This is a genomic window from Sphingobium sp., assembly GCF_003248505.1.
Taxonomy (GTDB): Bacteria; Pseudomonadota; Alphaproteobacteria; order Sphingomonadales; family Sphingomonadaceae; genus Sphingobium.
Window position 1 is genome coordinate 1 of the sequence record NZ_QFOA01000017.1, and the last position, 51,040, is coordinate 51,040.

Here is a 51,040-nt window from a genome sequence, read left to right on the forward strand (position 1 = left end):
GCATTCTTCTCACAGATCAGGATTTTGACGTCGTCTTCTTTTTTGCGGTTCCCCACTGACATGGTCGGGAGCATCGTCGGCAGGGAAAGGGAAAACCGCGTCCCGCCCTGCGGGCGATCCTCGAACCACAGCTCGCCGCTATGCTGGGTCATGATTTCCTTGGCAATCGCAAGACCCAGACCTGTTCCGGGAGCCGCTTCGCGACTGCCCGCCCGTTCGAACCGTCCAAAAATCCTCGCGCGAAATTCGGGCGGGATGCCGGGACCGTCGTCATCGACATGGACGATGGCGCGCCGCCCGTCGCTGCTCGGGCTTAGGCTGACGACCACCTGGCCGCCTTTGGGCGATATCTTGACGGCATTGGACAGGAGATTGGTAAGCACCTGATGCAGTCTTTGCGGGTCGCCCTGCACCATCAGAGCGTCGTCACCGCTGACATTTTTCAGGGTGATGCCCGAAGAAGCTGCAAGTCCGCCATTATCTTCGCACGCTTGCTGAACGACGTGGCGCAAATCGAGGGCGACCGCGGCCATCTTGAGCTTGCCCGCCTCGATGCGATCGATGTCCAGCATATCGTTGATGAGGCGGATGAGCCGCTGCGCGTTGTTTTCCGCAATCGCAACCAGACCGGCTGATTGCGGATCGAGGTCCGCAGTATCCCGCTTGAGTAAAGCCAGTGCACCTACGATCGACGTCAGCGGCGTGCGCAGCTCATGACTGACCGTGGAAATGAGATTGTCCTTCAACCGCTCGATGCGCTTGCGTTCTGCGATGTCGCGGAACGACGCGACTATATGCTCGCCATCGGAAAGCGGCATGACGCCCAGCGCAACGTCGACCGGCAATTTCCGACCGCTTCGGTGTCGTACCAGACAGTCGGTCCGGAAGGGCGTACGTAATTCGCCATCCACCAAGCCGATGCGGTCGAGAAAGGTGCCGACCCCGGACGCGATATCTGAAATGAAATCGAAATCCCGTCGTGCCAGTTCGGCCGGTTCGTAGCCGAGCATCCGGCTCGCCGCACGGTTGATGGTTTCGATGCTGCCGCTGGGGTTGATGATGATGATCGGATCGATGGTGCTGTTAAGGATCGTCTCATTGCGCTGTGCCGCCTCGAAAGCGCTGAGTTCCAGCCGATATTTCGATGCCCGCTGGCGCCAAATGCCTACCAGCGCCGCAACGAGCAACAGGCTGCTGAAGCCCAGTAGAATCCACCACAGCCGTTGCAACATGTCGGTACGATCGTGATAGGCTTGCAAGCGGGCCCTGCCGATTGCCTGTTCGTCGCGAATGATCCGATCAAGCTGGGCCTGCAGGCGCGACATGAGGCGTTTGCCTTCGCCGTTGGATATCTGTTGGCGCGCGGCCGCTGCGCCTTGCCGGTCATATATCGCCAGGACATCGTCCATTTCGGCGATCTTGGCGGTTGCGAGCGCGCGGAGCCCCCGAAAACCGTTCCTGTGCGTCGGTTGACTCCTGTAATAGATATCGGCTGCCGCGAAAGATGCGCCGATCTCCGACCGCCAATGTCGATAGCGAGCGCGAAATTCGCCGTCGTTGGTAATGACATATCCGCGCTGGCTGCTTTCGGCGGCCCGCAATTCCGACAGCACGTCGATGATCGTAACCCGGCGACCGAAGGAAAGATCGGCTTCCTCGCGCAGATCGTTCCAAAGACGATATTCCGCACCCAGCCAGAACAGCAATGCGGCAAGGGTCAGCGGAAACAGGGTGGCGAAGGTGACGAACAGCCATATGCGCGGTGGGCGCGGTGGCCTGGTCATTTGCCAATTTGCCCGGAAAATTCGCCCAGCAGCGGCTGGACCGCCAACAACGCCTGCGCGCGATTATTGACCTTGAGCTTGCGAAATATAGCGGTGAGATGCGCTTTGACGGTTGCTTCGGAAACGTCGAGATCTGCTGCGATCTGCTTGTTCAGCCGTCCGTCGGACAGGGCGATCAGCACGCGCAGTTGAGCGCCCGACAGGCTGGCGATCTGGTCGCGCAGGCCTGCGGAAGGCGCCGCGCCGGGATTCTTGGGAAAGCGCCTGCGTCCCTCCGCCAGTTCACGGATATCGTGCGAAAGCGCGTCCAGCGGAGACGATTTATAGATGAAGCCCGCCGCGCCCAATGCCATGGCGCTTTCGACCAGCATCGCATTTTCATGCGCGGATATGACGGCGATGGGAATGCGCCCAGCCACATGCTGTATCTGGAGGAGCCCCGAAAAGCCCCGCGCATCGGGAAGAATGAAATCGAGCAGGATCAGACGATAGCGATCATGGCGTTTTAAGGCGGCCAGGCTTTCGCCGATGGTGCCCGCTGTGTCGACGGTCACGCCGGGGATGGCCGCGCGCGCGGCCAGGGACAGCCCTTCACGGAGCAGCGGATGGTCGTCCGCAATCAATATGCGGCCGCCCGGTACGGCATCCGCCATCTCCTACCCCGTTTTGGTCCATTCTGTTAGAACGGAGGCAGCCCCCACTGCTCATCAGGGACCATATGCAGTTTATGCGACCGATGCAAAGGCCTTTGGCCGATAATCGATCTGGCAACCTTTTGAATTATGAGAATGTTCGCATGGCGCTGGACGATGCGGGATGGCAGCTTTGCGTTTCCGGTTCCAAAGCGGGCAGCGAGCCCATGCTGAAGATTGTCCAACCTGACACGACGGATTTTCCCGATCGCAACCGGCACATCGTCGCGATGGCTTTCGACGGTGGTGAGGGAAATCGCGATGTCGACTTCACCTTCGCCTTGAAAGCAGGGGTAAACGATCTCGCGCCGTTGTTCCGATCCTGGATGCCACCGGATGTCGAACCGCTCGACCGGTTGCTAAGCCTGTTCGGGGCTAACGAATTTCTTCCGTTGGTCAAAGGGCTGCATCGCGAACTCGTCGCGGCCACGGACGGCGATAGGCTGGGTGCTGTCAACGCCCATCGATTGGCAGGCTTATCGGGGACGCTCGGCTTTTCCGCGCTGAGTGAAAGCTGGCGGGCAATGGATGCAGGCGGGGAGGATGGGCAGCGCCTATGGCGGGAAAGTCGAAAGGTGACGGTGGCTATCGCGCACTGGCTGGATGGAGGGGCCTGAGCACCTTTGAGGATCAGCTGTCTGCGGTCGATGCCGGCGTGTCGGCCTGTGGCGCTTCGAATGTCGCCCAGTCTCCCTTGTCGCTCGGGGAAGGCGGCGGTCCTGCGAGGCCGACCGGTTCGTTACCGGCGCCCGTTCTGGACCTGTGCAGGTGGACCTTCGCGATCATATTGGCGGATATGGGCGCGGTGATAAAAAGGAACAGCGAAATCAACAGCTCGTGCGCCGTCCATATCCCGAGCTTCCCCTGAAAATAGATGACGGACGCCAGCAGCAGCGCGCCGAGGCCCAATGTCGTCGCCTTGGTCGGTCCGTGCAACCGCTCCATGGTCGAGGGCAGGCGCACAAGGCCCCAACTGCCGATCAATGCAAAGCCCGCTCCCAACATAAGGAGGAAGACGATAACGATGTCCGTAATCGCGGTCATTCGACGATGTCCCCGCGCAACACGAATTTGCAATAGGCGATGGTGCTGACGAACCCCACCATCGCAAGGAGCAGCGCCGCTTCGAAATAGGTGTCGCTGCCGCCGACCATGCCGATCAGGACGATCATCGCGATGGCGTTGATGACCATCGTGTCGAGCGCCATGATGCGGTCGCCCAGCGTCGGCCCCCGCAGCAGCCGCCACATGTTGAGCAAGAGAGCAAGCGCGATGCCGCCGACGGCAACGCCAAGGACGATGTCGATCATGCGAATATCCTCCGTAGCCGCGCTTCGTAGCGCCTTTTTATCCTGTCGATCTCCACGCCCTCATCCGCAACGTCCAGAGCATGGACAAGAAGGAAGCGGCCGTCCGCCGACACGTCCGACGATACGGTGCCTGGGGTGAGGCTGATCGTGCCTGCCAATATCGTGATGGCCTCGGGCGTGGACAGGTTGACCGGCACGATCAGCCAATGCGGGCGAAGGTCGCGGTTGCGTCGGAACAGGATCAACCATGCGACTTGAAAATTCGCAACGACGATATCGAGCAATACGATGGCGAGGTAACCCAGAAAAGCCCGTCCGAACCGCATGCGAGGGCGATCGGGCCAAAAGGGATGCGTGAACTTCGGCAGAATGAGCGCGAAGACCGCTCCCAGGACGAAGCCGCCGACCGTGATGCTATTGGCCATCAATAACCAGACGATCAGGAGCATCGCCGACAAGGCGGGGTGGGGGAGCAACCGCTTCATCGCGCAGTTTCCGCTATCTTTGCGATGTAGCGGTCGGCATCCATCAGCTGTGCTGCGGTGGCCTGGGTTCTTTCCGTGACCCATCCGGCTGCGACGGTGAACAGTCCGAGGATCAAGAGCAGCGCTACCGGCGCGATGAACTCGCTGTTGGAACGGGTCGGCCCGGCGATGGCGGGGGCATCGTTCGAAGCCGATTTCCAGAACAGGGCGGAGCCGCTGCGCGAAAAGCCGACGACGCCGACCAGCGTCGAGCACAGGATCGCGATCCAGATGGCCTGCCATCCCGGGATGGCGAAACTGGCGTCGAGGATCAGAAGCTTGCCGACGAACCCAGCCAGGGGCGGCAAACCAGCCGTGGCGATCGCTGCCGCCAGATAGAGCAGGCCTGCCGCATCCTGCCCGGCGAAGCGCGGCGTGGGGACGATGGCGTCGGCATATTGCCCGCGTCGCCGCATCGTTACATCGACGATGAGAAACAGCGCTGCCCCGCTCAGCGTCGCTTGCACCAGATAATAGAGCGCGGCGGACAGGCTTGCCTCGCGCCACGATGCGACCGCCATCAGCAGCGTACCGGTCGATGCCAGCACCGCAAAGGCGGCTTGCTCCCGCATTCCCCGCGCGCTCAACACCCCGACGAACCCACCCACAGCCCCCAGGATCGCAGCAGGCAGCAGGTAAGGCGCGGGCACCCAGGCTGCCGCGCCCGCCTGAGCGCCGAAGATAAGTGGAACGGTGCGGATCATCGCATAAACGCCGACCTTGGTCATGATCGCGAACATCGCCGCAACGACAGGCATCGTCGCTGTATAGGTGCGCGGTAGCCAGAGATGGATGGGCACCACCGCCGCCTTCAATCCGAACACCGTCATCAGCAACAGCCCCGCGATCCGGAGCAGCCCCTGATCGTGGGCCCCCAGCGCCGCGACCTTGATGCTCAGGTCGGCCATGTTGAGCGTCGATGTCAGGCCGTACAGCAGGCCAAGGGCAATGAGGAACAGTGCCGATCCGACGATATTGACGACGACATAGGCCACGCCCGCCTTTATCCGCATAGCCCCCTGACCGTGCAGCATCAGACCGTAGGAAGCGATCAGCAGCACTTCGAAGAACACGAACAGGTTGAACAGATCGCCCGTCAGAAACGCGCCGTTGAGCCCCATCATCTGGAAATGGAACAGGGGATGGAAATGCCACCCCTTCCGGTCCGCGCCTGTCAGGATCGCATGGCCGAGGATGACGATCGCCAGCACCGCGGCCAGCAGGAGCATTGTCGCTGCAAGGCGGTCGAGCACCAGCACGATCCCGAACGGTGCGGGCCATCCGCCAAGCGCATAATCCCGGATCGCGTCATCTTGCGCCCAGCCGAAAAGCGCCAGCGCCACGGCCAGCATCGCCACGCCCCCGGCCAACGACAGCAAGATGCCGAGCCCACGGTAGCGGCGCATCGCCAGCATGGTTGCGGGCGCGACGAGCGCGGGTATCACGACCGGCGCGATCGGCAGATGATCCGCCAGCGTCACGGCTCCTCTCCCGCGCCCGGCTCGCCCAAACCATCGACCTGATCCGATCCGCTTTCCAGAAAGCTGCGCAGCGACAGGATCACAGTCAGCGCGGTCATGCCGAACGTGATGACGATGGCCGTCAGGACCAGCGCCTGCGGCAAGGGATCGGCATGTTCGGTGACCTGCTTGGCATAGATGGGCGGTCTGTTCACGATCAGCCGCCCCATCGCGAACAGGAACAGGTTGACCGCGTAGGACAGCATGGTCAGCCCCAGCACGACCTGAAAGGTCCGGCCTCGCAGGGCAAGATAGATGCCACCCGCAATCAGCGTGGCGATGGCGGACGCGACCAGAAATTCCAGGCTCATTCTTTCTCCTCCCGCGCGGCCCGTTGCGCGACATGAGCGAGCTGCGAAAGCGCCATCGTCACCGCGCCCACCACCACGCAGGCGACGCCCAGGTCGAACAGCATCGCCGTCGCCAGTTCGAATTCGCCGATCATCGGCAGGTGGAAATAACCGAAACTGCTCGCAAGGAAGGGCGCCCCGAACAGCAGCGACCCAAGGCCCGTCGCGGTGGCGATCATGATGCCGAGACCGATCAGCGGATGTTCCCCCATGCGCTTTCGCGCATCGGTCCAGTCGAAGCCGGACGCCAGATATTGCAGCAGGATCGCGATCGAAAAGACGAGGGCCGCGACAAAGCCGCCGCCCGGCTGGTTATGTCCGCGCAGGAAGATATAGATACCCACGAGCAGGGCAAGCGGAAGCAGCAGCCGCGTCGCCATCACGAACATCATCGGATGACGCTCTGGCGAATGTGGATCCTCCGAACGCCATTCCCGCAGCCGCCGTCCGGCAACGCCCCGCGCCGCAGGTTCGAGCAGCGCATAGATCGCCAGGCCCGCGATCCCGAGGACGATGATCTCGCCCAGCGTATCGAAAGCGCGAAAGTCCACCAGCGTCACATTGACGACATTGGTGCCGCCCCCGCCCGTATAGCTGTTTTCCCAATGGTAGCGGGAAATGCCGTCCCGCTCCGGCCGCGTCAGCACAGCCCAGGCAAGCCAGCCTGTCCCAAGCCCGCCGCCGATGGCGATCACGCCGTCCCTCACCCGCCGGGACACGCCCGAAAGGCGCGGCGGGCGGCCGGGCAACAAATGCAGCGCCAGCAGCATCAGGAGGATCGTCACGACCTCCACCGCGATCTGCGTCAGCGCAAGATCGGGTGCGGACAGGTGAATGAACGCCAGCGCCATGACGAGCCCGATGACGCTGATGAAGATCAGCGCCAGATAGCGTCGTCGGTCGGCTGCCACCACCGCCACCGTTGCGACGATCAGAGCCGCCCATGCGACGACAGCGGGGAGCGATGCGGGCGTTGTCGCGCGGCTTCCCGCAGGGATGCCGAAGCGTATCGCGGCCTCTGCGCCCAGCGCTGCCGCGATGACGAACAGCATAGCGAGATAGCGTTGCAGCGATGCGACATGGACGAGGCCCGACAGGCTGCGCAGTCCGTCCACCGTGCGCGCCATCGCGGCATCGAACAGCCGTTTGGCGTCGGGCGAGCGCAGGCGCGCTACCGCTGCGGCAATCGTTGCATAGCGGGCCAGCAGCAGCATGGCCGCCAAAACCGCACCGAGGCTCATGAGCAACGCAGCGTTTATCCCGTGCCAGAGAGTGAGATGCAGGTCGGGCGCCGCCCCGCCCGTGACTGCCGCGCTGGCGGCTGCGACCAAAGGGGCGGCCAGCGTCATCGGTAACAGTCCCAGCGCCAGCGCGAACGCGCCGAGAATCGCTGCGGGGCCGAGAAGCATCGCGCCCGGATCGTGCGGCGCGGCGACATCGCCGCTCTTCCGCTTCCCGAAATGCAGCGCTGCGGCATAGCGGAGCGAATAGGCCGCCGACAGCATCGCGGCGACGGTCGCGAGCGCCGGCACGAGCAAAGCTTGTCCTCCAAGGATGGCCTGCGTGCTTTCGTGCAGCATCATTTCCTTGGAAATAAATCCGCCCAGTGGCGGCAATCCCGCCATCGCGGCCGCCGCCATCACCCCCAGCGTCGCGGTGAGCGGCATGATCGCGGCCAGGCCGCCCAGCCGCCTCATGTCACGCGTGCCGGTTTCATGATCGACGATCCCGGCATGCATGAACAGCGCTGCCTTGAAGGCGGCATGATTGAGGATGTGAAAGATCGCCGCCGTTACCGCCGCGCCGGTGCCAAATCCCAATAGCATGACCATCAGCCCCAGCTGGCTGACGGTGGAATAGGCGAGGATCGCCTTGAGGTCGTTCCGGAACAGGGCGACAGCTGCCCCGAACAGCATCGTCGCCAGGCCCACCGGCGTGACGATGCCGAACCACAGATCGGTTCCGGCCAGCACCGGCCAAAGCCGGGCGAGCAGGAATATGCCTGCCTTCACCATCGTCGCGGAATGAAGATAGGCGCTGACGGGGGTAGGGGCCGACATCGCGTGCGGCAGCCAGAAGTGGAAAGGAAACTGCGCTGACTTGGTAAAGGCCCCCGCCAGGATCAGCAGCAGGATCGCGGGATAGAGGGGGGAAGCCTGTACGATGTCGGCGCGGGAGAGGATCGTCGGCAAATCGTAGCTTCCCGCCGCCTTGCCCAGCAGGACCATCCCCGCGATCAGCGCCAGTCCGCCGCCGCCTGTGACGGTAAGGGCCATGCGCGCGCCCTGCCGCGCATCGGCCCGGTCGCGCCAGAAACCGATGAGGAGGAAGGAGGCGAGGCTGGTCATCTCCCAGAAGACCAGCGTCAGCACCACGTTGCTCGACAGGGCGATGCCCACCATCGCCCCCTGGAACATCATCAGGAAGGCCAGAAACCGTGCGGTCGGTTCGGTCCGGTCAAGATAGCCCTGTGCATAGATGACGACGAGCAGGCCGATGCCGAGGATAAGCCCCGCGAACAACAGTGCCAGCGGGTCGAGCCACAGGCTGAAGCTGAGACCGAGTGTCGGTATCCAGGCGAGGGTGACTGCCGGGGTCTCGCCGGACAGCGCAGCACCGGCCTGCGCCAGCAGGATCGCAAGACCTCCGGCGCTGGCTGCCATCGCGATTCCCATGTGCACCGCGCGCGACGCCTGCCGCGTTGCCGCCAGCAGGATCGCGGCGATGAACGGCAGGAAGACCAGCGTCAGCAAGGCCATCCGCATCCCCCTTTCGCGTCATGGACCGGATCATGCCGCGTCCCTTGTGCGGGTGCGGTTTGAACGGCGTTGCACGCTCGTTCTAAAGACCATGAAGTGGGCGACGGGGGAAGGACCATGGCAGATGGATCGGGCAAACCGATACTCCGGGTGCGACAATTCCTCGCTGGCGGCCCGACCAACGCTAGAACCTGCCCGCGCTTTTGTGCGGACACCCAGGGAGAACCCTTGCACGATTATTTTGCGGCGAACAACCGCTTTGGGCACCGCTTTTCATCGATGGCTCCGAATGCAGGGGATCCGGAGGGCATCGAAAACCCCCGGTCCCCGCCATAATGACGATTGCCGGAAATCTCCTGCCGTTTCATCTATTCGACAGGGACCCCATGCGTCGGCGCGGCAACCGAGAGGATCGCAATAGCGCTTTATCGCGGACCCGTTGCGACGCAGCTTCGGCCACTCGCCCACATTAAAGATAATTTAGTTTCGCCCCAGCGACTGCTCATCTTGACTCCGCTAGAGCCGCGCGAGCAAGCTGGCAGGTGGGACTATTTCATGCGTACTCCAATATTCTTCGATCCGACCGGACAACGCAGCCGCTGGTCAAAGCGGATCGTTGCCATTCTGTTGAGCCTGGTCGTCATCGGTGCGCTTGCATTTGCGACCACGTTGATCTTCGTGCCGCGCGAACGGGAACTCAATCTTCCCCTGCCCAGAGCCCGCGCGGCCAAATTCCTGCCCACACTGCACAGCCCGCTGCTCAACTGGCTGCCCACGCGCCATGCCTCTTCGTCGAGCGCGCCGCTCAGCATCGGCTTCTACGTTCCCGGCGATGAAAGCGGCATCGACGCGCTTTCACGGCATATCGGCGCGCTCGACTGGATCGTTCCTGCGTCGATCAACATTTCCGGGCCGCGTCACACCGTCACGGTGTCACGCGATCCCAAGCTCGACCATTTGATCGCGCAGGCCCGCCATCGTCCCCTCATTCTGCCGATGGTGCAGAACCTGCTTCCCGACAGCTGGGATTCCGCCGGCGCTGCATCGCTCTTCCACAATCCCGCCGAGCGCAACGCCATGGTCACCAAGCTTGCGGCGCAGGTTCGCGTGAGCCATGGCGCAGGACTGGTCATGGACATCGAGGCGCTGCCGGCAAGCGCGATGAATGACTATATCCGGTTCCTGCGTGCACTCAACGCCGCGATGCCCAAAAATACCGTTCTCGCCGTGACCGCGCCCGCGGAGGACGAGGGCTGGCCGCTGGCGGCGCTCAGCCGCGTTGCGGACAAGCTCATATTCATGGCTTACGATCAGCATTGGGAAGGCGGCACGCCAGGCCCGATTGCGGCACAGGGCTGGTTCGTGCGCGAGGTGGAAAATGCGCAGCGCATCGTCCCGCGCGACAAGCTGGTCGTGGCGCTCGGCAGCTATGCCTATGACTGGCACGGCGACGGCACCGATGCGCTTTCGATCGAGGAAGCGTGGCTCGCCGCCCATGACAGCCAGGCACCGGTCATGTTCGATCCCGCCAGCGGCAACGCCGGTTTCGCCTATGACGAGGCTGGCAAGCATCATGCGATCTGGATGATGGATGCGGCGACGAGCTGGAACCAGATGCAGGCGCTCAAGCGGCTCGGCATCGGGAACGTCGCCCTGTGGCGGCTCGGCACGGAGGATTCGGGTTTCTGGGACGATCTGTCCGCGTTCCGAAAGGGCGGCCTGCCTGATCTGGCGACGCCGCGCGCGGTGGCCAGCACCGATGTCGAAGGATCGGGCGAAATCCTGCGGATCACGTCCACACCCTCCGACGGCAGCCGCACCGTCCAGTTCGATGCACAGGGCCTGATCCATGCGGAGCGCTATCACCGGCTGCCCATGCCCTATGTGGTCCACCGGGTCGGCGGCGCGAACCCCAAGCTGCTCGCGCTGACATTCGACGACGGACCTGATGCGGAGTGGACGCCCAAGATACTGGACGCGCTGGAAGGCGCGCATGTGCCCGCCACCTTCTTCGTGATCGGTGAAAATGCGCTGGAGCATCCCGAACTGCTGAACCGCATCGTGTCTGACGGCAGCGAGATCGGCAACCACAGCTACACCCACCCCAATCTGGCGACCATCGGCCCGCACCAGAACCGGCTGGAGCTGAATACCACGCAACGCCTCGTGGAAGCCTATACCGGGCGGCGGATGACGTTGTTCCGCGCACCCTATTTCGGTGACGCGGAGCCCACGACGACCGACGAGCTTGTGCCTGCGGTGGAGGCGCAACATGCCGGATATACGGTGGTGGGCCTGCACGTCGATCCCAACGACTGGCAGAGGCCGGGCGTCGACGCCATTGTGCGGCAGGTGGTCGATCAGGTGCATGGCTGGACGCCGGAAAATTCGGCCAACATCATCTTGTTGCATGACGGCGGCGGGGATCGGGCGCAAACGGTGGCGGCGCTACCGCAGATCATCCATATTCTGAAAAGCGAAGGCTATCATTTCGTCACCGCGTCGCAGCTGGCGGGCATACCTGCCGGTCAGGCCATGCCCAAGGTGAGCCGCGCGGACCTGTGGGCCGTGCGCACCGATGTTGCGATCTTCGTCCTGCTGGCGGCGCTTTCGCTTCTCATGACCTGGCTTTTCTACGTGGCGATCACGCTCGGCATGGCGCGGGCAGTCATCATGGCGGTGCTCGCCTGGTTGCAGACGCGGCGGCGGCGCGCCGACCCGCCCGTCTTCACTCCCACCGTATCGGTCATCATCCCCGCTTATAACGAGGAGCGGGTCATCGCCGCTTCGGTCGCGCGCGTTTTGGCGAGCGATTATCCCGCGCTGGAGGTGATCGTCGCCGACGACGGATCGAAGGATGGGACGAGCGCCATTGTGGCGGAGCGCTTCGGCAACGATCCGCGCGTGACTCTGTTGACGCTGCAAAATGGCGGTAAGGCAGCGGCGCTCAACCGCGCGTTGCTGCACGCAACCGGCGACGTCGTCATCGCGCTCGATGCCGACACCCAGTTCGAACCGCTCACCATCCGCCGTCTGGCGCGCTGGTTCGCAGATCCCGCGATCGGCGCGGTCGCGGGCGACGCGCGGGTGGGCAATCGCATCAACCTCGTCACTCGGTGGCAGGCGGTGGAATATATCACCGCACAGAATCTGGAACGCCGCGCACTGGCCGGGTTCGATGCCATCACCGTGGTCCCCGGCGCCGTGGGCGCATGGCGGCGCGATGCGCTCGACGCGGTGGGCGGCTATCCGGAAAATACGCTGGCGGAGGATCAGGATCTGACCATCGCGATCCAGCGGGCGGGCTGGCGCGTCATTTACGATCCGCGCGCGACCGCCTGGACCGAAGCGCCCGAGAGCTTCCGCTCGCTCGCCAAGCAGCGCTATCGCTGGGCGTTCGGCACGCTGCAATGCCTGTGGAAACATCGCGCCGTGCTGCGGACGGGCAAGCCATCGGGTCTCGCCCTCATCGGCCTGCCGCAGGCCTGGCTGTTCCAGATCGCCTTCGCCGCCATTTCCCCGCTGATCGACCTGGCACTGTTGCTCTCTGTCGTCAGCACCACGGTGCGCGTGATTCAGCATGGTTGGGCGCAGACGGCGGGGGATGTGGGATCGATGGGCGTCTACTGGCTCGCTTTCACCGGCGTCGACATCCTGTGCGGCTGGATCGCCTATCGGCTCGACGGGCACAAGGTCCGCTATCCGGCGCATCTGCTGGTCGCGCAGCGGCTCGTCTACCGGCAGATCATGTACTGGGTCGTGCTGCGTGCCATCACGTCCGCCATCGCGGGATGGGTGGTCGGATGGGGCAAGCTGGAACGAAGCGGTCGCGTGAGCGAACAGATGACGCAATGACGGTCCCGACGCCGCTGGGCATCCCGGGCGGCGGCAGTTCGCCTGTAACGCAGATCATTGTATTGTTTTCGATAATCCGAAACCCGCCGGAAAATGATGTGCGTTCATGCTGTCATTCGATATGGGAGACACACGCAATCGAGGCATCGCATGGCAACCGGGGACATTGTGCAGACCGCGTTCGTAAGCAGCGGCGATATCGGTCGCCTCATCATGGCCAAGGACTGGAGCGGCACGTCGCTCGGCCCCATCGACGGGTGGCCGGTGGAATTGCGGGCCGGAGTGCAGACCATCCTGTCCTCGCCGGTGCCGATGGTGCTCCTTTGGGGTGCCGAAGGGCTGCTGATCTACAATGAAGGCTATGCGGCAGTGTGCGGGCCGCGCCACCCGGATGCACTGGGCGGAAAGCTGCTCGATGTCTGGCCCGAAGCGCGCGATTTCAACGCGCGCGTCATCGCAGCGGGTCTGGCGGGCGAAGCGCTCAGCTTCCACGCGCAGGAACTGGAACTCTGGCGGCAGGGGCGTCCTGAAAAGGTCTGGATGGACCTGGAATATTCGCCGATCCGCGATGCGCATGGGACGCCGGTCGGAATGCTGGCGATGGTGTTCGATATCACCGACCGGATCGTCGCGGAGCGCCGCCTCGCCGAAAGCGAAGCGTTGTTCCGGTTTCTCGATCAGTTGGAACGGGCCGTCGCGGGCGTCCATGATGCCGATGCCCTGCTGGCTATCACCACGCGCACGGTAGCGACGCATCTGGGTGTATCCAGCTGCGCCTACGCCGATATGGACGACGATGGAGACGGCTTCACCGTCCGCGGGGGTTGGCAGGAGCAAGGCATGCCATCGATCCTCGGGCGCTATCGGCTCGGTGACTTCGGCACGCGCACCGTGGAGAAGCTCAGTGCAGGGCGCCCCCTGATCGTTCACGACACCTATGGTGAAATGGCAGCGAAAGAAGCTGCGGCGTTCGAGGCCATGGGGATCGCCGCGACCATCTGCATGCCGCTGGTGAAAGGCGGTCGATTGCGTGCGTTGATGGCGGTCCATCACAAAGGTCCGCACCTATGGAACGATTATGCGTTGGCGATCACCCGGGAGGTTGCGGAACGATCCTGGGCGCATGTCGAACGGGCCGCATCGGAAGTCAATCTGCGGGCCAGCGAGGAACGGCTGCGACTTGCGGTAGAGGTGGGAGAAATCGGCCTCTGGGATATCGATATGGTGGCGAACACCCTGTATTGGCAGCCCCGCGTGAAGGCGATGTTCGGCATATCGGCCGATGCGCCCATCACGATGGCGGACTTTTACGGCGGTCTCCACCCGGAAGATGCGCATGACATTACGCAAGCGTTTCTCGCCGCCTGCGATCCCGATCAACGCGCTTTCTACGATGTCGAGTATCGCACCGTCGGCAAGGAAGACGGCGTCGTGCGATGGGTCGCGGCCAAGGGGCGCGGGGTGTTCGATGACAATCGCTGCCTGCGTGTGATCGGCACGGCCATCGATATCTCTCGCCGCAAAAGCACCGAGCAGGCGCTGCGCGACCTCAACGAAACGCTTGAACGGCGCATCACAGACGGCGTGGCGGAGCGCAAGCTCCTGGCGGACGTCGTCGAAAACGCAACAGCCATCATCTTCGTCGCCGATCCGGCCTTCCGCTGGCTCGCGATCACCAAGGCGGCGAGCGCAGCGTTCGAAGCGATCTACGGCGTGCGCCCCGCCATCGGCGTGTCCATGCTCGACGCCCTGGCGCATCTTCCCGAACAGCGCGCGCAGATCGAGCGGATCTGGGCGCGCGCGCTGGCGGGCGAAGAATTCACGATGGTCGAGGAATTCGGCGATCCCGGTCGCCTGCGCCGGTTCCATGAGATCACCTTCAACGTCCTGCGCAACAGCGCGGGGGAACGGATCGGCGCTTACCAGATCGTCCATGACGTGACGGAACGGATCGCAGAACAAAGGCGGCTGGCAGAAACCGAGGAACAGTTGCGCCAGACCCAGAAGGTCGAGGCGCTGGGGCAACTGACCGGCGGCGTCGCGCACGACTTCAACAATCTCCTGACGCCCATCATCGGGACGTTCGACCTTCTCACCCGACGGAATATCGGATCGGACCGTGAAAAGCGTCTGATCGACGCTGCGCTTCAGTCGGCGGAGCGGGCAAGGACGCTCGTCCAGCGCCTTCTCGCCTTCGCCCGGCGGCAGCCGCTGCAACCTACCGCGGTCGACATCCATGAACTGGTGACCGGTATGAGCGCGCTGGTGGCCAGCACGACAGGTCCGCAAGTGCGTGTCGCCATGGACGTGGCGGCGGATCTCCCGGCAGCGCGCGGAGACTTCAACCAACTCGAAATGGCGCTCCTCAATCTGAGTGTCAACGCACGCGATGCGATGCCGGACGGCGGAACGCTGAGCATCGGCGCGGTGCCCGATTCAATCGGGCCGGGGGGATCGGGGGACCTCAAGGAAGGCGCCTATGTCCGCATCACCGTCGCCGACACGGGGATCGGCATGGACGCAGAGACTGTGGCGCGATCGATCGAGCCCTTCTTCTCGACCAAGGGCGTGGGGAAGGGAACGGGCCTGGGCCTGTCGATGGTCCATGGTCTGGCGCGCCAGCTCGGCGGGGCTATGGAAATCGAGAGCCGACCCGGACAGGGGACGCGGGTTCACATCTGGCTTCCCGCCGTCCAGCGCTCGGCCTCGACCGTCACGCCCTCGGGCGGGGCAGCCCCCGTGCCGACGCCGCGAAGGGGCATGGTACTGCTGGTCGACGACGAGGAAGCGGTCCGTGCCAGCATCGCCCATATGCTGGAGGAAGCGGGCTTTTCGGTTACCGACGTCGGGTCGGCGGAGGAAGCGCTCGCGATCCTGAGACAGGACCAACCGATCGCCCTGCTCGTCACCGATCATCTGATGCCTGGCATGAACGGCACCCAACTGGTTCGCATGGCGCGGAATTTCAGGCCGACGCTCTCCTGCCTCATCGTATCGGGCTATTCCGAGGTCGAGAGCATCGCCCCCGACCTCGCGCGTCTCACCAAGCCGTTTCGCGCGGCGGAACTGACCGAAGCGCTCGGTCGGCTTGGAGTCTGAGTCAGGCAGTAGGCAAAGGGGGGCGTCAGCGGCCCTTCCACACCCCGGCCCGCTTCTCGACGAAAGCGGTCATGCCTTCTTTCTTGTCCTCGGTGGCGCTCAGAATCTGGAACAGGCGGCGCTCGATCTGGATCGCCTGGGTGAGGTTGCTCTCGAACGCAAGGTTGACCATTTCCTTGTTCACCATCGCGGCCATCGGCGGCATCGACGCGATCTGGGCGGCGGTCTTCAGCGCTTCTTCCACAAGGTCGGCGGCGGGCACGACCCGCGAAACGAGGCTGGCGCGTTCCGCTTCCGCCGCGTCCATCATCCGACCGGTCAGGCACATTTCCATCGCCTTCGCCTTGCCCACTGCGCGGGTCAGGCGCTGCGACCCACCCATGCCGGGCGCGACCCCCAACTTGATTTCGGGCTGGCCGAACTTGGCGGTGTCCGCCGCGATGATGAAGTCGGCCATCATCGCCAGTTCGCATCCCCCGCCCAGAGCGAAGCCCGCAACCGCGGCAATCCAGGGCTTGCGCGTGCCGACGACGCCGGACTGCCAGCCGGAAAAGAAGTCCTCCAGGAAGAAGTCGGCGGCCTGCTTGTCCACCATCTCCTTGATGTCGGCCCCGGCGGCGAAGGCCTTTTCCCCGCTGCCCGTCAGCACTGCGCAGCGCTGGCCAGGATCGGCGTCGTAAGCGGCGAACGCCTGCGTCAGGTCTTTGAGCACCTGGCTGTTGAGCGCATTGAGCGCCTGCGGCCGGTTGAGCGTGATGAGCGTGACGGCGTCCCGCTGTTCGACGAGGATGGTTTCGTACGACATACTCATTCTCTCCGGTCCCATTATGGCAGAATCGAAGGCGTCATATCCGCAGCCTCGCCGAAACGAAAGGGCGCAGGTGGCTATCCTGTCCTTTACATCGGTCGGTCGGAAAGAATGGGCTTGCGATACCGAACGGCGGATAAGTCGGCGTGCGCTTATGCTTGCTCAGATCGACAGGGATGCCGACAGGCTCGGCAGGGCCGTTAATGCGAGCGAGCGAAAAATGGTAGACGGCAACGCCGCGAAGACGTCAGGGGACCGGCGGCAAGGCAGCGGCGCGTGCCAGGAGACGCTGCGCCTGGATCAAGTGCGGGCGGTCGATCATCCTGCCGTTCAGCCGCAATGCACCGGCATCGGGCGCAGCGGCGAATGCTTCGATAACCATGCGCGCATGGGCTATCTCTGCGTCGCTCGGCGTGAAACCCGCATTGACGGTCGCTACCTGCGCGGGGTGGATCGCCATCATGCCGGTGAAGCCGTCGCTTCGCGCGCGCGCGACATAGGCGGCAAGCGCCTGCATGTCGTCGATGCGGGGAAACACCGTCTCGATCGCCTCGACACCCGCGCCATGCGCGCCGAACAGCGTCAGGCTGCGCACCATTTCATAGGGCGGCGTGTAGCGCCCATCCTCCTCGCGCGATGTCGCAGCGCCGATGGAGGCGGGCAAATCCTCCGCGCCCCAAGTCAGCCCGGCCAGATGGGCCGCCACCTCGCCATAGCCGCCAAGCTGAAAGATCGCGGCGGGGGTTTCGGTCGCAATGGGCAGGATCGGCGGCATGGTTTCCCGCGCCATCGCCAGCAATGCTCGCACGCTGGCTGCGCCCTCCGCCTTGGGGAGGACCAGCCCATCGGGCCGCCCCGGCAGCACCGCGTCGAGATCGGCCCGTGTCAGGCCAGTGTCGAGCGGATTGACCCGGACGAAGACCGGAATCGCGCGGGGCTGCGCCAGCCATGTCGCGATGGCGTCGCGCCCCTGCGTCTTTCGCTCGGGCGTCACGCTGTCTTCGAGATCGAGGATCAAGGCATCCGCGCCGCTCGCCGCCGCCTTGGCGAAGCGATCGGGCCGGTCGGCGGGGACGAAGAGCAGCGAGCGCAGCCTCACGCGTTCGACCGCTTCATCAAGGCGGTTCTCAGGCACTGGCATACCAGTTCGTCCCGCTGGTTGAGCAGCCGATGCGTAAAGGTCACGATGCCCGCTTCTGGTCGGGACCTGCTGGGCTTGAGGTCGGTCACTTCGCTTTCGCAGCGCAGCGTGTCGCCGATGAAAACCGGGTTGGGCATGACCAGCTTGTCATAACCCAGATTGGCGATCAACGTACCGAGCGTCGTGTCGCCGACCGAAAGCCCTACCATCAACGCGAAGGTGAAGGTGCCGTTGACGAGGATCTGCCCAAACTCGCTCGCCTTTGCCGCTTCGGCATCGAGGTGAAGCGGCTGGGGATTGTGCGTCATGGTGGAAAAAAGGAGATTGTCCGTTTCCGTCACCGTGCGGCGGATGTCATGGATCAGCCTGTCACCCACCTGCCATTGGTCGAAATATCTGCCTGCCATGTCAGTCCTGTTCCGCCTTTTCGATCTTTGCGAGCAGCGCGCCTTCGCTGACCTGCCCGCCCTCCGCCGCGTCGAGTTGCGCCACGATGCCGTCGAACGGCGCGACGAGGCTATGCTCCATCTTCATCGCTTCCAGCGTCAGGAGCTTCTGCCCCTTGGTCACGGCATCGCCTGCCGCAACGGCCACGGCGATGATACGGCCCGGCATCGGTGAGAGGATCGCCCCGTCCGACGCATCCGCGCCGCCGCTCGATCCCGCCCGCCACGGCGCAAGGCGCCAGACCTGGCCGTCCTCCGCGACGAGCACATCCGACGCAGGGCGATCCGCGCCCTCCTTCGGATCGAAGCGGATCGTCACCGCTTCCCGGTCGAGCAGGAACATGCCGGTCGCACGCGCCGGGGCGTTCAGACGAAAACCGGCCAGCCCACCGCCTCGCGTCAACGCGGCAGCGGCGTCGGCCAACGCGTCCTCGCTCGGGCGGGCCGCAGGCAGGAGCGCGGCGCCCTCCCGCCCGATCAGCCCGGTGTCGAGCCGGGCTTGGGCAAAGTCGGGGTGCCGCAATGCCTTGACCAGAAATCCGGCGTTGGTCTTGAGCGGCCATATGGCGCTGTCGCCCAGCGCGGCAGCCAGCCGCTCGCGCGCGTCGTCGCGGGTTGCGCCATGGGCGATCACCTTGGCAATCATCGGATCGTAGAAGGGGGATATCTCCGCCGCTTGCTCGACCCCCGTGTCGATCCGCAGGCCATGTGCGATGCCGTCCGGCCCGTCGCCGCCCAGTTCGAACGTGTCGAGACGGCCGATGCTGGGGAGGAAGCCTCTTGCCGGGTCTTCGGCATAAAGCCGCGCTTCCATGGCGTGCCCGTCGATCGCCAGCGCGTCCTGCGTCATGGGGATCGGCTCGCCCGATGCGACGCGCAGTTGCCATTCGACAAGATCGACGCCGGTGATCGCTTCGGTCACCGGATGCTCGACCTGAAGCCGCGTGTTCATTTCCATGAACCAGATACGGTCGGCGCGCAGCCCTTCCGATCCGTCGGCGATGAATTCGATCGTACCCGCGCCGACATAGTCGACCGCCTTGGCGGCATTGACGGCGGCGCTGCACACCGCCGCGCGAGTGGCCTGGTCCATGCCGGGTGCGGGGGCTTCCTCGATCACCTTCTGGTGGCGGCGCTGAAGCGAGCAGTCGCGCTCGAACAGGTGGACGACATGGCCGTGGCTGTCGCCGAACACCTGCACTTCGATGTGGCGCGGATTGTTGATCCATTTTTCCAGCAGCACGGCCGCATTGCCGAAGCTGGAGGCGGCTTCCCGCTGGCAGGAGGCGAGCGCGTCGGCGAAATCCCGCGCCTCATCCACCTTGCGCATCCCCTTGCCGCCGCCGCCTGCGACCGCCTTGATGAGGACCGGATAGCCGATGGCGTCCGCTTCCGCCTTGAGCCGCGCTTCGCTCTGATCCTCACCCAGATAGCCGGGCGTGGTCGGGACACCGGCTTTCTGCATCAGCATCTTGGCCGCGTCCTTCAGGCCCATCGCGCGAATGCTGTCGGGATGCGGTCCGACCCAGATCAGGCCCGCGTCGATCACCGCTTGGGCAAAGTCGGCATTTTCCGAAAGGAAGCCATAGCCCGGATGGATCGCTTCCGCGCCGGTTCGCCTTGCCGCCTCGATGACCTTCTTACCGACAAGGTAGCTTTCCCGCGCGGGCGAGGGGCCGATGGGGACCGCTTCGTCGGCGGAGCGGACGTGGAGGGCGTTCGCGTCGGCGTCCGAATATATGGCGACGGTGCGGATGCCCAGCCTGCGCGCGGTGCGGATGATGCGGCAGGCGATTTCGCCGCGATTGGCGATGAGGAGGGAGGAGAGCATGGGCCTTACATCCTGAAGATGCCGAAGCGCGCGCGATCCTCGATCGGAGCGTTCAGCGTGGCGGCAAAGGCGAGGCCCAGCACGTCGCGGGTCTGGGCAGGGTCGATGACGCCATCGTCCCACAGGCGCGCGGTGGCGTAATAGGGGTTGCCTTCATCCTCATATTTCTGGCGGATCGGCGCCTTGAACGCCTCGGCGTCCTCGGGCGTCCAGTTGGCTGCGTCGCGGTGCACCGTTGCCAGCACGCTGGCCGCCTGTTCCCCGCCCATTACCGATATGCGGGCGTTGGGCCAGGTGAAGAGGAAGCGCGGGCCGTAAGCGCGCCCGCACATGCCGTAATTGCCCGCGCCGAAGCTGCCGCCGATCAGCACGGTGATCTTGGGCACCTGCGCCGTCGCGACGGCGGTGACGAGCTTCGCGCCGTTTTTGGCGATGCCCTCCGCCTCATATCTGCCCCCCACCATGAAGCCGGAGATGTTCTGGAGGAACAGCAAAGGCACGCGCCGCTGGCAGGCGAGTTCGATGAAATGCGCGCCCTTGACCGCGCTTTCGCTGAAGAGGACGCCGTTGTTGGCGAGGATCGCGACCGGCATCCCCCAGATATGCGCGAAGCCGCACACCAGCGTGGTGCCGTATAGCGCCTTGAACTCGTGGAATTCGCTGCCGTCGACGATCCGCGCGATGATCTCGCGCACGTCGTAGGGCGCGCGCACGTCCTGCGGCACGATGCCGTAAAGCTCGCTCGGGTCATGGATCGGCGCGCGGGGATCGCGCAGGTTGACGTCGGGCGTGGCATCGGGTTGCAGGGTAGAGACGATGTCGCGCACGATGCTGAGCGCATGATCGTCATTTTCGGCGACATGGTCGACCACCCCGGATTTGCGGCCATGCAGGTCGCCGCCGCCCAGATCCTCGGCGCTGATGACCTCGCCCGTCGCTGCCTGCACCAGCGGCGGCCCGGCAAGGAAGATCGTGCCCTGGTTGCGCACGATGACGCTTTCGTCGCACATCGCCGGGACATAGGCGCCCCCTGCGGTGCACGATCCCATGACGCAGGCGATCTGCGGAATGCCCTGCGCACTCATGTGGGCCTGATTGTAGAAGATGCGCCCGAAATGCTCCTTGTCGGGGAACACCTCCGCCTGGTTGGGCAGGTTCGCGCCGCCGCTGTCGACCAGATAGATGCAGGGCAGCCGGTTTTCGAACGCGATCTCCTGCGCGCGCAGGTGCTTCTTGACGGTCATCGGGAAATAGGTGCCGCCCTTCACCGTCGCATCGTTGCACGCGATCATCACCTGCCGCCCCGCCACGTGGCCGATCCCCGCGACGATCCCCGCGCCGGGCACTTCGTCCCCGTAAAGGCCGTTCGCCGCCAGCTGCCCGACTTCGAGGAACGGGCTGCCCGGATCGAGCAGCCGCTCCACCCGGTCGCGCGGCAGCAGCTTGCCGCGGGCGATATGCTTGTCGCGCGCGCTGTCCGATCCGCCGCGCGCCGCAGCCGCCACCTTGCCCCGCAGTTCGTCGACAAGCGCGCGGTTATGCGCGGCGTTGGCGCGGAAAATGTCGCTGTCGCGCGACAATTTGGTGTCGAGGACCGGCGCGCTCATGCTCCAATCAGCTCCCGACCGATCAGCATCCGGCGGATTTCGTTGGTGCCGGCGCCGATGTCGAGCAGCTTGGCGTCGCGCATGAACCGTTCCACCGGCCAGTCCTTGGTATAGCCTGCGCCGCCCAGTGCCTGCACCGCCTCCAACGCCACCTTCATCGCGTTTTCGCTCGCCAGCAGGATCGCGCCCGCCGCATCGAAACGCGTCGTCCGGCCCGCGTCGCACGCCCGCGCCACGGCATAGACATAGGCGCGCGCGCTGTTGAGCGCGACATACATGTCTGCGATCTTCGCCTGCATCAGCTGGAATGCGCCGATGGGTTTGCCGAACTGCCTGCGCTCGCGAACATAGGGCAACACTATGTCGAGGCACGCCTGCATGATCCCGAGCTGGATTCCCGCCAGCACCGTTCGCTCATAGTCGAGCCCGCTCATCAGCACGCCCGCGCCCCCATTCAGCGGTCCCATGACATTGTCCTCCGGCACCTCGCATTCGTCGAACACCAGTTCGGCGGTGGGAGAGCCGCGCATCCCGACCTTGTCGATCTTCTGCCCGATCGAAAAGCCTTTCATATCCTTTTCGATGAGAAAGGTCGTCACGCCCTTCGATCCCTCGCCCGTCTTGGCATAGACCACCAGCGTGTCGGCATAGGCCGCGTTGGTGATCCAGAATTTCGTGCCGTTGAGGACATAGCGGTCGCCGCGCCTTTCCGCGCGCAGCTTCATCGAGATGACGTCCGATCCCGCGCCCGCTTCGGACATGGCGAGAGAGCCCACATGCTCGCCCGAGATCAGCTTGGGCAGATATTTCGCCTTCTGCGCCGCATTGCCCCAGCGGCGGATCTGGTTGACGCACAGGTTGGAATGCGCCCCATAGGACAGGCCGATGGAAGCCGATGCGCGCGCCACTTCCTCCTGCGCGACGACATGCTCCAGATAGCCGAGGCCAAGGCCGCCATACTCCTCCTCCACGGTGATCCCGTGCAGGCCAAGCGCACCCATCGCAGGCCATAATTCCGCGCGCGGGAACCAGTCCCTTGCATCGATCTCGGCGGCGAGCGGGGCAATCCTGTCGGTGGCGAACCGCTCGGTGCTTTCGCGGATCATGTCCGCCGTCTCACCCAGCGCGAAGTCGAATTCAGCCATGCACACTCTCCTTGTCGGCGCAGACTATCAATTGAGCGACTATATGAGAATTGAAACTTTTCTCGGTCTGGATATAGATGATGTCTATGATGGAACGCTATCTTCTGCGTTATTTCCTCGCCGTGGTCGATCATGGCAGCTTCAACCGGGCCGCCTCCGCCTGCAACGTGTCCCAGCCGACCCTGTCGGTGGGTATCGCCAAGCTGGAACGGTCGCTCGGCACGCCACTGTTCGTGCGCGCCGGCCAGCGGACGCAGCTGACACCGGCAGGATCGCGCCTCCTTGCCCATGCCCGGCGCATCGAGGCGGAGTTCAACCTTGCCCAGCGTGCGGTCGCGGCGGAGGCGGAAGAGGCGAGTGCGCCCTTGCGCATCGGCATCCTCCACAGCATCCCGGGCGACATCGTGGCGCAGGCTGTCGCGGACCGCCCGCCTGGCGAGGCGGGACGGATGGAGATCGTCTACGGGTCGGCGCAGGATCTGGCGGGGCGTCTGGATCGCGGGCGCATCGACGTGGCGCTTTCACTCATGCAAGGCGCAGATGCGCGCTTTGCCGAGCGGCCCGTCGCGACCGAAGGTTATGCCATCGCGATCCGCGCAGGCCATCCGCTCGGTGAACGGGCGAGCGTCCATGCCGAGGAGGTCGCCAGCGAGACGATGATCGTGCGTCGCCATTGCGAGGCGCTGTCCGCGACCAGCCGCTACTTCACCGCGCGCGGTGTCCGCCCGCCCTTCGCACTGCGCTCCACCAATGACGAGCGGGTGTTGCAGATGGTCGCGGCGGGCCTCGGGCTGACGGTCATGCCGTTGAGCTACCGCTTCCCCGGGGTGGCGCGCCCGCGCCTCATGGGGTTCGATGCCGCGCGCGATCTAGGCTGGCTTTTCCCGGAGCGAACAGGTGCCTTGAAAGAGGATCCGCTGCCTCTGATGCAGCGGATCGAAACGCGGCTCTCCGCTCGATTGGACATTAATCCTGTCCCAACGTCTTGAGCCGCCGACCGTTCGCGCATACATCGCGCAGCGACGACGCTGACCGTTCCGTCGTAAGGAGAGAGTGGACATGACCGACGATCCGATCATCATCGCAAGCTATGCGCGCACGCCGATGGGCGGATTTCAAGGCGCGCTTTCCGGCCTCAAGGCAACCGAACTCGGTGCGGCGGCGGTGAAGGCGGCGGTCGAACGAGCGGGCATTTCCGCCGAGGCCGTCGATCGCATCTATATGGGCTGCGTGCTGCCCGCCGGGCTTGGGCAGGCTCCCGCCCGGCAGGCGGCGCTGGGCGCGGGCCTTGGCCTCAACACGCAGGCGACGACCGTCAACAAGATGTGCGGGTCGGGGATGCAGGCGGCGATCATGGCGCATGAGGCGCTCGCCGCCGGGACAGCCGATGTGGTGATCGCGGGCGGCATGGAAAGCATGACCAACGCGCCCTACGCGCTCCCCAAGCATCGCGGCGGCGCGCGCATCGGCCATGACCGTATCGTCGACACGATGATGATGGACGGGCTGGAGGATGCCTATGAACCGGGCAAGGCGATGGGCGTCTTCGCCGAAGAGGCAGTGCGCGATTATCAATTCACGCGCGAACAGCAGGACGCCTATGCCATCCGCTCGCTCGAACGCGCCAACGCGGCTATCGGCAGCGGCGCCTTCGTCAGGGAGATTGCACCCGTCACGGTCAAGGGGCGCGGCGGCGATACGGTGGTGGACACCGACGAACAACCGGGCAAGGCAAAGCCGGAGAAGATACCCTCGCTCAAGCCCGCTTTCGCAAAGGACGGCACGATCACGGCGGCCAACGCCTCCTCCATTTCGGACGGCGCGGCGGCCATCGTCATGACGCGCGCCAGCGTGGCGGGGAAATTGGGCCTCAAAACCGTGGCTCGCGTCGTCGCGACGGCAGCCCATGCGCAGGAGCCTTCGAAATTCACGACCGCGCCGGTCCCCGCCATGCGCAAGGTGCTGGACAAGGCGGGCTGGTCGGTCGGCGATGTGGACCTGTTCGAGGTCAACGAAGCCTTCGCCGTCGTCGCCATGATCGCGGCCAAGGAACTGGGCATCCCTGACGACAAGCTCAACGTCAACGGCGGCGCGACTGCGCTCGGCCATCCCATCGGCGCGTCGGGTGCGCGCATCCTTGCGACGCTGATCGCCGCGCTGGAGACGCGGGGTCTCAAGCGCGGTGTCGCTTCGCTGTGCATCGGTGGCGGCGAAGCGACCGCCATGGCGATCGAACTGGTTTAAGGAGACACCAAGATGGACATCACCAACGTCTCCGCCATCGTGACCGGCGGCGCTTCTGGGCTGGGCAGGGCGACCGCGACAATGCTGGCGGAACAGGGAGCGAAGGTCGCGATCTTCGACCTCAACGAAGCTGCAGGGCAAGCGGCCGCAAAAGCGATCGGAGCTGTCTACTTCGCTGTCGACGTCGCCGACGATGCCAGCGTCACAGCGGGCCTCGATGCGGCGGCAGCGGCCAACGGCACCGCCCGCATCCTAGTCAACTGTGCGGGCGTCGCGCCTGCGACCAGGACGGTGGGCAAGGAGAATGCCCCGCATCCGCTAGACAGTTTCGCGCGAACGATTTCGATCAATCTCGTCGGTACGTTCAACATGATCGCCAAGTTCGCCGCCCGCGCCGCTGCGCTCGACGAAGTGGACGGAGAACGGGGGGTCATCGTCAACACCGCTTCCGTCGCCGCCTATGACGGGCAGATCGGCCAGGCCGCCTATGCCGCGTCCAAAGGCGGGGTGGTAGGCATGACCCTGCCTGTCGCCCGCGATCTGGCGAGCCACCGCATTCGCGTCATGACCATCGCGCCCGGCATTTTCCTGACGCCGATGGTCGAGGGCTTCCCCCAGCATGTGCAGGACGCACTGGGGGCGCAGGTGCCGCACCCCAGCCGCCTTGGCAAACCGTCCGAATATGCGCAGCTGGTCGACAGCATCGTGCGCAATCCGATGCTGAACGGAGAAGTGATTCGTCTCGACGGCGCGATCCGTATGGCCCCGCGCTGATCCCCCTCGGGCACCGGCTTCCCCATCCGCTAGGCAGCCTCGTGCAATTGGTGTAATATCCGTCCGGAACCATGCTGGGGGAGCGGGGTCGGATGGCGCTATCGATGTCCAGGCGGTCGTTTTTCGTCGCCGAAACCCGCTTCTATGCGATCATGGCGATCGTCATGGCACTCGTGAATGTCGGGGCCTTCTCGCTCTTTGCGGCGATGGGCATATCCTCGTTCCGCGCGCCTCTCTGGGTGCACGTCCATGCGATCCTGTTCATGGGCTGGGTGTTCCTGTTTCTGGTCCAGACATCCCTTGGTGCGACCGGATCGCTGGCGCTGCACCGGAGGCTGGGCTGGATCGCGGTCGGGTGGGCCATGGCCATGGTGGTGGTCGGCTCTCTTACCACGGTCTGGACTGCGCAGAAGGGCACCGTGCCCTTTTTCTTCCTGCCAGCGCAATTCCTGCTGATGAACCCGTTGAGCGTCCTTCTGTTCGCCGCGCTGTTGATCGGCGGCGTGATCCGGCGTCGAGACCGGGACTGGCATCCGCGCCTTGTCCTCTGCGCGATGGCGGCCATCATGGGCCCCGCATTCGGACGTCTGCTGCCCGCGCCGCTTTTCATGTATACGATGGTGACGGCGGTCTTCGTTGCGATGATCGCATTTCCCATTGTGGGGATCGTGCGGGACAAAAGGCGCCATGGACGCGTGCATCCTGCGTGGTGGGTGGGCTTTGGCGCGCTGGTTTTTCTCCATCTGGTGACGGAAACGCTGGGCCGCAGCCGGATCGCTCTCGCGCTCTATGACCGCGTCGTTGCCGGAACGCCCGGTGCGCAGGTGCCTGGCCTTGCCTATCAGCATCCCCCCTTTCCGGTGCTACCCCGTTGACCCGCCGGTCTACCGGCCAAAGACATATCCCCCCCGCCGATGCCGGTCCAAACAGCGATCTTCGCGCTGGACGCCGATCCCAGTTTCTATCGACCGGACGCTGCGATCACGGTGCAGGCGGAGGGACGCTTTCTGTGGCGGTGCTGGGCGGGCTTACCGCGATGGGCATCGCATCGAACGGGTCGGTCCCTACGCCATCGGCAGCGTGCAGGCTATCATGGTCGATCCGTCCGGCGCGGATATGGCCGGGGCAGACCCACGCCGCATGGGATATGCGGTCGGATATTTACGGAGGATCGGAAACGGCGACCGAGCGACCATATCGTCGGGATTGAACGGCTTCTGTGCGGCGTACCCTTTTCCCTTAGTGCGCGTCCTTTCCCGCGACTGCCGCTGCCACAGCGTCGATCCGATCGCGACCGATGCGGCGAGCGATCACGGGCATGGTGGCGTGCGGCTTGCGCGCGTCGATTTCCGTCTCCTCGCCCTGCCAGGCATGGAGCCGGTCCGCGACATAACGCGCTTTTTGCCCTGCGATGATGGGCGCGGCCTTGCCGGGCGCGTGGCAGCCGGTGCAGGCGGGCAATTGCCGCGCCGGATCGCTTCTGGTCAGCATCGGATCGGTCAGCGCGCTGTCTTCCAGGCCGGGCATGGCGGCGAAATGCCGGGCAAGTGCGTCGATCTCTCCGCCCGTCAGCGTTGCAGCGGCAGTCTGCATGATGCCGCTCTTGCGCTCTCCAGTCGCATAGCGGCCCAGCGCTTCGCGCAGATAGCTTGCCTTTTGTCCTGCGATCACCGGAATGTCGCCCTGACCCCGGCCCCGCCCATCGGTGCCGTGACAACCCGTGCACACCGCCAGCACGGCAGGCCGTATTCCAGGCAGGGGCCGCGTATCCTCTTCCTGCGTCAGCGCCCGATATTGCGCCGGTGTCATCGTCGGCAGGCGGCGCACGAAGGCGACCATTCGACGCACCTCATCGGGCCGCGTGTCGGTCGGCCAGGCGGGCATCCCGGTGAATTTTACGCCGTGCTGGAGAATCCAGAACAGTTCGCGGTCCCGCCATTTCGCCGCGTTAACGGCCAGGTCGGGCGCGGGCGGCGTCGCATGCTGCATGACGGGGGATGGGCGCACGCCGGGCGCGCCGTGGCAGACCGCGCAGGCCTGCCGGAAATGGCCTGCCGCGCTGACGAGACCGCTGTCGTCGCGCACGCTGTCCGGTTCGGATGCCCAGGCATAGGTGCGCACAGAATTGCGCATGGTCCAGTGGAGGAACCAGTCGGTGATGCGCCAATGGCCCGACGACGCGGAAATCTGCATCGCGCCCGACCAGGCGAACAGCAGGCCCGCTCCCCCGATGACGAGCAGGGCGACCATCGCCCGCTTCCAGCTGATCCTGATCGTCATCGCGTCGCGCGCTCCCGGATAAGAGTGAGGAGCAGCGCAAGGCCGCCGAGGAAATAGCTTGCCGCGCCGACCATCAGCATGACGACGCCGCCCAGTTGCTGGTCGATCATGGGGTCCATCCCGTGCATCGCATGGCCGCCGTAAAGCGGACGCGGGGCCAGGCCGATCAGAACGCCCAGCAACGTCATGTGCATCGATGTGAGCAACAGCGCGCCGATCCCCGAAGCGCGCTGCGGCGCGTGAAAGACAGACGCCCATAACAGCAGCCCTGCCGCAGCGAAGCTCAATTGCTCGATCGTCAGGACGAAAAGCGACCCGTCCGCCGCGGCTCGCAGGGCGGGGAGATGCCAGGCCCATACCGTGACCAGTTCGACCAGCATCATCGCCATCGGCGTGACGATCCGGGGCCAGCGGCGTACGGGATCGTAGCGCCCGCCCGACAGGCCGTAAGCGAGCGCGGGTGCGGCCACCGCGACGGCGATCATATGCCCGGCCATATGCCCCACCATGCCCCCATGCGCCCCGGCCAGCAGCCAGCCTACCGGCAGCAGGGCCGCGCCGATCAGGGTCGCGGCCCGCTTCACAGGCAATCCCGCAGGAACACGACAGGCATTGCGGTGAACAACACACCGACGAAACTCAGGCCCGCCAGCAATAGCGTAGAATGCGCAAGGAAGCGCAGCCGGTCCACATCGGTCGATTCCTCGTGCGGGGGCGGATCGCCCGGTGCCCGCGCCTGCCGCCACGCGATCCAGCCGGACAGCAGGATCAGCGCCAGCGCCACCAGCGTTCCGACCGCGAACAGCGTGGGAAAGGTCGCGAACTCCCCTGCCTTCGCGCAGGAAATCGCCGCCCAGATATAGGAAAAAAGGAAATGCGCGGCCCAGATGGTGGGTGGGACGATCAGCGTCCACAGCGTGACCTTCAGCCGCTCGTGCCATTTGCGTTGCTCGTTCATGCGACCTCCGGGAACAGGCCGATGGTGGCATAGGTGACGAGCACCGTCAGAGCGAAGAAATGCATATAGACGGTGACGTTGCGCAGGTCCGCGTCATGCGCCGGATCCATCCGCCCGCCCAGGCTTCGGGCGAGCGCATAGCTTTGCATGATCGCCGCGACCCCCGAATGCGCCACCGTCCAGATGGCGAGCGTCCATACGATGGCGGGATAGCTGTGGGCTTGCGGGTCGAGCCCGCTGCTCCACGGTCCCGCCAGCCCGGCGGCGATGCCTGAAAGGCTCAGGACCACGCCGGCCAGCAGCATCGCGCGCGCAAGGGCGACGCCGCCGCGCGCGTGGATTTCCCGTGCGGCGAGTGTCGCGACCCAGCTGGCGAGGCCGATCGCCATCGCCACCATCGGCCAAAGGACACCGGGGCCGTCCGCCAGCGCCATCGGCGGAAATTCGGCGTGGCGGGTCCAGAAGAAGAAATAGCCGAAGACGAGCCCGGAAAAGGCGGTGGCGTCCGCCATCATCGTGATGAACATCGCCCACCATCCCGGTGCCGACGGCCCGGACAGATACAGGGGCAGCTTCATGCCATGGCCGATGGGCTTGCATGGCTTTTCCGGTATCTCCGCCGTTCCGCTCCACAGCCACCACAACACCATGCCCAGCGTCACGACAGCGCTGACCAGCGATGCCCAGTAAAGGTGGAAGGTCGTGAGGATGAACACGCCGCCGAGCGCAATGGCGGTCAGCATCGGCTTGATGCTCGGACCGCCGAGCCGCACCACGGCGAGCGGGCGTGCGTCGAGCACCGTCGTGATGATGGTTTCCCGCCGCCCTTCCTCCGCATCGGGGAGGAAGAAACGGCCTTCGTCCACTTTCTTCACAAAATCCTTCTGGTCCCAGATCGGATAGCGGCTCTGGATGATGGGGATGGATCGGATACCCCAATTCTCGTCGTCGGGATGCGCCAGCCATTCCAGCGTTCCCGCGTTCCATGGGTTGCGCGCCGATTTGGCCCGGCGCGGCGAGAGGCAAAGGTCGACGCAGATGACCGCCACGCCTGCCGCAAACAGCCATGCCCCCAGCGTCGACGCCATGTTGAGCGCGCCCAGGCCCAGTTCTGCGGGGTAGGTGAACACCCGCCGCGGCATTCCCATGAGGCCGGAGAAATGCATCGGAAAGAAAGTCAGGTTCGCCCCTGCGAACAGCATCCAGAAGGCGATGCGGCCCAGCCGGTCGGACAGCTTCTTGCCGGTGATGAGCGGCCAGTAATAATAAAGCCCCGCAAACAGCGGCATCAGCGTTCCGCCGATCAGAACGTAATGCAGGTGCGCGACGATGAAATAGGTGTCGTGCGCCTGCCAGTCGAAAGGCGCGACCGCGACCATCACGCCCGTCAGCCCGCCAATCACGAAGATGGCGAGGCTGCCCGTCGCATAAAGCAGTGGCGTCGACCATGTTACCCGTCCGGCCCAGAGCGTTGCGATGAACACGAAGATCTGGACGCCCGTGGGAATGGCGACCGCTTCGGAAGCGGCGGAGAAGAAGGCGAGGCTGATCTTGGGAAGACCGGTCGTGAACATGTGGTGGACCCACAGTCCGAACGAGAGGAAGGCCGTGCCCACCGCCGCCAGAACGATCCAGGGATATCCCAGCAGATGCCGCCGCGCGAAGGTCGGCACCAGCATCGCGAACAGAGCGATCGACGGCAGGAAGATGATGTAGACTTCCGGATGCCCGAAAATCCAGAACAGATGCTGCCACAGCAGCGGATCGCCGCCCCGCGCCGCGTCGAAGAAGGGCCAGTTCAGCAGCCGCTCCATCTCGAACAGAACATCGCCCGCGATCAGCGGCGGAAAGGCGAACAGGATCATCACCGCCACCACCAGAATATACCAGGCATAGAGCGGCATGAGGTTGAGGCGCATCCCCGGCGGGCGGCATTTGAGCACGCCCACGATCAGTTCCACCGCCGCTGCCACCGACGACACTTCGATGAAGGACAGCCCCAACATCCAGATATCGGCGCCCAGCCCCGAAAGGTCGGTCCGGGTCGTCAGCGGTGGATACATGAACCAGCCGCCGTCCGGGGCGGCATTGAAGAAGATCGATCCCCCGACGAACACGCCGCCGATCAGAAACGACCAATAACCGAAGGCCGACAGGCGCGGGAAGGGTAGGTCGCGCGCACCCAGCAACTGGGGCAGCAGGATGATCGACACCGCCTCGAACATCGGCACGGCGAAAAGGAACATCATCATCGAGCCGTGCAGCGTGAACAGCTGGTTGAACATGCCCGCCCCGACAAGGTCGTTGTCAGGCACCGCCAGTTGCGTGCGCATGATGAGCGCCAGGACGCCAGCGAACAGCATGAAGCAGAAGGCGGTCAGCGTATACCAGACCCCGACCTGATTATTGTTGGTGTCGGTCCAGCGTAGGAACAGCCCCCTGGGCGGTTCCCATACTGCGCGAAGCCGCTCTTCCTGCGCGGCGCGAAGAGCCGGATCGTCCTGCGCGTGGAGGCTCATTTCAGCCCTTTCAGATAGAGGGCGATGGCGCGGGCGTCCGTGTCGCTCATATGCGAATAGGCAGGCATGCGCACGCCGGGCTTGGCTTTTTGCGGGGCGCGGATGAAGGCTGCGACATGATCGAGCGTGGGCGGCAGGATGCCTGCGCCCAGCGTTCCCCGCTCGCCGAACCGGCTGAGATCGGGGCCGATCGCCGCGTCATGGGGCGTGCCCCGGACGGCATGGCAGCCGCCGCAGCCTTCCGCTGAGAACAACGCCGCCCCGCGGCTGTCGGCGGTCGGCATGGGCACGCGGCTCGCCGACAGCCATGCGTCGAAAGCGGCTGGCTCCATCGCGATCACGTCGAACGCCATCAGTGCGTGCGAAAGGCCGCAAAATTCCGCGCATACGCCGCGATAACGCCCAGGCTTCTCCGCCTTCACCACCAGCCGGTTGATGCGGCCCGGAATCATGTCCATCTTGCCCGCAAGGCCGGGTATCCAGAAGCTGTGGATCACGTCGCGCGCCGTCAGGTCGAACGCGACGGTGCGCCCGACGGGCACCCTTACCTCATTGGCGGATAGCAAAGGCTCCCCGCCGCCGGGCGGCCGATAGGCGACGCGCCACCAGAATTGTTCGCCGTCGACACGGATGAGGAGGTCGCTCGCGTCGGTGGGCCGGGGCCGCATCGCCGGCAGCGCGAAAATCAGCAGTGTCGCCAGGATCGCCGCTGGGCCGACCGCGCCGACCCACAGCACCATCCGCATCCCCGCATTGTGGCTGAGTTGGCCCTCGGGCGCACGAACCGCGCGAACGTAGAGCGCCGCGACGACCGCCGCGATAACGACCGCGCCGATCACGAGCAGGATGGTCATCTGCCGGATTTCACGCGCTTCCGCGCCAAAGACGTGCAGCGCCGACTGTTCGGCATTGCAGCCCGATAAAGCCAGCACCGGCACGATGCTCCAAAGGCCGATACTGCGCACTATCCCCGTCGTCCCCCGTCCAGTTCCCCCGCCTGAACGCGCAACGAAGCCAAAGAGTTCAATGATTGCTGGAACGTAACAAGCCGCCCGTTCCCGCGGCTGAGGAACCCGGGCCTTCGTCAGGCATTGGCCCTGCACGACCCCTGCGCCCTCCCGTTTCGGAGACTGTCCTTGCAAAGTCCGTCGCCCATCCGCCGCACTGCGCTACATCCTCTCCACGCCCTCTTATTGGCATGGCCGGTCGCGCTTTTTCCGGCGGCGCTGCTGTCCGACATCGCCTACCTTAACACTGCGGAGATGCAGTGGAGCAATTTCGCTGCCTGGCTCATCACCGGTGCGCTTCTGTTCGGGGGCATGGCATTTGTTTTTTGCGTCGTTTCAGCGGTGCGGGAACGGTCTGCAGGTGCGCGTTCCGCCCGCTTTCTCAACCTCCTGCTGCTCGCACTGGCGTGGATCGCGGGTCTGGTGAACGCCTTTCATCACAGTCGCGACGCATGGAGTTCGGTGGGGACTGCGGGCCTTCTGCTTTCCATCGCCAGCTCGACGTTGGCGCTCGCCGCCGGATGGATCGCTTATGCCGGTATCCGGGAGAAAAACCTGTGAGACATATCCTTTTCCCCGCCGCCGCCCTGGCACTTGCCGCGTGCGGTAGCAGCGACCCGAGCCTGGACCAGACCGGCGCGCGTCCTGACCTGCCCGATCAGCGCGAAACGCTGGTGCCGGCCATGAAGATCGCAACGCCCAAGGGGTGGGGCACCGAACGTCCGGTCGCGCCTGCGGGCTTTACCGTGACCGCGCTTGCGACCGGCCTTGCCATCCCTCGCCAGACGCTGGTCCTGCCCAATGGCGACATCCTCGTGGCCGAAGGATCTGGCGGATCGGCCCCGATGTTGCGACCCAAGGACGTGATCGCAGGCTATATCAAAAGCCTGGGTAAAAGCCGCGTAAAGGGCGGCAATCGCATCACCCTGTTGCGCGACGCGGACGGGGACGGTGTCGCGGACATGCGCACGCCCTTTATCACCGGGCTCAACGCACCCTATGGCCTCGCCTATGTCGACGGCAACGTCTACGTCGCGGCGCAGGATGCGCTGTTGCGCTTCCCTTATCGCGACGGAGACACGCGTATCACCGCGCGCGGTCAGGAAGTGACGAAGCTGCCCGCCCGCGTCAATCACCACTGGACCAAGGCGCTCGCTGCCGGACCGGACGGGTCGAAACTCTATGTCGGCATCGGTTCCAACAGCAATGTGGGCGAGCGCGGGATGGAGGTGGAGGAGGACCGCGCCGTCGTCTGGGAAGTCGATCGCCGGAGCGGCGCGCATCGCACCTATGTTTCGGGCATCCGCAATCCGACCGCGCTGGCGGTCGAACCGCAGACGAAGCGGCTTTGGGCAGTCGTTAACGAACGCGACGAACTGGGACCGCAACTGGTCCCCGATTACATGACTGCACTGCGTCCCGGTGCCTTCTACGGTTGGCCTTACAGCTATTGGGGGCAGAATGTGGACCCGCGGGTCCACCCGCAAAACCCTGGCATGGTGCGCCGGGCGGCGCGGCCGGATTATGCGCTGGGATCGCATGTCGCCGCGCTCGGCATCGGCTTCGTGAGCGGCGGGGGCATGCCCGGCCATACGCAGGGGGCGTTCGTCGGCGAACATGGCAGTTGGAACCGGCAGGATCTGTCCGGATACAAGGTGGTTTGGATACCCTTCGCCAACGGTCGTCCGGCGGGGAAGCCGCAGGATTTCCTTACCGGTTTCCTGAAGGACGGCCATGCGCGCGGGCGACCGGTCGGGGTCACATACGATGCGTCCAGCGGGGCATTGCTGGTGGCGGACGACGTATCCAACACCGTATGGCGTGTCGCGCCCGCGCGGCGATGACGAAAAGCGGCCCCGCATTGTGACGGGGCCGCTTCGCCTGATTGTCAGGCCGCGTCGACCAGAACGATCTCGCTATCTTCGATTGCGGTGATGCGGACCACCTCCACGTCGCTGATCGCTGCGCCGTCGCGAGCGTTGACCTGCACATCGTCGATGCGGATCGCGCCGGTCGCTGGAACCAGATAGGCCCTGCGGTCGCGCCCGATGGGGTAGTCCGCGCTTTCCCCGGCCTTGAGTGTGGCCGCCACCACCTTTGCATCGGTGCGGATGGGCAGCGCATCGTCGTCGTGGGCATAGCCCGATGCGAGCGTCACGAACTGCCCGGCCCTTTCGCCCTTGGGGAAGGGGCGCGCGCCCCAGCTGGGCGCATCGCCCTGACGGGTGGGAACGATCCAGATCTGGAAAATCTTCGTCGTCACATCTTCCAGATTATATTCGGAGTGGCGAATGCCCGTGCCCGCGCTCATCACCTGTACGTCGCCTGCTTCGGTTCGGCCCTTGTTGCCCAGGCTGTCCTCATGCGTGATCGCACCTTCGCGGACATAGGTAATGATTTCCATGTCGCGGTGCGGGTGTGGCGGAAAGCCGGTCTTGGGCTGGATCGCGTCATCGTTCCACACACGCAGATTGCCCCAGTGCATCCGGGCCGGATCGTGATAGCCGGCGAAGGAAAAATGATGCTTGGCGTCGAGCCAGCCATGGTTGTCGCCGCCCAGGCTGTCGAAGGGACGAAGGTCGATCATGTCGGGTCTCCTTTGGCGGAAGGCACGATGCCTTCCCTTGTTGACCTCCTTATAGCGCTTGCCCTCTTTCTCGATCAGATGGATAAATCCGGCTATCTTGTTCGAGGAAATGGAACAGTGAACAATCCTGGCATGCCGACGTTCGATCAGTTGCGCATCTTTCTCGCCATCGTCGATACCGGCAGCTTCGCCGCAGCGGGGCGGCGGCTCAACCGCGCGGTTTCGGTCATCAGCTACGGGATCGCCAATCTGGAAGCGCAGCTTGGCCTGTCCCTGTTTGACCGGGAAGGCACCAAGAAGCCGCAACTGACCGTGGCGGGCCGCGCGCTGCTGGCGGAGGTACGGAGCATCTCCGACGGCATCGACGGCCTGAGAGCCAAGGTGAAGGGGCTGCTCGACGGACTGGAGGCGGAGGTGAACCTCGCCGTCGACGTGATGCTTCCCGCCGACCGGCTGGGCAAGGTGCTGCGTGCCTTCGCCAAGCAATTTCCCACGGTGCAACTGCGCCTTCATGCCGAAGCGCTGGGTTCGATCGTCGCCATGGTGCTCGACCGGACGGCGGTGATCGGCATTTCCGGCCCGCTGTCGGCCGGTGTCCCCGGGATCGAGAGCATCGCTGTGGGATCGGTGCCGATGGTGCCGGTCGCCGCCCCCGATCACCCGCTCGGTCGGATGGCTCGCATCGCGCCCGGTGCGGGGCGAGAGCATGTGCAACTGGTGTTGAGCGACCGGTCGCGTTTCACCGACGGACGGCGGGCACGCTGGTGCGGCTCGCCATGCCCGACCATAGCGCTGGCACCTACCGCTTTTCGGGCATCTGGCGCCGCGACACCCCGCCGGGGCCGGCGGCCGGATGGCTGCTCGACCAGTTCGTCGGGCTGGGCGCGGACGACAGGGAGCTGGATGGGATGGGGGACATATAGGGACGGGGCGGACCTTGAGGCCCACCCCGCTTGTGCGTCACTTCTGAATGAAGGCCAGGATATCGGCGTTCAGTACGTCGGCATTCACCGTCAGCATCCCGTGCGAGAAGCCTTCGTAGATTTTGAGTTCGGCGTCGGGCAGGATTTCTGCCTGAAGCACCCCGGCATTCTTGTAGGGTACGACCTGATCGTCATCGCCATGCAGCACCAGCGTCGGGACGGACATGCCGGTGAGGTCGTCGGTCTGATCCGTCTCGGAAAACGCCTTGATCCCTTCATAATGCGCCAGCGCGCTGCCCATCATCCCCTGCCGCCACCAATTGTCGACGATCGCAGGCTTTATGTCCGCGCCCTTGCGGTTGAACCCGTAGAAGGGGCCAGCCGCCACGTCGTGGAAGAACGAGGCGCGGTTGGCGGCCAGCGCGCTGCGAAACCCGTCGAACACATCCATCGGCAGTCCGCCGGGATAGCGATCGGTCTTCAGCATGATGGGCGGGACCGCGCTGACCAGTACCGCTTTGGCGACGCGCCCGGCGGGAATGCCGTGCCGCGCGACATAGGCCGCAACTTCGCCGCCGCCGGTCGAATGGCCGATATGAACCGCGTTGCGCAGGTCAAGATGCTCGGCGACCGCCGCAGCATCGGCGGCATAATGATCCATGTCATGGCCGAAATCGACCTGAGCCGAACGACCGTGCCCGCGCCGGTCGTGGGCGACGACGCGATAGCCCTTCGACAGGAAGAACAGCATTTGTGCGTCCCAGTCGTCCGAAGACAGCGGCCAGCCATGATGGAACATGATGGGCTGCGCATCCTTCGCACCCCAGTCCTTGTAGAAAATGTCGACGCCGTCCTTGGTGGTCACGAAATTCGTCATGGCTTGGTCCTTTCGAACGATCGTTACCGGCTTCCTCCGGCGTGCCATCTTCCTAACGCAACCTGGTGACAGTGCGGCATCCGTATAAATTCGCGCCCGACGTTCGATAAAATGGAAAAGCCCGCAGCGTGTAAAAACGCTGCGGGCTGTCCACTTCGCTGTCGCTTTATCGGGCGGCCAGGTCGAACCGGTCGGCGTTCATGACCTTGACCCAGGCAGCGACGAAGTCTTTTACGAACTTCCCGCCCGCATCGGCGGAAGCATAGACTTCTGACAGCGCCCGCAACTGCGAGTTGGAGCCGAAGGCAAGGTCGGTACGCGTCGCGGTCCAGCGCTGCGCCCCGCTGGCCCGGTCGGACCCGACGAAGGTTTCGTCGCCCTCGTCGTCCACCTGGCGCCACGCCGTTCCCATATCGAGCAGGTTGACGAAGAAGTCGTTGGTAAGCTGCCCGACACGGTCGGTCAGCACGCCATGCTTCGAAGGCCCGTGGTTCGCGCCCAGCACCCGCATCCCGCCGACCAGCACTGCCATCTCCGGCGCGGACAGCCCCAGCAGCTGCGCCCGGTCGACGAGCAACTCCTCGGTCGGCACGTTGAACCGCACCTGGAGGTAGTTGCGGAAACCGTCCGCCCGCGGCTCCAGCACATCGAAGCCCTCGGCATCGGTCTGCTCGGCAGTCGCATCGACCCGGCCCGGCGCGAAGGGGACGGCGACGTCATGTCCCGCCGCCTTCGCCGCCTGTTCGATGCCGAGGCTACCGCCCAGCACGATGAGGTCGGCGACCGATACATTGCCCGCATCCTGCGCGATCGCTTCATAGGCAGCCAGCACGCGTGCCAACTCCGCCGGTTCGTTCACGTCCCAGTCCTTCTGCGGCGCCAGGCGGATGCGCGCACCGTTCGCGCCGCCGCGATGGTCCGACCGGCGATAGGTTGCGGCACTGGCCCAGGCCGTCTTCACCAGGTCCTGCACCGACAGGCCCGACGCCGCAATTCTGTCCTTGAGCGCCGCTATGTCCGCTTCACTCAGGCTCGGGTGGGTAGCCGCGGGCAGCGGATCCTGCCAGATCAGGTCTTCTGCCGGAACGTCCGGACCCAGATAGCGCGCCTTCGGCCCCATGTCGCGGTGGCACAGCTTGAACCAGGCCCGAGCGAAAGCGTCGGCGAAATAGGCCGGGTCCGCCCGAAACTTCTCCATGACTGCGCGATATTTCGGGTCCACCTTCATCGCCATGTCGGCGGTGGTCATCATCGTGGGCACCTTGACGCCGGGCGTGTGCGCCTTGGGAGCGAGGGTTTCCTCCGGATTGCCGACAGGCTGCCACTGCTTGGCCCCGGCGGGGCTGCGCACCAGTTCATAGTCATGGTCGAGCAGCATGTCGAAATAGGTCATGTCCCAGGTCGTGGGCGTCGGCGTCCACGCGCCTTCGATGCCGCTGGTGATCGTGTGATCGCCCATGCCGCTTTCGTGCCCGCTCTGCCAGCCGAGGCCCTGCTGCGCGATGTCCGCGCCTTCGGGCTCTGCGCCCACCAGCGACGCGTCGCCCGCCCCGTGCGCTTTGCCGAAGGTATGCCCCCCCGCCGTCAGCGCCACCGTTTCCTCATCGTTCATGCCCATGCGCGCGAAGGTTTCCCTTATGTCGCGCGCGGACTGAAGCGCATCGGGATGGCCGCCCGGTCCTTCGGGATTGACGTAGATGAGGCCCATCTGGATCGCGGCGAGCGGGCTTTCGAGCGCACGCCCTTCCGCCTCGTCGATGCGTGTCAGGTTGCCTTCCTGCCCGACCCATTGTTCCTCGGTGCCCCAGTAAATGTCCTTTTCCGGCTCGAACACGTCGGCGCGTCCGCCACCGAAGCCGAACACGGGCCCGCCCATGGATTCGATGGCGACATTGCCTGCCAGAATCATAAGGTCGGCCCAGCTGAGCTTGCGGCCATATTTCTGCTTGATCGGCCACAACAGGCGGCGCGCCTTGTCGAGATTGCCATTATCGGGCCAGCTGTTCAGTGGGGCAAAGCGCTGCGAACCCGAAGACGCGCCGCCGCGCCCGTCGCCGGTGCGGTAGGTGCCTGCCGAATGCCACGCCATGCGGATGAAGAAGGGGCCGTAATGCCCATAGTCCGCCGGCCACCAAGGCTGGCTGTCGGTCATCAGCGCGGTGAGATCCGCCTTGACCGCCGCCAGATCGAGCGTCTTGAACTCGGCGGCGTAATCGAAATCGTCGCCCATCGGATCGCCCGAAAGGCCGTTCTGCTGCAAGATGTCGAGCGAAAGCTGGTTGGGCCACCAGTCGCGGTTTGTGCGGCCCAGAAGGCTGCGCATCGCGCCGGGTTCCTTCATCGGGCAGCGCAAGGGGTCAGTAGTCTTGGCGTCCATGGCACTCTCTCCTCTAGGGGGTCCGTCGCGCCGTTCTAGGCCGCGCGCGGCAGGACCGTAAAACCGAGAATATCGCTCTCTATGATCGATGCAATCGACGAGTCCCGTGTCAATCGCATGACGGCTGCGACCGAAGTGCAAGGGCCATGTCGATAACCTGCATCAGGATCGCTCCGTGCATCCGACTTGAATCGGTGCCGTAACGGAACTTCCGCAGCGGCGGCGCGCTGAACCGTGGCTGGAGGGTCGGTATATATCATGGCAGCACGCGCATATTGGCAGGGGCAGATCAGGCTGGCGCTGGTTTCGATTCCGGTGGAAATCTATCCCGCGACCCGGTCCGGTGCGGCGATCGCCTTTCACCAGATTCACGAACCCACCGGCAAGCGTATCCGCTACGAAAAGGTCGCGCCCGGTGTCGGGCCGGTCGACCGCGACGAAATTCTGCGCGGGTTCGAGGTGTCGAAGGGCAATTATGTCCTGTTGGAGGACGAGGAGATAGAGGCGGTCAAGATCGAAAGCCGCAAGACGCTCGACCTCGTTCAGTTCGTCGACGCGGATGCAATCGACGTGCTCTTCTATGAGAAGCCCTATTTCGTTTTGCCCGCCGACGACCTGGCGGAGGAAGCTTATGCGGTCCTGCGCGACGCGCTGCGCACCACGAAGAAAGTCGGTCTGGGGCAATTGTCGGTACGCGGCCGCGAACAGCTCGTGTCGCTCAAACCGTGCGGCAAGGGCCTCATCCTCGAAGTGTTGCGCTATGCCGACGAAGTGACGAAGGCACAAAAATATTTCAGCGCCATCCCCGACCAGAAGGCCGACCCCGATCTGCTCGAGCTTGCCACCGCGATCATCGACAAGAAGACCGCGCCTTTCCACCCGGAGGAATTTCACGACCGTTATGTCGATGCGCTTCAGCGCCTTATCGAGAAAAAGAAGAAGGCGAAGGGCAAGCGCATCATTGAGGATGTGGACGAGCCTGCGGCGAAGGGCGGCAATGTGATCGACCTGATGGCCGCGCTTAAGAAATCGGTGGGCGAGGGCGGCAAGGCCGCGCCGGCCAAAAAAACGCCCGCCCGCAAGGCGCCCGCCAAGACTGCGGCAAAACCCCGCGCGGCCCGCCGCAAGAGCGCTTGAGCCGCAACCGTGGCCGCCAAAAGCCCGCTTTCCGCCTACAACGCCAAACGCGATTTCGCGCGCACCCGTGAACCCAAAGGAGAGGTGGCGCAGCGAACTGGCAACAGCTTCGTCGTTCAAAAGCACGATGCGACCCGGCTTCACTGGGATTTCCGGCTGGAGATCGATGGCGTGCTCAAAAGCTGGGCCGTGACCAAGGGGCCGAGCATCGACCCCACCGACAAACGCCTTGCCGTGCAGACAGAGGATCACCCCTTGAGCTACGGCGATTTCGAAGGGACGATCCCCAAGGGCGAATATGGCGGGGGCACGGTAATGCTATGGGATCGCGGCACCTGGGCGCCGATCGAAGGCAAGAGCGCGGACGATCTTAAGGATGGGCATCTGCACTTCACGCTCGATGGGGAGCGAATGAAGGGCGAATGGCTCTTGGTCCGCATGAAGCGCAGGCCCGGCGACAAACGCGACAACTGGCTGCTGCGCAAGATCGAGGACGGCGAAGCGGGGGAGGGCGACACGCTGGTGGAGCGCGCTCTCACCAGTGTGCTCACCGGTAGGTCGATGGCGGAAATCGCGGCAGACAGGGACGCGATCCAGTCGCTCGAGGGTGCGAAGGGCAAGAGCTTCTCCAAAAAAATGCAGGCTGCGCGCGACCATAATGCAAAGATTGCGACAAAGCCCGGTCGCACGTCGGGGAAGCTGCCCGCCTTTTCCGCCCTGCAACTCGCGACACTGGTCGACGCGGTTCCAACCGGCAACGAGTGGATGCACGAAATCAAGTTCGACGGCTATCGCGCGCTCGTCGCTGTGGCTGGGGGCAAGGTGCGCGTGTCCACCCGCAACGGCCTCGACTGGACCGACAGGTTCACGCCACTGGTCCGTGCCGTCGCTGCTCTCGACCTGCCGCCCGCGCTGATCGATGGGGAGATCGTGGCGTTCGGAGCCGACGGAAATCCCAGCTTTTCGGCTCTGCAAACGGTGTTGAAGCGCGGTCACGGGTCGCAGCGGGAGGATACGCCTTTTCAATTCTTTGCGTTCGACCTGCTCTCCCTCGATAAGGAGGACTTGAAGCCGCTCCCTCAAATTGAGCGGAAAGAACGGCTCGAAGCATTGTTGCGCAATGCTGCGCCTCCGATCCAGGTCGCCGACCATGTCATTGGCGCGGGCGAGGCGCTTTACCAATCGCTTTGCGCTGCGGGGCAGGAAGGCATCATCGCCAAGCGTATCGACGCGCCCTATCGCGCCGGGCGCACGCGGAACTGGGTGAAGGTCAAATGCACCCGGCGGCAGGAATTCGTCATCGTCGGTCGCTCGGCCAGCAGGGCGCGGGGCCGTCCCTTCGCCTCGCTGCTGCTCGCGCAGCATGAGGGCAAGGCGCTCGTCTACAAGGGAAAGGTCGGGACGGGTTTCGACGCGGACACGATGGCAGAACTCGACAAGGCGATGAAGCCGCTGGCGCTCGCCAAAGCGCCGCTCGACGTTCCCGGCACCGAAGCGCGGGCTGCCGTCTGGCTCAAGCCCCGCCTCGTCGCCGAAATCGCCTTTGCCGAATTCACCACCGATGGGCGCGTCCGTCATGCGAGCTTCCTTGGGTTGCGAGGCGATAAAAAGCCAGCGCAAGTCAGACCCGAAAAACCCGCCGCCGCCCCGCGCGCGGACAAGGCGGTCGCAATCAGCAATCGAGACCGCGTCATCTTTCCCGACAGCGGACAGACCAAGGGCGAGCTGGCGGATTATTATGCCGCCGTCGCGCCGCTCATGTTGCCCTTCGCTGCGAACCGCCCGCTCAGCCTCGTTCGCTGCCCGCAAGGGCGTGCCCGAAAATGCTTCTTCCAAAAGCATGACAGCGGCTCCTTCGGTAAGGCCGTGCATCAGGTTCCGATCCGTGAGAAGGACGGTGGAGCGGAAGATTATATCTATGTGGAGGATGCGCAGGGCCTGCTGGCCTGCGTACAGATGGGCACGATCGAATTCCACGGCTGGGGCAGTCGGGCGGACGCAGTGGAGCATCCCGACCGCATGGTGTTCGATCTCGACCCTGACGAAGGTATGGATTTCACGCGGGTGAAGGCCGCTGCACAGGACATCCGCGCCCGTCTTTCCGACATCGGGCTCGTATCGTTCGCCATGCTGTCCGGGGGCAAGGGCGTGCATGTTGTCGTTCCGCTGACGCCGGGGCATGACTGGGACACGCACAAGGATTTCGCTGCTCGCTTCGCGCAGGCGCTCAGCAATGCCGAGCCGGACCGCTTCGTTGCGACGATGAGCAAGGCGAAGCGCAAGGACCGCATCTTCGTTGACTGGTTGCGCAACCAGCGCGGTAGCACTGCGGTCTTGCCTTATGCCACTCGTGCCCGCCCCGGCGCGCCGGTCGCCGTGCCGGTCGATTGGGACGAACTTGACGGCATGAAGGATGCGCATCCCTTCTCGATCGAGGATGCCGCGACCTTGGTCGAGCGGGCCGCGTCATTGAAGGGTTGGGGCTTTGCTTCCCAGACCCTGCCTGACGTCTGACAAGAGCTGTGGGGCGTGCGACACAGATCATAACGGTCGTTCTTGCGAGAAATCCGCAGGTTCATGGGCCTGGGCAATCAGAGATCGGCTGGTTTTGTCTCCTGCGCCAGTCGCCGACCGTTTCACCGCCAACGCTATAGCGTTTCGCCGCGCTCCTGGCAGGCTCGATCGAACGGTTCATTTTTGCCCATACGACCGGCCTGGTTCAAGCCTATGCTACCTGCAGCGTCGTCATACATTATCAGCAAGAGCGGCAAAGCGCAGGACATGATTTACAAAATAATACTCGTCATATCCTGATGTCGCGTCGTAACTATATGGATAGCTCCCGGCCATATTGGCTGACACAGAAGTCGAGCGGCGAAAAGCCCATAGGATCGAAAACTCGACGCTATTCGGGATATCCGCCCACTCGCAAAGGTCGCCTTAATTGAGCGAATATCGTACCCCGAACATAAAAGTCCGACCGTTGACTTCATATCCTCGCCCAAAGCCATATTTATTGACTCGCTCGATCGGTTCGTCGGTAATATTGGTCGCATCGACCGTCAAAGCCACGGCCTTATTGAGGGTCAGGCGAAACGAAGCGTCGAGCTGGCCGATCGGCTTGACATATACGCCGTCGAGCCGAGAGGACAAAGCGTCTTCGACATATTTGCTGCGGTAATTATAGGCTATCCGCGTGCTGACTGGCCCTTTTTCATAATATCCAACCAGGTTGAAGCTATGCTTCGAAACCGAGGTCAACGGATAGGCGTTCCCTCCCTGCGTGAACTGGATCTTCCCTGCATCGGTGAAGGTGTAGTTTGCGTTGAAACCCAAGCCGTCGAACGGTGCCGGCAGCATCGTTAACGGCTGCTGATACGCAATTTCGACGCCCTTGACGCTAGTGCTGGATCCGTTGACCGGGAAAGTACGCTGGAAGTCGAGATTCAGGATTTGACCGGTTCCCGTATCGCGCACGGCATAGGACACCGACGAAGACGAATTGACGAGATAGCCTTCGATCTTTTTGTAGAAAAGCGCCATCGATACCAGCGCTTCCGAACTGGGATACCATTCCAGCGAAAGATCTGCGTTCCATGCCCGATAAGGGTCAAGGGCGGGGTTCGAGGCCGACTGCGTGCGGGCGACGAACGACGGCGTCGATACCGCTGGTGCGATCTGGCCGAAGTCGGGCCGGGTCAGCGTGCGGCTGACGCTGAAACGGGCGACCTTGTTGTCGTCCAGCGCATATTTTGCGTTGAAGCTGGGAAGCCAGTCAGTGTAGCTCCGCTCCGCACCGATCGGCAGCCCGCCCGACGCCTGTAAATTCGTACCGGCAAGCGTCAAAGTTGTAGGATCGAACGAGAAGCCTGAACTCACCTGTTTGGTGCGCACCGCGCGCACCCCGACATTCCCGGTCAACGCCCCGTCGAAAAGAGAATAGTCGGCCCGCACATAACCGGCCAGTGTTTCTTCACGTATCCGATAGGTGCTCGACAGGTTGGTCGTTACCGCGCCTGGCAACGAAAGGATGGCGTCCAATCCGTAACGGTCGATAAATGCCCGGGTGTCCGGCGCGAGATAGGTTGTCGGGAAAGTGGAGTCGCCGTCGTAGCGCGACAGGAAATCGTCCCCTCCGAATGTCTTCAGATAGGGGGCAGCCAGGATTCCTGCACCGCCGTTGAATGCATTGGGTATGGCGCGGGTGCCGATCAGGGCGGCCAGTTGAGGTGCCAAGGCCGCGACCCGCCTGTCACCTTGGAACAGCGAGTTTCTGGCCCATTTCACGCCAAACCGTATGGCGGTCAACCACTCTGCCGACGGTTCGTATTTGACGTCACCGGACAGGATGCGTTGCTTGGCCTTTACCGGCGTATCGACAGCGGTCCCGACGAAGGCAGCATTGGGAATATACCATTTCGAGGCATCCAGCGGATCGGTCCCGCGGACATAAGCGAAGGTCGGAATGCCGCCGACATCGGTCCGGTAATCCTGTATGACATTGCCCCAACGCTGCGCATCGATCCCATAGTTGGAGCTGAACTTGCGAGAGGTGCTGCGCGTGCCTTGCAGTGAGACGAGCCATGGCCCTGACTCATAGTCGGCGCTTGCCGTGAATGTCTGCAGTCGGCTGCGTTCCGCTGCCAGTTTGTTGGTGTTGCTCAGGAACACGCCGTCGCGGTCGATATAATCGATCAAACCGGCAATCGGGGTCGCTGCGGGATCGTTGGAAACATCATCGCTGGTTGGGACGATGCTGCTGAAGTGCGTTGCCCTGACCGGATTGCCGGGTATCGACGGATCGCCGTTCAAATGGAACTGGGCGGATTCAAAGTCGCCCGAAAGATCGCTGTTGAACGTCGACCGCAATCCATCCAATCGCAGTGTGAGGCCATCGACGGGTCGGGCCTGAAGGGTTGCGATGATCGTTTCGCGATCACGCGTGCCCCGGTCGTTCTGCAACTGCAGCACATGGTTGAGACGAAAAGCGTCCCTGGTGTCACCGTCAAAATTGAAATCGACGCGGCCGGCAGGGTTGTAGCCAGACTCAAGTTTCCGCTCCATGCCGGAACTTTGGTAACTTTGGGTGACGAGAAACCGACGTGACCGATCGTATCCGATCATGACACCGACCGTGTCGTCCAAAAACTGATCGGCGTAGATGGCCGTGGCTTTATAGCCTAGCTGGTCGGCATAACTGTTTTTGGAACCCTGAATATTGACGTTCAGCCGTCGACTTTTCAGATCGAGCGGGCGGATGGTCTTGATATTGACGGTGCCAGCCATGCCGCCTTCATCGAGGTCCGCCGTTGGAGATTTGTAAACCTCAAGCGCACTGATAAAATCAGGCGCCAGAATGGTGAAATCGAACGTGCGCGACTGTCCGGCGGTGCCGACGGTATTAATGCCGCTGGGCGATAGTGACGTGACGCCATCTCCATTCAACAACACGCGCGCAAATTTCGGTTCCAGGCCCCTAATGGAGATGGACTGACCTTCGCCCCGATTGCGAGCGATCTGAATGCCCGTTACCCGCTGGAGCGATTCGGCGATATTTGTGTCGGGAAATGCGCCGATGTCCTCGGCTGCAATTGTGTCCACAATTGAGTCGGCTTGGCGCTTTTGATTGATGGCACTAGCGAGACTGGCGCGGATGCCGGTGACGACGATATCTGCCGATGTCGCGTCACCCTGCCCGGCAGGCAGGGTGCGCGGATCGCTTTGCGGAACCTGGGCCTGCAAGGCCATTGGATAAAACAACCCGCCAGCCAAGGCCGTAGTCGCCCAAAGTTTCAAAGCTGTATGACGCCGTTCCAAAAGCCCCTCCTATTATCATCCGGTGAATTCACTGTAGAACTCAGGGTTCATATGTCAATTATGAAATTACATATGAATTTCCATGGTGGCGGGGCTGTGTTCCATAGGCCAATTCTAAAGGGGGCTATGCCCCGTTATAAAAACGTCTGAAAATGCTGTGTTGGGAGGCAACCGGCTTCCGCATGGGCTGCCGCTATATCGACCTGCATGTCATTGATTATGAGGGGTAATGTCTGGAGCAGCCGCTATGGTACGCTGGTTCCACCCAAAACATACCACTGCGATAAAACAGACAGTCGGCACGATCAAGGCGCCGTTGATGCCCGTCAGATCGGATGCGTATCCCATCAACGCGGTCAACGCCGCTCCGCCAATGATGGCCATGACGAGCAACGAAGAGCCTAATCGCCGGAGTACGCCCAATCCGCCTACGCCGAGTGCAAAGATGGTGGGAAATTGGATGGACATGAAAAAGCTTGCAGACACGAGCATAAACAGACCGGGTCGCCCGCCGACCAAGGCGGCAAGTGCCGTCAGCACAAGACTGGCGCCCGCAAATATCGACAGAATATATCCAGCCCCGATCCGCGCCATAAGTGCGGTTCCGATCACGCGACCCAGTCCGAACAGGACCAGGCTTGCGAACAGATAATCTGCTGCGCTTCTTTCGCCGATGCCCGGCACGTTCGCCTGCGCGTATCGTATCGTATAGCTCCAGATTCCGACTTGCGCGCCGACGTAGAAAAATTGCGCGACGGTCGCGAACAACAACGTCTTATGTTTGAATAACATTCTGAAGCGTGGACGATCGACGATTTGTCCTTGTGCCAGGCTTCCCTTCGGGAAATCAATTAGGCTGGCGGCGGCGGCGAATGTCAAAACCAGCAAGCCGATCAAAAGGTAGGGGGTCTGCACTGCAAGAATTTCATCGCGTAATAATGCCTGGCGCGCCGCCGTCGGCATTTTTTCAAGGGCGGCTTCATGCGCGACAATATCGGAGAGTATGAAAAACTTGCCGATCAGAACGCCGGTAAGGGTGCCCGCAGGATTAGCGGCCTGCGCCCAGTTGAGACGTCGAGTGGCGCCGGACGGATCGCCCAGCTCCGTCATCAACGGGTTTGCGGCCGTTTCGAGAAAGGCGAGACCGCATGCGATGATGAACAGCGCCGCCAGGAAAAACGCATATTGACCATAATGTGCAGCTGGATAGAAAAGAAGCGCACCGAGGCTATAGAGCAGCAAGCCTGTCACTATGGATGCTTTATAGCCTTTGGCTCTCGTTAAAAACGCCGCGGGAATGGCGAGCAAAAAATATCCCATGTAAAAGGATTGTTGCACTAAGCTGGTTTCGAAATCAGAGAGGGTGAAAGCCTTCTTGAACTGGGCGATAAGGATATCGTTGAGATTATTGGCCATGCCCCATAGAAAAAATAAGGATACCGTCAATATTATGGCGGGCGTATAAGACCTTATTCCGTCTTTCGACATATTATAATATCCCTCGTCCGCCGCAATTCGGATAGGCATCGTTTTTAAGCGGAATTTCCAAGAAGCTAAACTAGCCTTTGAATTCGAAATCTCGCAACGTATCCGGTTTCATCTCTATCGAATATCCCGGCATGCGAGGCGGCATATAGGCTGCGTCTCGGATCACACAGGGTTCCAAAAAGTGCTCGTGAAGATGATCGACATATTCGATGACGCGCCCCTCGGTGGTGCCCGAAAAGCACAGATAATCGATCATCGAAAGATGCTGCACATATTCACATAGGCCAACGCCGCCTGCGTGAGGGCAGACAGGCAGCCCATATTTGGCGGCAAGCAGCAGGATCGCGAGCGCTTCGTTTACACCGCCTATCCTGCACGCGTCCAACTGCACGATATCGATCGCACCCGATGTGATAAACTGTTTGAAGATGATACGGTTCTGACACATCTCGCCTGTGGCGACACGTAACGGCTTAATGGCGTTGCGAATTACCTTGTGACCCAATATGTCATCGGGACTGGTCGGTTCCTCGATGAACCATGGGTTGGCGAAGGCAAGTGCATTTACCCAGTCGATCGCTTCGCCTACTTCCCAGACCTGATTGGCGTCGATCATAAGATGGCGATCGGGACCGATAACATCCCGCGCGATCTTCACCCGACGAATGTCATCTTCCAGACTGCGGCCGACCTTTAGTTTTACATGGTTAAAACCTGCATCGATTGCCTCTTGAGCCAAACGGCGCAACTTATCGTCGGAATATCCCAACCATCCGGCCGACGTCGTATAACAAGGATATCCCTGTGCTTCGAGGGTTGCGATCCTCTCCTCCTTGCCCCGTGCCTTTTCGGTGAGAAGGGCGAGTGCCTCGTCTTGCGTTACGGCGTCGCTGAGGTACCGAAAATCGATCGCCTTGACGAGTTGTTGAGGGCTCAAGTCCGCAACCAACCGCCAGATCGGCTTGCCTTCCGCCTTGGCCCATAAATCCCAGATGGCATTGACGACTGCGCCTGTCGCGAGATGCATCGCGCCTTTGTCCGGGCCGATCCAGCGCAATTGGCTGTCTCCTGTGAGTTCACGCCACCCAAGGCCCGGATCGGCGGCGAACGCGTCGAGGCTTCTGCCGACTACGAGGTGTCGCATCGCTTCGATGGCGGCGATGCAAATTTCATTGCCCCGCCCGATCGTGAAGGTCAGCCCATGGCCCTCCAACCCGTCCACATCGGTTTCAAGAATGACATAGGCAGCCGAATAATCGGGATCGAGGTTCATGGCGTCCGATCCGTCCAGCGCGTGGCTGGTCGGAAAGCGCAGGTCGATCGTCCGAAGACCAACGATATGTGTCACTGTGCCGCCACCATCACCTGATCCTGAATGCCCAGTCCGTCGATACCCAGACGAACATTTTGCCCAGGCTTGAGATAGAGTTGGGGCTTCTGACCCATGCCGACGCCCGCTGGGGTGCCGGTGGAAATGATATCTCCTGGATTGAGCGTGCAAAACTGGCTGACATAAGAGATCAGCCATGCAACCGGGAATATCATATTGGCGGTCGTGCCGTCCTGATAGCGATGGCCATCGACTTCCAGCCAAAGGCGGAGCGTTTGAGGGTCGGGAACTTCGTCGGGCGTCACAAGATATGGGCCGATGGGGCCGAACGTGTCGCACCCCTTGCCCTTGTCCCAGGTGCCGCCGCGTTCGAACTGAAAATCCCGCTCGGAAACATCATGGACGACGCAATATCCCGCCACATGGCTCAGCGCGTCAGCTTCCTCGATATGCCGACCGGTCTTGCCGATGACGATCCCCAATTCGACCTCCCAATCGGTCTTCGTCGATCCGCGCGGAATTTCGACCGGATCGAACGGCCCCTGAATGGCACTCGTCCATTTACCGAAAATCACGGGCTCGTCGGGGATTTGTGCCCCCGTTTCTGCGGCGTGATCGGAATAATTCAGGCCTATACAGATGAATTTGCCGACAGAGCCTACGCACGCCCCGATCCGTACATCGGGTTGAACGACCGGTAGTAAGAGCGGTTCCAGCGCGGCAATCTCGGCCAGTCCTGCGCGCGACAAACGTTGCCCTGCCAGATCGCCCAAATGGTTTGGAAGGGCGCGAATGACGCCATTGGTCAATATGCCGGCCTTTTCCTGACCCACGGGTCCATATCGCAACAATTTCATGTTTTTACCCCTAGTTGACCCAACCGCCGTCGATGACGTGAACGGCGCCTGTAGTGAACGCGGCTTCGTCGCTCGCCAGATAGGCGAACAGTGCTGCGATCTCGTCTGCCCTGCCGAGCCGGCCCATGGGCTGTCGAGCCACGAAGGCGGCATTGGCTTCCTCTATCCTCACGCCCTGTCCATCTGCCTGCTGTTCGATCCGCGCACGCAGGGAAGGCGTTTCTACCGTACCTGGGCAGATGCAGTTGCATCGGACGCCTCGCCCGGCAAAGTCGGCTGCGATCGCCTTCGTCAAACCGACAACGGCGCCTTTCGAAGCGCCATAGGCAAAGCGGTTGGGAATACCCTTCACGCTGGAAGCTATCGACGACATGTTGATAATGCTTCCTCCACCGCGTTCGACCATCGCAGGCAGAAAGGCGCGAATAAGATGGAACATGGCGTCGACATTCAGATCAAACGACAAGCGCCAGTCGCGCTGCGTGCAGTGAAGAATATCGCCCGCCGCAACGTATCCGGCGACGTTTGCCAATATATCCACAGGTCCGATCAGACCGTGCAAGGCTTCGATCGCCGCAGGGTCGGTCAGGTCTATCTCGACCTGCTCCATGCCGGTCAGTGACGCTAGGGCGGTGGCATCTCGATCCACGGCCCACACCTTGGCCCCCTCGGCCTTCAATCTTTCTGCTGTCGCCCGGCCTATTCCTTGACCGGCCGCGGTCACGACCGCGGATTTTCCTTCCAAGCGCATCGAGGCACCTCCCTGTGCTTCATTAGTAAATCATAAGTCTATATGTCAACGTTTAAGCGAGCATCGGTTCGAACGTCCGGTTTCTTTGCCAAATGCCCACTGTGTCCATGATGTCATGGGTCGGGCAGGCGTTATCGAAGTAGAGGGTGTTGATTGCCGCTGAGAAGTGACCCGGGGAGGCCAGTAATTTCCACTGAGAAGTGACCCATGTTTGAACACGTCCCTTAGCTTTGAGCGGGGGAC

39 protein-coding genes and 1 pseudogene are annotated in these 51,040 nt (G+C 63.3%); 12 read left to right on the forward strand and 28 right to left on the reverse strand.

The genetic code is table 11. The features are described from left to right. Together DI606_RS08330 and DI606_RS08335 are read right to left on the reverse strand one after the other, a co-directional pair. Nucleotides 1-1,784: ATP-binding protein (locus DI606_RS08330; protein ID WP_293981502.1), on the reverse strand; the 1,784-nt coding region annotated here is incomplete at its 3' end. Beyond that, nucleotides 1,781-2,437, reverse strand: coding sequence for a response regulator transcription factor (locus DI606_RS08335; RefSeq protein ID WP_293981504.1), 657 nt, complete (start codon nucleotides 2,435-2,437; stop codon nucleotides 1,781-1,783). The genes DI606_RS08335 and DI606_RS08330, both read right to left, overlap by 4 nt. Nucleotides 2,438-2,580: 143 nt before the next feature. On the opposite strand from DI606_RS08335, the gene DI606_RS08340 reads away from it, so the two are divergent. After that, nucleotides 2,581-3,093 carry a hypothetical protein gene (locus DI606_RS08340; RefSeq protein WP_293981507.1) on the forward strand — a complete coding sequence of 171 codons (513 nt, stop codon included), beginning with the start codon at nucleotides 2,581-2,583 and terminating at the stop codon, nucleotides 3,091-3,093. Between the two features lie 13 nt (nucleotides 3,094-3,106). On the opposite strand, the gene DI606_RS08345 is transcribed toward DI606_RS08340, so the two are convergent. From DI606_RS08345 to DI606_RS08370, 6 genes are read right to left on the reverse strand one after another with little or no spacing between them, the layout of a single operon-like run. Beyond that, nucleotides 3,107-3,520: a Na+/H+ antiporter subunit G gene (locus tag DI606_RS08345; protein WP_293981509.1), complete on the reverse strand. Its 414-nt coding sequence runs from the start codon at nucleotides 3,518-3,520 to the stop codon at nucleotides 3,107-3,109. Further along, nucleotides 3,517-3,786 (reverse strand): K+/H+ antiporter subunit F, encoded by a 270-nt coding sequence (locus tag DI606_RS08350; RefSeq protein WP_293981512.1) that lies wholly within the window; start codon nucleotides 3,784-3,786, stop codon nucleotides 3,517-3,519. Before DI606_RS08350 ends, DI606_RS08345 begins: the two co-directional genes overlap by 4 nt. Continuing rightward, nucleotides 3,783-4,271: a Na+/H+ antiporter subunit E gene (locus DI606_RS08355; protein ID WP_293981515.1), complete on the reverse strand. Its 489-nt coding sequence runs from the start codon at nucleotides 4,269-4,271 to the stop codon at nucleotides 3,783-3,785. The genes DI606_RS08350 and DI606_RS08355 overlap by 4 nt, the downstream gene beginning before the upstream one ends. After that, nucleotides 4,268-5,791, reverse strand: coding sequence for a monovalent cation/H+ antiporter subunit D (locus tag DI606_RS08360; protein WP_293981518.1), 1,524 nt, complete (start codon nucleotides 5,789-5,791; stop codon nucleotides 4,268-4,270). Before DI606_RS08360 ends, DI606_RS08355 begins: the two co-directional genes overlap by 4 nt. Continuing rightward, nucleotides 5,788-6,141: a Na+/H+ antiporter subunit C gene (locus DI606_RS08365; RefSeq protein ID WP_293981521.1), complete on the reverse strand. Its 354-nt coding sequence runs from the start codon at nucleotides 6,139-6,141 to the stop codon at nucleotides 5,788-5,790. The genes DI606_RS08360 and DI606_RS08365 overlap by 4 nt, the downstream gene beginning before the upstream one ends. Then, nucleotides 6,138-8,939 carry a monovalent cation/H+ antiporter subunit A gene (locus DI606_RS08370; protein WP_293981524.1) on the reverse strand — a complete coding sequence of 934 codons (2,802 nt, stop codon included), beginning with the start codon at nucleotides 8,937-8,939 and terminating at the stop codon, nucleotides 6,138-6,140. The genes DI606_RS08365 and DI606_RS08370 overlap by 4 nt, the downstream gene beginning before the upstream one ends. Before the next feature lie 555 nt (nucleotides 8,940-9,494). Here DI606_RS08370 and DI606_RS08375 point away from each other — a divergent pair. Both DI606_RS08375 and DI606_RS08380 read left to right on the forward strand, forming a co-directional pair. Further along, nucleotides 9,495-12,794, forward strand: coding sequence for a glycosyltransferase (locus DI606_RS08375; RefSeq protein ID WP_293981527.1), 3,300 nt, complete (start codon nucleotides 9,495-9,497; stop codon nucleotides 12,792-12,794). 150 nt (nucleotides 12,795-12,944) lie between these two features. Further along, nucleotides 12,945-15,893: a PAS domain S-box protein gene (locus DI606_RS08380; RefSeq protein ID WP_293981530.1), complete on the forward strand. Its 2,949-nt coding sequence runs from the start codon at nucleotides 12,945-12,947 to the stop codon at nucleotides 15,891-15,893. 25 nt (nucleotides 15,894-15,918) lie between these two features. On the opposite strand, the gene DI606_RS08385 is transcribed toward DI606_RS08380, so the two are convergent. The 6 genes from DI606_RS08385 to DI606_RS08410 form a co-directional block, all read right to left on the reverse strand. Continuing rightward, nucleotides 15,919-16,698: an enoyl-CoA hydratase-related protein gene (locus DI606_RS08385; RefSeq protein WP_293981597.1), complete on the reverse strand. Its 780-nt coding sequence runs from the start codon at nucleotides 16,696-16,698 to the stop codon at nucleotides 15,919-15,921. Nucleotides 16,699-16,948: 250 nt separating this feature from the next. Continuing rightward, nucleotides 16,949-17,800 (reverse strand): CoA ester lyase, encoded by an 852-nt coding sequence (locus DI606_RS08390; RefSeq protein ID WP_293981534.1) that lies wholly within the window; start codon nucleotides 17,798-17,800, stop codon nucleotides 16,949-16,951. Then, entirely contained in the window at nucleotides 17,797-18,249 is a 453-nt protein-coding gene (locus DI606_RS08395; protein WP_293981537.1) for a MaoC family dehydratase, read from the reverse strand. Before DI606_RS08395 ends, DI606_RS08390 begins: the two co-directional genes overlap by 4 nt. A 1-nt stretch (nucleotide 18,250) precedes the next feature. Further along, a complete protein-coding gene (locus DI606_RS08400; protein WP_293981539.1) occupies nucleotides 18,251-20,119 on the reverse strand; it encodes an acetyl/propionyl/methylcrotonyl-CoA carboxylase subunit alpha in 1,869 nt (622 codons plus the stop codon). 5 nt (nucleotides 20,120-20,124) lie between these two features. Beyond that, on the reverse strand, nucleotides 20,125-21,726 hold the full coding sequence (locus DI606_RS08405; RefSeq protein WP_293981541.1) for a carboxyl transferase domain-containing protein: 1,602 nt from the start codon (nucleotides 21,724-21,726) through the stop codon (nucleotides 20,125-20,127). Then, a complete protein-coding gene (locus DI606_RS08410) occupies nucleotides 21,723-22,871 on the reverse strand; it encodes an isovaleryl-CoA dehydrogenase (RefSeq protein WP_293981543.1) in 1,149 nt (382 codons plus the stop codon). The genes DI606_RS08405 and DI606_RS08410 overlap by 4 nt, the downstream gene beginning before the upstream one ends. An 86-nt stretch (nucleotides 22,872-22,957) precedes the next feature. Between DI606_RS08410 and DI606_RS08415 the strand changes: the two genes are divergently transcribed. From DI606_RS08415 to DI606_RS08430, 4 genes are all read left to right on the forward strand, one after another. Then, entirely contained in the window at nucleotides 22,958-23,860 is a 903-nt protein-coding gene (locus DI606_RS08415; protein WP_293981599.1) for a LysR family transcriptional regulator, read from the forward strand. Nucleotides 23,861-23,930: 70 nt separating this feature from the next. Further along, on the forward strand, nucleotides 23,931-25,115 hold the full coding sequence (locus DI606_RS08420; protein WP_293981545.1) for an acetyl-CoA C-acyltransferase: 1,185 nt from the start codon (nucleotides 23,931-23,933) through the stop codon (nucleotides 25,113-25,115). Between the two features lie 12 nt (nucleotides 25,116-25,127). Further along, nucleotides 25,128-25,889 carry an SDR family NAD(P)-dependent oxidoreductase gene (locus DI606_RS08425; RefSeq protein WP_293981547.1) on the forward strand — a complete coding sequence of 254 codons (762 nt, stop codon included), beginning with the start codon at nucleotides 25,128-25,130 and terminating at the stop codon, nucleotides 25,887-25,889. A gap of 104 nt (nucleotides 25,890-25,993) precedes the next feature. Then, a complete protein-coding gene (locus tag DI606_RS08430; RefSeq protein ID WP_293981549.1) occupies nucleotides 25,994-26,764 on the forward strand; it encodes a hypothetical protein in 771 nt (256 codons plus the stop codon). A gap of 364 nt (nucleotides 26,765-27,128) precedes the next feature. Here the strand turns inward: DI606_RS08430 and DI606_RS08435 are convergent, their stop codons facing one another. The 5 genes from DI606_RS08435 to coxB are packed head-to-tail and all read right to left on the reverse strand — an operon-like array spanning nucleotide 27,129 to nucleotide 32,611. After that, on the reverse strand, nucleotides 27,129-28,169 hold the full coding sequence (locus DI606_RS08435; RefSeq protein WP_293981551.1) for a c-type cytochrome: 1,041 nt from the start codon (nucleotides 28,167-28,169) through the stop codon (nucleotides 27,129-27,131). After that, a complete protein-coding gene (locus DI606_RS08440) occupies nucleotides 28,166-28,753 on the reverse strand; it encodes a cytochrome c oxidase assembly protein (RefSeq protein ID WP_293981553.1) in 588 nt (195 codons plus the stop codon). The genes DI606_RS08435 and DI606_RS08440 overlap by 4 nt, the downstream gene beginning before the upstream one ends. Then, nucleotides 28,750-29,127 (reverse strand): hypothetical protein, encoded by a 378-nt coding sequence (locus tag DI606_RS08445; RefSeq protein WP_293981555.1) that lies wholly within the window; start codon nucleotides 29,125-29,127, stop codon nucleotides 28,750-28,752. The genes DI606_RS08440 and DI606_RS08445 overlap by 4 nt, the downstream gene beginning before the upstream one ends. Continuing rightward, the gene (ctaD, locus tag DI606_RS08450) at nucleotides 29,124-31,646 is read right to left on the reverse strand and encodes a cytochrome c oxidase subunit I (protein ID WP_293981557.1); all 2,523 of its coding nucleotides are present in this window, start codon (nucleotides 31,644-31,646) and stop codon (nucleotides 29,124-29,126) included. Before ctaD ends, DI606_RS08445 begins: the two co-directional genes overlap by 4 nt. Beyond that, on the reverse strand, nucleotides 31,643-32,611 hold the full coding sequence (coxB, locus tag DI606_RS08455; protein ID WP_293981560.1) for a cytochrome c oxidase subunit II: 969 nt from the start codon (nucleotides 32,609-32,611) through the stop codon (nucleotides 31,643-31,645). The genes ctaD and coxB overlap by 4 nt, the downstream gene beginning before the upstream one ends. Nucleotides 32,612-32,782: 171 nt before the next feature. Between coxB and DI606_RS08460 the strand changes: the two genes are divergently transcribed. Both DI606_RS08460 and DI606_RS08465 read left to right on the forward strand, forming a co-directional pair. Further along, entirely contained in the window at nucleotides 32,783-33,214 is a 432-nt protein-coding gene (locus tag DI606_RS08460) for a DUF2231 domain-containing protein (protein ID WP_293981563.1), read from the forward strand. A 5-nt stretch (nucleotides 33,215-33,219) separates the two neighbouring features. Next, nucleotides 33,220-34,497, forward strand: a complete 1,278-nt coding sequence (locus DI606_RS08465) for a sorbosone dehydrogenase family protein (RefSeq protein WP_293981602.1) — start codon at nucleotides 33,220-33,222, stop codon at nucleotides 34,495-34,497. 44 nt (nucleotides 34,498-34,541) lie between these two features. Here DI606_RS08465 and DI606_RS08470 read toward each other — a convergent pair whose 3' ends face one another. Then, nucleotides 34,542-35,240 carry a pirin family protein gene (locus tag DI606_RS08470; protein WP_293981566.1) on the reverse strand — a complete coding sequence of 233 codons (699 nt, stop codon included), beginning with the start codon at nucleotides 35,238-35,240 and terminating at the stop codon, nucleotides 34,542-34,544. 117 nt (nucleotides 35,241-35,357) lie between these two features. Here DI606_RS08470 and DI606_RS08475 point away from each other — a divergent pair. After that, nucleotides 35,358-36,163, forward strand: a pseudogene (locus DI606_RS08475) (LysR family transcriptional regulator). 37 nt (nucleotides 36,164-36,200) lie between these two features. Here the strand turns inward: DI606_RS08475 and DI606_RS08480 are convergent. Together DI606_RS08480 and katG are read right to left on the reverse strand one after the other, a co-directional pair. Then, a complete protein-coding gene (locus DI606_RS08480) occupies nucleotides 36,201-37,040 on the reverse strand; it encodes an alpha/beta hydrolase (protein ID WP_293981569.1) in 840 nt (279 codons plus the stop codon). 166 nt (nucleotides 37,041-37,206) lie between these two features. Then, a complete protein-coding gene (katG, locus tag DI606_RS08485) occupies nucleotides 37,207-39,417 on the reverse strand; it encodes a catalase/peroxidase HPI (RefSeq protein ID WP_293981572.1) in 2,211 nt (736 codons plus the stop codon). Between the two features lie 258 nt (nucleotides 39,418-39,675). Here katG and DI606_RS08490 point away from each other — a divergent pair, with 258 nt between their 5' ends. Further along, nucleotides 39,676-40,554, forward strand: a complete 879-nt coding sequence (locus DI606_RS08490; protein ID WP_293981575.1) for a Ku protein — start codon at nucleotides 39,676-39,678, stop codon at nucleotides 40,552-40,554. A 9-nt stretch (nucleotides 40,555-40,563) separates the two neighbouring features. Beyond that, nucleotides 40,564-43,068, forward strand: a complete 2,505-nt coding sequence (ligD, locus tag DI606_RS08495; RefSeq protein WP_293981578.1) for a DNA ligase D — start codon at nucleotides 40,564-40,566, stop codon at nucleotides 43,066-43,068. Nucleotides 43,069-43,494: 426 nt separating this feature from the next. On the opposite strand, the gene DI606_RS08500 is transcribed toward ligD, so the two are convergent. The 6 genes from DI606_RS08500 to DI606_RS08525 form a co-directional block, all read right to left on the reverse strand. Beyond that, nucleotides 43,495-46,371, reverse strand: coding sequence for a TonB-dependent receptor (locus tag DI606_RS08500; RefSeq protein ID WP_293981580.1), 2,877 nt, complete (start codon nucleotides 46,369-46,371; stop codon nucleotides 43,495-43,497). Nucleotides 46,372-46,581: 210 nt separating this feature from the next. Continuing rightward, nucleotides 46,582-47,898, reverse strand: a complete 1,317-nt coding sequence (fucP, locus tag DI606_RS08505) for an L-fucose:H+ symporter permease (RefSeq protein ID WP_367119465.1) — start codon at nucleotides 47,896-47,898, stop codon at nucleotides 46,582-46,584. Nucleotides 47,899-47,929: 31 nt separating this feature from the next. Next, nucleotides 47,930-49,132 carry an L-fuconate dehydratase gene (locus tag DI606_RS08510; RefSeq protein ID WP_293981586.1) on the reverse strand — a complete coding sequence of 401 codons (1,203 nt, stop codon included), beginning with the start codon at nucleotides 49,130-49,132 and terminating at the stop codon, nucleotides 47,930-47,932. 71 nt (nucleotides 49,133-49,203) lie between these two features. Beyond that, entirely contained in the window at nucleotides 49,204-50,046 is an 843-nt protein-coding gene (locus DI606_RS08515) for a fumarylacetoacetate hydrolase family protein (RefSeq protein WP_293981588.1), read from the reverse strand. Nucleotides 50,047-50,056: 10 nt separating this feature from the next. After that, nucleotides 50,057-50,797 (reverse strand): SDR family oxidoreductase, encoded by a 741-nt coding sequence (locus DI606_RS08520; RefSeq protein WP_293981591.1) that lies wholly within the window; start codon nucleotides 50,795-50,797, stop codon nucleotides 50,057-50,059. 52 nt (nucleotides 50,798-50,849) lie between these two features. Further along, nucleotides 50,850-51,040, reverse strand: a 191-nt coding sequence (locus tag DI606_RS08525) for a hypothetical protein (RefSeq protein ID WP_293981594.1), incomplete at its 5' end; no start/stop codon positions are given.

Excerpts from the sequence above, each read along its gene's own strand:
- DI606_RS08375 (WP_293981527.1), top strand. The coding sequence starts at position 9,495 with ATGCGTACTCCAATATTCTTCGATCCGACCGGACAACGCAGCCGCTGG.
- DI606_RS08365 (WP_293981521.1), bottom strand. The coding sequence starts at position 6,141 with ATGAGCCTGGAATTTCTGGTCGCGTCCGCCATCGCCACGCTGATTGCG.
- DI606_RS08435 (WP_293981551.1), bottom strand. The coding sequence starts at position 28,169 with ATGACGATCAGGATCAGCTGGAAGCGGGCGATGGTCGCCCTGCTCGTC.
- DI606_RS08370 (WP_293981524.1), bottom strand. The coding sequence starts at position 8,939 with ATGGCCTTGCTGACGCTGGTCTTCCTGCCGTTCATCGCCGCGATCCTG.
- DI606_RS08445 (WP_293981555.1), bottom strand. The coding sequence starts at position 29,127 with ATGAACGAGCAACGCAAATGGCACGAGCGGCTGAAGGTCACGCTGTGG.
- DI606_RS08395 (WP_293981537.1), bottom strand. The coding sequence starts at position 18,249 with ATGGCAGGCAGATATTTCGACCAATGGCAGGTGGGTGACAGGCTGATC.
- DI606_RS08420 (WP_293981545.1), top strand. The coding sequence starts at position 23,931 with ATGACCGACGATCCGATCATCATCGCAAGCTATGCGCGCACGCCGATG.
- DI606_RS08350 (WP_293981512.1), bottom strand. The coding sequence starts at position 3,786 with ATGATCGACATCGTCCTTGGCGTTGCCGTCGGCGGCATCGCGCTTGCT.
- DI606_RS08405 (WP_293981541.1), bottom strand. The coding sequence starts at position 21,726 with ATGAGCGCGCCGGTCCTCGACACCAAATTGTCGCGCGACAGCGACATT.
- DI606_RS08480 (WP_293981569.1), bottom strand. The coding sequence starts at position 37,040 with ATGACGAATTTCGTGACCACCAAGGACGGCGTCGACATTTTCTACAAG.
- DI606_RS08425 (WP_293981547.1), top strand. The coding sequence starts at position 25,128 with ATGGACATCACCAACGTCTCCGCCATCGTGACCGGCGGCGCTTCTGGG.
- DI606_RS08345 (WP_293981509.1), bottom strand. The coding sequence starts at position 3,520 with ATGACCGCGATTACGGACATCGTTATCGTCTTCCTCCTTATGTTGGGA.
- DI606_RS08410 (WP_293981543.1), bottom strand. The coding sequence starts at position 22,871 with ATGGCTGAATTCGACTTCGCGCTGGGTGAGACGGCGGACATGATCCGC.
- DI606_RS08470 (WP_293981566.1), bottom strand. The coding sequence starts at position 35,240 with ATGATCGACCTTCGTCCCTTCGACAGCCTGGGCGGCGACAACCATGGC.
- DI606_RS08400 (WP_293981539.1), bottom strand. The coding sequence starts at position 20,119 with ATGCTCTCCTCCCTCCTCATCGCCAATCGCGGCGAAATCGCCTGCCGC.
- DI606_RS08380 (WP_293981530.1), top strand. The coding sequence starts at position 12,945 with ATGGCAACCGGGGACATTGTGCAGACCGCGTTCGTAAGCAGCGGCGAT.
- DI606_RS08415 (WP_293981599.1), top strand. The coding sequence starts at position 22,958 with ATGATGGAACGCTATCTTCTGCGTTATTTCCTCGCCGTGGTCGATCAT.
- DI606_RS08490 (WP_293981575.1), top strand. The coding sequence starts at position 39,676 with ATGGCAGCACGCGCATATTGGCAGGGGCAGATCAGGCTGGCGCTGGTT.
- DI606_RS08340 (WP_293981507.1), top strand. The coding sequence starts at position 2,581 with ATGGCGCTGGACGATGCGGGATGGCAGCTTTGCGTTTCCGGTTCCAAA.
- DI606_RS08385 (WP_293981597.1), bottom strand. The coding sequence starts at position 16,698 with ATGTCGTACGAAACCATCCTCGTCGAACAGCGGGACGCCGTCACGCTC.
- DI606_RS08355 (WP_293981515.1), bottom strand. The coding sequence starts at position 4,271 with ATGAAGCGGTTGCTCCCCCACCCCGCCTTGTCGGCGATGCTCCTGATC.
- ctaD (WP_293981557.1), bottom strand. The coding sequence starts at position 31,646 with ATGAGCCTCCACGCGCAGGACGATCCGGCTCTTCGCGCCGCGCAGGAA.
- DI606_RS08335 (WP_293981504.1), bottom strand. The coding sequence starts at position 2,437 with ATGGCGGATGCCGTACCGGGCGGCCGCATATTGATTGCGGACGACCAT.
- DI606_RS08515 (WP_293981588.1), bottom strand. The coding sequence starts at position 50,046 with ATGAAATTGTTGCGATATGGACCCGTGGGTCAGGAAAAGGCCGGCATA.
- fucP (WP_367119465.1), bottom strand. The coding sequence starts at position 47,898 with ATGCCTATCCGAATTGCGGCGGACGAGGGATATTATAATATGTCGAAA.
- DI606_RS08510 (WP_293981586.1), bottom strand. The coding sequence starts at position 49,132 with ATGAACCTCGATCCCGATTATTCGGCTGCCTATGTCATTCTTGAAACC.
- DI606_RS08430 (WP_293981549.1), top strand. The coding sequence starts at position 25,994 with ATGTCCAGGCGGTCGTTTTTCGTCGCCGAAACCCGCTTCTATGCGATC.
- katG (WP_293981572.1), bottom strand. The coding sequence starts at position 39,417 with ATGGACGCCAAGACTACTGACCCCTTGCGCTGCCCGATGAAGGAACCC.
- DI606_RS08520 (WP_293981591.1), bottom strand. The coding sequence starts at position 50,797 with ATGCGCTTGGAAGGAAAATCCGCGGTCGTGACCGCGGCCGGTCAAGGA.